General features: G+C 55.0%; 46 protein-coding genes, 5 tRNA genes and 2 pseudogenes. 26 read left to right on the top strand and 27 right to left on the bottom strand.

Features of this window, described 5'->3' with window-relative positions; translation table 11 throughout:
• Positions 1 to 105 precede the first annotated feature (105 nt).
• Positions 106 to 387: a hypothetical protein gene (locus tag ACYVG7_RS09470; protein WP_460882893.1), complete on the top strand. Its 282-nt coding sequence runs from the start codon at positions 106 to 108 to the stop codon at positions 385 to 387.
• 72 nt (positions 388 to 459) lie between these two features.
• Here ACYVG7_RS09470 and ACYVG7_RS09465 read toward each other — a convergent pair whose 3' ends face one another.
• Entirely contained in the window at positions 460 to 1,122 is a 663-nt protein-coding gene (locus ACYVG7_RS09465; RefSeq protein WP_460882892.1) for a Dph6-related ATP pyrophosphatase, read from the bottom strand.
• A 258-nt stretch (positions 1,123 to 1,380) separates the two neighbouring features.
• Here ACYVG7_RS09465 and ppk2 point away from each other — a divergent pair, with 258 nt between their 5' ends.
• Entirely contained in the window at positions 1,381 to 2,226 is an 846-nt protein-coding gene (gene ppk2, locus ACYVG7_RS09460; RefSeq protein ID WP_460882891.1) for a polyphosphate kinase 2, read from the top strand.
• A 117-nt stretch (positions 2,227 to 2,343) separates the two neighbouring features.
• On the opposite strand, the gene ACYVG7_RS09455 is transcribed toward ppk2, so the two are convergent.
• On the bottom strand, positions 2,344 to 4,032 hold the full coding sequence (locus ACYVG7_RS09455) for a SulP family inorganic anion transporter (RefSeq protein ID WP_460882890.1): 1,689 nt from the start codon (positions 4,030 to 4,032) through the stop codon (positions 2,344 to 2,346).
• Positions 4,033 to 4,210: 178 nt separating this feature from the next.
• On the opposite strand from ACYVG7_RS09455, the gene ACYVG7_RS09450 reads away from it, so the two are divergent.
• Positions 4,211 to 6,067, top strand: coding sequence for an ABC transporter ATP-binding protein (locus tag ACYVG7_RS09450; RefSeq protein WP_460882889.1), 1,857 nt, complete (start codon positions 4,211 to 4,213; stop codon positions 6,065 to 6,067).
• Positions 6,068 to 6,238: 171 nt separating this feature from the next.
• A tRNA-Met gene (locus tag ACYVG7_RS09445) sits at positions 6,239 to 6,315 on the top strand.
• A gap of 151 nt (positions 6,316 to 6,466) precedes the next feature.
• Here ACYVG7_RS09445 and ACYVG7_RS09440 read toward each other — a convergent pair.
• Complete coding sequence (locus ACYVG7_RS09440) at positions 6,467 to 6,655, bottom strand: hypothetical protein (protein ID WP_460882888.1); 189 nt, start codon at positions 6,653 to 6,655, stop codon at positions 6,467 to 6,469.
• Between ACYVG7_RS09440 and ACYVG7_RS09435 the strand changes: the two genes are divergently transcribed.
• Positions 6,638 to 6,714, top strand: a tRNA-Met gene (locus ACYVG7_RS09435). The two genes, ACYVG7_RS09440 and ACYVG7_RS09435, sit on opposite strands and share 18 nt — an antisense overlap.
• A 213-nt stretch (positions 6,715 to 6,927) precedes the next feature.
• Here ACYVG7_RS09435 and ACYVG7_RS09430 read toward each other — a convergent pair.
• Positions 6,928 to 7,062: pseudogene (locus tag ACYVG7_RS09430) on the bottom strand (DUF2496 domain-containing protein); the annotation flags it as partial.
• Positions 7,063 to 7,297: 235 nt separating this feature from the next.
• Here ACYVG7_RS09430 and ACYVG7_RS09425 point away from each other — a divergent pair.
• On the top strand, positions 7,298 to 7,963 hold the full coding sequence (locus ACYVG7_RS09425) for a TetR/AcrR family transcriptional regulator (protein ID WP_460882887.1): 666 nt from the start codon (positions 7,298 to 7,300) through the stop codon (positions 7,961 to 7,963).
• The gene (locus tag ACYVG7_RS09420; protein ID WP_460882886.1) at positions 7,960 to 10,287 is read left to right on the top strand and encodes an acyl-CoA dehydrogenase; all 2,328 of its coding nucleotides are present in this window, start codon (positions 7,960 to 7,962) and stop codon (positions 10,285 to 10,287) included. Before ACYVG7_RS09425 ends, ACYVG7_RS09420 begins: the two co-directional genes overlap by 4 nt.
• Before the next feature lie 240 nt (positions 10,288 to 10,527).
• On the opposite strand, the gene pyk is transcribed toward ACYVG7_RS09420, so the two are convergent.
• Positions 10,528 to 11,967, bottom strand: coding sequence for a pyruvate kinase (pyk, locus tag ACYVG7_RS09415; RefSeq protein WP_460882885.1), 1,440 nt, complete (start codon positions 11,965 to 11,967; stop codon positions 10,528 to 10,530).
• 228 nt (positions 11,968 to 12,195) lie between these two features.
• Positions 12,196 to 13,047: a MurR/RpiR family transcriptional regulator gene (locus tag ACYVG7_RS09410; protein ID WP_460882884.1), complete on the bottom strand. Its 852-nt coding sequence runs from the start codon at positions 13,045 to 13,047 to the stop codon at positions 12,196 to 12,198.
• A gap of 341 nt (positions 13,048 to 13,388) precedes the next feature.
• Here ACYVG7_RS09410 and glk point away from each other — a divergent pair, with 341 nt between their 5' ends.
• Positions 13,389 to 14,360, top strand: a complete 972-nt coding sequence (gene glk / locus ACYVG7_RS09405) for a glucokinase (RefSeq protein ID WP_460882896.1) — start codon at positions 13,389 to 13,391, stop codon at positions 14,358 to 14,360.
• Between the two features lie 47 nt (positions 14,361 to 14,407).
• Here the strand turns inward: glk and ACYVG7_RS09400 are convergent, their stop codons facing one another.
• From ACYVG7_RS09400 to rimO, 9 genes are all read right to left on the bottom strand, one after another.
• Positions 14,408 to 15,421, bottom strand: a complete 1,014-nt coding sequence (locus ACYVG7_RS09400) for a substrate-binding domain-containing protein (RefSeq protein ID WP_460882883.1) — start codon at positions 15,419 to 15,421, stop codon at positions 14,408 to 14,410.
• Between the two features lie 32 nt (positions 15,422 to 15,453).
• On the bottom strand, positions 15,454 to 16,380 hold the full coding sequence (gene rbsK, locus ACYVG7_RS09395; protein ID WP_460882882.1) for a ribokinase: 927 nt from the start codon (positions 16,378 to 16,380) through the stop codon (positions 15,454 to 15,456).
• A 115-nt stretch (positions 16,381 to 16,495) separates the two neighbouring features.
• Complete coding sequence (rbsB, locus tag ACYVG7_RS09390; RefSeq protein WP_460882881.1) at positions 16,496 to 17,371, bottom strand: ribose ABC transporter substrate-binding protein RbsB; 876 nt, start codon at positions 17,369 to 17,371, stop codon at positions 16,496 to 16,498.
• A 14-nt stretch (positions 17,372 to 17,385) separates the two neighbouring features.
• Positions 17,386 to 18,360: a ribose ABC transporter permease gene (gene rbsC / locus ACYVG7_RS09385; protein ID WP_460882895.1), complete on the bottom strand. Its 975-nt coding sequence runs from the start codon at positions 18,358 to 18,360 to the stop codon at positions 17,386 to 17,388.
• Positions 18,361 to 18,365: 5 nt separating this feature from the next.
• Positions 18,366 to 19,868, bottom strand: a complete 1,503-nt coding sequence (gene rbsA / locus ACYVG7_RS09380; protein ID WP_460882880.1) for a ribose ABC transporter ATP-binding protein RbsA — start codon at positions 19,866 to 19,868, stop codon at positions 18,366 to 18,368.
• Positions 19,869 to 19,888: 20 nt separating this feature from the next.
• Positions 19,889 to 20,308 carry a D-ribose pyranase gene (rbsD, locus tag ACYVG7_RS09375; RefSeq protein ID WP_460882879.1) on the bottom strand — a complete coding sequence of 140 codons (420 nt, stop codon included), beginning with the start codon at positions 20,306 to 20,308 and terminating at the stop codon, positions 19,889 to 19,891.
• Positions 20,309 to 20,683: 375 nt separating this feature from the next.
• Positions 20,684 to 22,048: an ATP-binding protein gene (locus ACYVG7_RS09370; protein ID WP_460882878.1), complete on the bottom strand. Its 1,365-nt coding sequence runs from the start codon at positions 22,046 to 22,048 to the stop codon at positions 20,684 to 20,686.
• Positions 22,045 to 22,719, bottom strand: a complete 675-nt coding sequence (locus ACYVG7_RS09365) for a response regulator (protein WP_460882877.1) — start codon at positions 22,717 to 22,719, stop codon at positions 22,045 to 22,047. Before ACYVG7_RS09365 ends, ACYVG7_RS09370 begins: the two co-directional genes overlap by 4 nt.
• A 129-nt stretch (positions 22,720 to 22,848) precedes the next feature.
• On the bottom strand, positions 22,849 to 24,207 hold the full coding sequence (rimO, locus tag ACYVG7_RS09360; protein WP_460882894.1) for a 30S ribosomal protein S12 methylthiotransferase RimO: 1,359 nt from the start codon (positions 24,205 to 24,207) through the stop codon (positions 22,849 to 22,851).
• Positions 24,208 to 24,585: 378 nt separating this feature from the next.
• On the opposite strand from rimO, the gene ACYVG7_RS09355 reads away from it, so the two are divergent.
• Positions 24,586 to 25,062 (top strand): SixA phosphatase family protein, encoded by a 477-nt coding sequence (locus ACYVG7_RS09355; RefSeq protein ID WP_460882876.1) that lies wholly within the window; start codon positions 24,586 to 24,588, stop codon positions 25,060 to 25,062.
• Between the two features lie 71 nt (positions 25,063 to 25,133).
• On the opposite strand, the gene sodB is transcribed toward ACYVG7_RS09355, so the two are convergent.
• Positions 25,134 to 25,718: a superoxide dismutase [Fe] gene (sodB, locus tag ACYVG7_RS09350; protein WP_460882875.1), complete on the bottom strand. Its 585-nt coding sequence runs from the start codon at positions 25,716 to 25,718 to the stop codon at positions 25,134 to 25,136.
• Positions 25,719 to 26,016: 298 nt separating this feature from the next.
• Here sodB and ACYVG7_RS09345 point away from each other — a divergent pair, with 298 nt between their 5' ends.
• Entirely contained in the window at positions 26,017 to 26,352 is a 336-nt protein-coding gene (locus tag ACYVG7_RS09345) for a Grx4 family monothiol glutaredoxin (protein WP_460882874.1), read from the top strand.
• An 87-nt stretch (positions 26,353 to 26,439) separates the two neighbouring features.
• On the opposite strand, the gene ACYVG7_RS09340 is transcribed toward ACYVG7_RS09345, so the two are convergent.
• The 3 genes from ACYVG7_RS09340 to uraA all read right to left on the bottom strand — a co-directional run bounded on the left by ACYVG7_RS09340 (position 26,440) and on the right by uraA (position 29,857).
• Complete coding sequence (locus ACYVG7_RS09340; RefSeq protein WP_460882873.1) at positions 26,440 to 27,759, bottom strand: Na+/H+ antiporter family protein; 1,320 nt, start codon at positions 27,757 to 27,759, stop codon at positions 26,440 to 26,442.
• Between the two features lie 146 nt (positions 27,760 to 27,905).
• Positions 27,906 to 28,547 carry a ribonuclease T gene (gene rnt / locus ACYVG7_RS09335; protein WP_460882872.1) on the bottom strand — a complete coding sequence of 214 codons (642 nt, stop codon included), beginning with the start codon at positions 28,545 to 28,547 and terminating at the stop codon, positions 27,906 to 27,908.
• Between the two features lie 44 nt (positions 28,548 to 28,591).
• Complete coding sequence (uraA, locus tag ACYVG7_RS09330; protein WP_460882871.1) at positions 28,592 to 29,857, bottom strand: uracil permease; 1,266 nt, start codon at positions 29,855 to 29,857, stop codon at positions 28,592 to 28,594.
• A 195-nt stretch (positions 29,858 to 30,052) separates the two neighbouring features.
• Between uraA and ACYVG7_RS09325 the strand changes: the two are divergent.
• Positions 30,053 to 30,913 (top strand): annotated as a pseudogene (locus ACYVG7_RS09325) (flagellar protein MotY); the annotation flags it as partial.
• 315 nt (positions 30,914 to 31,228) lie between these two features.
• Here the strand turns inward: ACYVG7_RS09325 and ACYVG7_RS09320 are convergent.
• The 6 genes from ACYVG7_RS09320 to ACYVG7_RS09295 form a co-directional block, all read right to left on the bottom strand.
• Complete coding sequence (locus ACYVG7_RS09320) at positions 31,229 to 32,035, bottom strand: tetratricopeptide repeat protein (protein WP_460882870.1); 807 nt, start codon at positions 32,033 to 32,035, stop codon at positions 31,229 to 31,231.
• A 114-nt stretch (positions 32,036 to 32,149) separates the two neighbouring features.
• Complete coding sequence (locus ACYVG7_RS09315; RefSeq protein WP_460882869.1) at positions 32,150 to 34,051, bottom strand: M48 family metalloprotease; 1,902 nt, start codon at positions 34,049 to 34,051, stop codon at positions 32,150 to 32,152.
• Positions 34,052 to 34,087: 36 nt separating this feature from the next.
• Positions 34,088 to 34,693: a LemA family protein gene (locus ACYVG7_RS09310; protein ID WP_460882868.1), complete on the bottom strand. Its 606-nt coding sequence runs from the start codon at positions 34,691 to 34,693 to the stop codon at positions 34,088 to 34,090.
• Between the two features lie 120 nt (positions 34,694 to 34,813).
• Positions 34,814 to 35,221 (bottom strand): lactoylglutathione lyase, encoded by a 408-nt coding sequence (gene gloA / locus ACYVG7_RS09305; RefSeq protein ID WP_460882867.1) that lies wholly within the window; start codon positions 35,219 to 35,221, stop codon positions 34,814 to 34,816.
• A gap of 161 nt (positions 35,222 to 35,382) precedes the next feature.
• Positions 35,383 to 36,276, bottom strand: a complete 894-nt coding sequence (locus ACYVG7_RS09300; protein ID WP_460882866.1) for a DMT family transporter — start codon at positions 36,274 to 36,276, stop codon at positions 35,383 to 35,385.
• Positions 36,277 to 36,368: 92 nt separating this feature from the next.
• The gene (locus ACYVG7_RS09295) at positions 36,369 to 37,496 is read right to left on the bottom strand and encodes a beta-N-acetylglucosaminidase domain-containing protein (RefSeq protein WP_460882865.1); all 1,128 of its coding nucleotides are present in this window, start codon (positions 37,494 to 37,496) and stop codon (positions 36,369 to 36,371) included.
• Between the two features lie 10 nt (positions 37,497 to 37,506).
• On the opposite strand from ACYVG7_RS09295, the gene ACYVG7_RS09290 reads away from it, so the two are divergent.
• The 12 genes from ACYVG7_RS09290 (at position 37,507) to ACYVG7_RS09235 (ending at position 49,880) form a co-directional block, all read left to right on the top strand.
• Complete coding sequence (locus ACYVG7_RS09290) at positions 37,507 to 37,644, top strand: hypothetical protein (RefSeq protein WP_460882864.1); 138 nt, start codon at positions 37,507 to 37,509, stop codon at positions 37,642 to 37,644.
• Positions 37,645 to 37,879: 235 nt separating this feature from the next.
• Positions 37,880 to 39,193, top strand: coding sequence for a trigger factor (gene tig / locus ACYVG7_RS09285; RefSeq protein ID WP_460882863.1), 1,314 nt, complete (start codon positions 37,880 to 37,882; stop codon positions 39,191 to 39,193).
• An 85-nt stretch (positions 39,194 to 39,278) separates the two neighbouring features.
• A complete protein-coding gene (clpP, locus tag ACYVG7_RS09280) occupies positions 39,279 to 39,902 on the top strand; it encodes an ATP-dependent Clp endopeptidase proteolytic subunit ClpP (RefSeq protein ID WP_460882862.1) in 624 nt (207 codons plus the stop codon).
• Between the two features lie 77 nt (positions 39,903 to 39,979).
• A complete protein-coding gene (gene clpX, locus ACYVG7_RS09275) occupies positions 39,980 to 41,260 on the top strand; it encodes an ATP-dependent protease ATP-binding subunit ClpX (protein WP_460882861.1) in 1,281 nt (426 codons plus the stop codon).
• 141 nt (positions 41,261 to 41,401) lie between these two features.
• Positions 41,402 to 43,759, top strand: a complete 2,358-nt coding sequence (gene lon, locus ACYVG7_RS09270; RefSeq protein ID WP_460882860.1) for an endopeptidase La — start codon at positions 41,402 to 41,404, stop codon at positions 43,757 to 43,759.
• 211 nt (positions 43,760 to 43,970) lie between these two features.
• Positions 43,971 to 44,243 (top strand): HU family DNA-binding protein, encoded by a 273-nt coding sequence (locus ACYVG7_RS09265; protein ID WP_460882859.1) that lies wholly within the window; start codon positions 43,971 to 43,973, stop codon positions 44,241 to 44,243.
• Between the two features lie 130 nt (positions 44,244 to 44,373).
• Complete coding sequence (gene ppiD / locus ACYVG7_RS09260) at positions 44,374 to 46,287, top strand: peptidylprolyl isomerase (protein ID WP_460882858.1); 1,914 nt, start codon at positions 44,374 to 44,376, stop codon at positions 46,285 to 46,287.
• 156 nt (positions 46,288 to 46,443) lie between these two features.
• Positions 46,444 to 47,091: a UvrY/SirA/GacA family response regulator transcription factor gene (gene uvrY / locus ACYVG7_RS09255; RefSeq protein ID WP_460882857.1), complete on the top strand. Its 648-nt coding sequence runs from the start codon at positions 46,444 to 46,446 to the stop codon at positions 47,089 to 47,091.
• A gap of 71 nt (positions 47,092 to 47,162) precedes the next feature.
• On the top strand, positions 47,163 to 48,995 hold the full coding sequence (gene uvrC, locus ACYVG7_RS09250; protein WP_460882856.1) for an excinuclease ABC subunit UvrC: 1,833 nt from the start codon (positions 47,163 to 47,165) through the stop codon (positions 48,993 to 48,995).
• 47 nt (positions 48,996 to 49,042) lie between these two features.
• Positions 49,043 to 49,594, top strand: coding sequence for a CDP-diacylglycerol--glycerol-3-phosphate 3-phosphatidyltransferase (gene pgsA / locus ACYVG7_RS09245; protein WP_460882855.1), 552 nt, complete (start codon positions 49,043 to 49,045; stop codon positions 49,592 to 49,594).
• A gap of 126 nt (positions 49,595 to 49,720) precedes the next feature.
• Positions 49,721 to 49,796, top strand: a tRNA-Gly gene (locus ACYVG7_RS09240).
• 10 nt (positions 49,797 to 49,806) lie between these two features.
• A tRNA-Cys gene (locus tag ACYVG7_RS09235) sits at positions 49,807 to 49,880 on the top strand.
• A gap of 146 nt (positions 49,881 to 50,026) precedes the next feature.
• Here the strand turns inward: ACYVG7_RS09235 and ACYVG7_RS09230 are convergent.
• Both ACYVG7_RS09230 and yccS read right to left on the bottom strand, forming a co-directional pair.
• Entirely contained in the window at positions 50,027 to 50,356 is a 330-nt protein-coding gene (locus ACYVG7_RS09230) for a TusE/DsrC/DsvC family sulfur relay protein (RefSeq protein WP_460882854.1), read from the bottom strand.
• Positions 50,357 to 50,393: 37 nt separating this feature from the next.
• Complete coding sequence (gene yccS, locus ACYVG7_RS09225; protein ID WP_460882853.1) at positions 50,394 to 52,550, bottom strand: YccS family putative transporter; 2,157 nt, start codon at positions 52,548 to 52,550, stop codon at positions 50,394 to 50,396.
• A gap of 186 nt (positions 52,551 to 52,736) precedes the next feature.
• Here yccS and ACYVG7_RS09220 point away from each other — a divergent pair.
• From ACYVG7_RS09220 to ACYVG7_RS09210, 3 genes are all read left to right on the top strand, one after another.
• Positions 52,737 to 52,824 (top strand) — tRNA-Ser (locus ACYVG7_RS09220).
• A 62-nt stretch (positions 52,825 to 52,886) separates the two neighbouring features.
• Positions 52,887 to 53,555: a TIGR01621 family pseudouridine synthase gene (locus tag ACYVG7_RS09215; RefSeq protein WP_460882852.1), complete on the top strand. Its 669-nt coding sequence runs from the start codon at positions 52,887 to 52,889 to the stop codon at positions 53,553 to 53,555.
• Positions 53,556 to 54,030: 475 nt separating this feature from the next.
• Complete coding sequence (locus ACYVG7_RS09210) at positions 54,031 to 55,062, top strand: amino acid ABC transporter substrate-binding protein (protein WP_460882851.1); 1,032 nt, start codon at positions 54,031 to 54,033, stop codon at positions 55,060 to 55,062.
• The last annotated feature ends 155 nt before the right edge of the window (positions 55,063 to 55,217 follow it).

Here is a 55,217-nt window from a genome sequence, read left to right as displayed (position 1 = left end):
ACCAAGAGCCCAACAGTGCAAAATCCTGGTTATCGGGTGGGGTGAAAATAGTCAACAACACGTAAAGGGAACAGCGCCGTAAAAGAAGAACCATAGGAGTCCACAATGAAGGCAGTGATTTGTCTGTTTGCGATGTTGTTGGCGATGCCGACTTGGGCGGAGATCTCGATCGATTCGAACGGGATCCGCATCAATACTCAGGATGAGCAGGAAGTGAATAAATGGAAGGAGAAGCATCGCAACGATTGCAGCAGCATAAAAATCGGTGAATTGACGATCAAGAGTGATGGCTGCGGCGAGGCCAGTAGTAAATCCAATCGCAGCGTACAGGGTGACAATAATCCGGGACAGGGCCACGACAAGTCCAAGCCCAAGAAGCAGAAGTAAGCTCGCACATCGAGCTTATGAGGTTGCCTATTCAGCCCGGTGTATACCGGGCTGATTGATTTGGGCGGGTTCCTAAAGCAGCTGATAGCGCTGGAAATGAAACCGCCCAGTGCTATCCACATCCGCCAGTCGCAGATTCAGCGGTGAGCTAAAACCCGGCATATCGGTGACCAGGGTATGGAATTCGCCATTTTCGCCGCATGGGTCTACATGAGTGGGCAACTCGGCCAGTAGTTCTGCGGAGTAGTAACGGCCGCAAAAGCGGCCATCCAGCTGACTGGTATCCACGGTGGCGATCCGGGTCTGGATCCCGCGCAGAATGATCTCGTGAGCCAACGCCCAGGTCGAAATGCCCAGCAGGGGAAAGACGCTGGTCCACCCAGCGGGCTCGATGTAACTGCGACGATAGTCGGCAATGCCGTTATGGAACATATCCCCGAACGCCACCGCTTCGATGAGTAGACCACTGCTGGCCAGGCCCTCCACCACACAGGACTGGTAGACCGGATTGGGCGGAAACACGTCCGGCAGCGGGATCGTGACCAGCGGCAGTCCCAGCTGATCGGCTTGTGCCTGCACCACGGGCAAGGGGGTGTGTTGAAACGGCACTCCCTCATCGACATGGGTGGTATAGAGGCCGACGACCTGATAGCGCGGGTCTTCACGCAGGCGCAGCAGGCTCAGTGCCGAGTCTTTGCCGGAAGACCAGCTGACCACGGTGGGGATGGGGGACATAGATGTGCTCCGTATGGGCCAGTTATCCGGCCGATCTCATGCTAGCGGGTTCTGCCGCGCAGGGAGAGGGTGAACTCGCCGCCAAGTATTGGAAATGGGCGGCCGCCAGCATTTTGGCCAGAAAGTGAAATAGATCAAGGTGTCTGGGGAGAGTTTATGTGCTGCTGCTGAAACCCAGACCTCGGGCTGCTATACCTGAAGCACTGGCCATGTTTTGACGTCATGGTGTTGCAACCGGAGCTGCCACAGGAGCACAACATGAGTAAATCCAAATCCAAATCTAAATCCAAAAAAGCCAATAGCGCTGACGCTGTCATACCGGAAGATGGCCGCAAAGCCATGAGCAATCGCGCCTATGAACAGGAACTACGGCATCTGCATGAAGAGCTGGTGAAGTTGCAGCAATGGGTGGTCCATCAGGGGCTCAAGGTCTGCATCGTGTTCGAAGGGCGTGACGGGGCAGGCAAAGGTGGCACCATCAAGGCGATCACCGAACGCGTCAGCCCACGGGTGTTTCGCATCATCGCCTTGCCCGCGCCCACGGAGCGGGAGAAGAGCCAGCTCTACTTCCAACGCTATATCAAGCATATGCCGGCAGCGGGCGAGATCGTGATCTTCGATCGCAGCTGGTACAACCGGGCGGGTGTCGAGCGGGTGATGGGTTTTTGTACCCCCGAGCAGAGCACCAAATTCTTGCAGGGGGTGCCGCTGGTGGAGCGGGCGCTGGTCGAGTCGGGCATTATCTTGCTGAAATACTGGTTGGAGGTGAGCCCGGAAGAGCAGGAGAAGCGGCTGCGGGATCGGATTGATGATGGCCGCAAGATCTGGAAACTTTCACCGATGGATATCAAATCCTACAACCGCTGGGATGACTATACCGAAGCCCGGGACGCCATGTTCGCCGCCAGTGATACCGCTTGGGCGCCCTGGTTTGTGGCGCGTTCGGAAGATAAGAAACGGGTACGCCTGAATGTGATCTCCCATCTGCTGGCGCATATTCCCTATGAGTCCGTCCCCACCGAGCATGTGAAATTACCCAAGCGCAAAATTGGCCGCTACAAGGCGATGGATTATCCCTTCCGGTATATCGCGGAAAAATATTGAAACCGCCCCCTTCGCTCGCGGAACCTCGGCCGCGTCATTGACAATACAGGGCGGCAACCTTCGGGTTGCCGCCCTGTTCATGATATCGACACGGGTATAAAGAGTGGCGAGCGCCGTTCACGCGTTCGGTTCGGGATCGCTTGTGGCGGCGCTTGCTCGTCCTTGTTGTTGATACTGGGCAATCGCTACACGGGTATTGAAGAGCAGTCGCTCCGGGCCCAGAGTCTGGGCGAGTCCGCTATGGCGCACGGTTTCCAGAACATGGGGGCTCAGACCCGCGAGCCATAACTCCAATCCTTGCTGCCGTAGACGCTGCTCCCCTTCGATCAACATCTGCAATGCCGAATATTCCATATCGGGTACCCGGCTCATATCCAGCAGGATGACCTGCGGTTGATAGTGCTGCATCAGTTCGCGCATTTTACTGGCTACATGCTGGGCATTGATAAAGAACAGACGCCCTTCAGGCCGCAGGATCAACAGGCCGTCGAGGGTTTCATCATTGGGGTGCTCGGCCGAGAGTGGGCGTAATACATCGGCTCCGGGTTTGCGGCCGATCACATAGACCTCGGGGTGGGCGGTCTGGCTGGCCAGACCTAGCAGCGAGATGATGATGGCGACCACTATGCCCTGCAACGTCCCCAGCAGCAGCACGCCACAACAGGCGATCAGGGCCCAGCGAAACTCCATGGTGCGGATGCTGCGGATGGCCTTGAATTCCGCAGGCTGGATCAGGCTGACCGAGTAGACGATGACCACGGTGGCCAGGGTGGCATTCGGTAACAGGCCCAACAAGGGGGCCAACCACCACATGGTGGCCAGCGCCACCAGTGCGGTGACCAGGGAGGCGCGTTGACTCATGCCGCCGGTGGCGCGGACCACTGCCGTTTGCGAGGTGCCACCACCGGCCGGCATGGCGCCAAGCAGCGCACCACCGATATTACCGGCGCCGGTGGCCAGCAGTTCCCGGTTGGCATTGATCGTGGGCTCATCGGCGCGGGCAAAGGCACGTCCAGCAGCTATGGTTTCGGTGAAGCTCATCAGGGCAATCCCCAAGGCACCAGGCAGTAATTGCACCACCAGATCCACACTGGGCAGGCTTAAGGACGGCAAACCTTGGGGGATGAGCCCTACGGTAGAGACGCCGAGTGGCTGCAGGGCAAACCACCAGGAAGCCGCGATGCCGACCGCTACGGCGACCAGCGGCGCCGGGGAGTGGGGCCAGAGCCTATCCATGCCGACCAGGATCACCAGCGTCACCACCGCCATCAGCAGGGTCAAACCCGAAGTCGCGGGTAGGGCGAGCCCCAATTGCCACAGATCGTGGAAGAAATTTTGCTTGTCGATATGCACGCCCAACAGCTTGGGTAGCTGATCCAGCACTATCACTAAGCCGATCCCGGTCTTGAAGCCGGTGAGGACCGGCAGGGAGATAAAGTTGGCGACAAATCCCAACCGCAAGAAGGAGGCGGCCACCAGGATCAGGCCGACCAGCACGGTGAGCGTCGCGGTCGCGGTGATCAGCAGTTGCGGATCGCCGTTCGGTACCACCAGCCCCAGCTCGGTGCCAGCCAGGATCGCCAAGGTACTGGTGGAGCTGACGCTCAACACCCGCGAGCCACCGAGCAAGGCATATAGCAGCATGGGGATGAAGGCGGTATAGAGACCGACCGCGACCGGCAGACCCGCGACCGTGGCGTAGGCCATGGCTTTGGGCAGGACCACGGCCGAAGCGGTGAGACCCGCCACCAGATCTGCCGTTTTGGGGTTATGGCCCGAAGGTGTCTGGGCCTTGCTGCTGTTCATGGTGTGCTCCGAATGGAGAGGATGGTGTGTTGAGAATAGTCCAATGCCGGGGTTGGAGCGCTGCCGATGAAATCAGCGAGATATCGAGTCAAAGCTCGTTTTCCGAGTGATCCTTCGCTAAAGTGTGATGCGAGTCGCTTGTCATTACCGGCGAACGAATGTGGTAAGGAATCTTTACATGTTGTCTTTTTTTGAACGGCTTATCCGGCCATTCCCTGCCGAGGAGCCAACCCAGCCCCCCGGAACCCTGTTTGCCTTCTGTCGCCACTATACCAAGGGCATGGAAGTCTACTTGTTGTTGATGTCGGGGCTGACCGCCCTGATTGCCATCGCGGAAGTCTCCCTGTTCGGATTTTTGGGCCAGCTGGTTGACTGGTTGGTGGCCCATAACCCGCAGACGCTATTTGCCGAAGAGGGGATGCGTCTGTTGTGGATGACCCTCTTGATGCTGGTTGGCCTGCCGCTGCTGGTGTTACTCCACTCCTTGCTGGTACATCAGACGCTATTGGGGAATTACCCCATGGTGATCCGCTGGCTGGCACACCGCTATCTGCTCAAGCAGAGCATCTCCTTCTATAGCAATGATTTCGCCGGTCGCATCGCCACCAAGGTGATGCAGACCTCGCTGGCGGTGCGGGAAACCGTGATGAAGTTGCTGGATGTGCTGGTCTATGTGCTGGTCTATTTCACCTCCATGGTGGTGATGGTGGCGCAATCGGACTGGCGCATGATGCTGCCCATGTTGGCCTGGCTGGTGATCTATATCGGCATCCAGTACTACTTTGTGCCCAAGCTGAAAAGGGTCTCTACCGCTCAGGCCGAGTCGCGCTCCATGATGACCGGTCGTATTGTTGACAGCTATACCAATATTCAGACCGTCAAACTCTTCTCTCATACCCGCCGTGAAGCGGAGTATGCCCAGCAAGGGATGCAGGAGTTTATGGATACCGTCTACCAGCAGATGCGTCTGGCGACCGGGATCAGCGTCAGTGTGCAGATGCTCAACTATCTGCTGGCGTTTGCGGTCGCGGCCTTGTCGGTGTGGCTGTGGATGCAAAATGCCATCAGCATCGGTGCTATCGCCATTGCCATCAGTCTGGCATTGCGTCTGAACGGCATGGCGCAATGGATCATGTGGGAAATCAGCGCGCTGTTTGAAAATATCGGCACTGTTGCTGATGGTATGGCGACACTTTCCAAGCCCCAGGAAGTTCAGGACAGTGCCAGTGCCGCTGAGCTGAAACCAGTCCAGGGTGAGGTCAAATTCGAACAGGTGGACTTCCACTATGGCAAGGGCTCCGGGGTGCTGGACCATCTGGATCTGACTATTCGGCCCGGTGAAAAAATTGGCCTGGTGGGGCGCTCCGGGGCGGGCAAGTCGACGCTGGTCAATCTGCTGCTGCGCTTCTATGACATCGAAAGCGGCCGCATCCTGATCGATGGCCAGGATATCAGCCAGGTCTCCCAGGAGAGCTTGCGGGCGCATATCGGCATGGTGACTCAGGATACCTCCCTGCTGCATCGTTCGGTGCGAGAGAACATTCTGTATGGGCGGCCGGATGCCAGCGAGGAGGAGTTGATCGAGGCGGCCCGTAAAGCCGAGGCGCTGGATTTCATCGCCACCTTGTCGGATCCGCAAGGCCGTACCGGCTTTGATGCCCAGGTGGGTGAGCGCGGGGTCAAGCTCTCCGGCGGTCAGCGTCAACGGATTGCGCTGGCCCGGGTGCTGCTCAAGGATGCGCCGATCCTCATCATGGATGAGGCGACCTCGGCTCTGGATTCCGAGGTCGAGGCCGCTATCCAGCACAGCCTGGATACCCTGATGACCGGCAAGACCGTGATTGCCATTGCCCATCGACTCTCGACCATAGCGGCCATGGACCGCCTGATCGTGATGGACAAGGGGCGGATCGTCGAGCAGGGCAGTCATAGCGAGCTGATTGCACTGGGCGGTATCTATGCCCAGCTGTGGGCCCATCAGACCGGCGGTTTCATCGGCCACGATGAGGATGAGCCGGACGAGCAAGGTGAATAACCGCTGGTGCCCCGGTGGCGATGTGTGCTGCTGGGGTGTCGCGATGTGGATAAAGTGTCAGCGAAGTGCGGAGATCACCAGCAAGTTGCTGGTTTGTTGCGCAAACGGTGCGAGTCATCGCAATAACTGCTTGCAGCCAAATCAGATCCTGCTAGTATTCGCCGCATCAGACGCGGGGTGGAGCAGCATGGTAGCTCGTCGGGCTCATAACCCGAAGGTCGTAGGTTCAAATCCTGCCCCCGCAACCAGTTTGAAAGAAGGCCCGGAACGAAAGTTCCGGGCCTTTTTGCTATGCGGGATTATTGGCCTGCGTTGCACGGAAGCGGGACTGCCCATACGGTAACGGCTACTGTTGACCATGGGCGCACTGGCACCTGTCCGAGCCGGAACTTGCCACGGCTAGCCGATATACGGGTTGATAAATAGAGTCTGCTGGACTTGGTCCAGGATGGCGGCGAGGCCTATTGCCGCAGAATTCGGCACATTGCTGCTTTGTTGGGCAAATGAACCATTGCCGGGCAATAAGCCATTGACCTGCTTCAAGATCGTGTTAGGATGCACCACATCGGACGCGGGGTGGAGCAGCATGGTAGCTCGTCGGGCTCATAACCCGAAGGTCGTAGGTTCAAATCCTGCCCCCGCAACCACATTCAAGAGGCCTGAAACGTATGTTTCAGGCCTTTTTCGTTGCTGCGTTTTATCGCCTTGGGTCAACTCGGGGTTGCTCTTCTAGGCGCTTATCTTAGTCGGCGCTCGTCCTGACGCTCAGGATCCCTTTATTCTGTTTGCCCGCACGCTTCCGGCTTGAGGCTTGGGTCCGCCAAGTCCGTGCCGGTGGGGTCGGTTGCCTGCTCCTGAGCGAGCTTGCGCTGATAATCCTGCTGCAGCAGTGGCAGAGCCGCCAGCACGGTAGCAGCCGGGATCCGGTTATTCTCTAGCAGTTCAATCAAATCGACCGCCAAGACCACATGGGCTGGCGCCTGTTGTAACGACATAAAACCCTCTCGATATGGATCCTGAGTCCCACAGCTGGCGTGTAGATAAAAAATAGCCCAGCGAGCATGATGCTGGCTGGGCAAAGACACAATGTTTAATTGCAGTGGCATATATATAGAGCCCGCATTGGCCGAATAGTTCACCGCTTTTGGAAAAATTTAAACAAAAAAGTAATGAACTTGACGGCACCCTGGCTTGCGCTAGTTTTAAACAAACGTTTAATTCGAGGTGAGCATGGCCAGCCACGATACCTGCACTCGTATTCTCGATGCGGCCGAGCGTTTGTTTGCCGAGCACGGCTTCTCCGAGACCTCCCTGCGCGATATTACCCAATTGGCCGAGGTCAACCTGGCCGCTGTGAACTACCATTTTGGCTCCAAACTCGGACTGATCCAGGCGGTTCTGGATCGCTATCTGGCGCTCTACATGCCGGAGTTGGATCAGGCGCTACAGCAGCCTTGTGATCATGATTCCCCCATCCGCGAATTATTGCGCGCCTTTATGGTTCCCTTGCTGGGGCTGGCCCGAGTCAAAGCCGATGCGCCCATGCTCTTTATGCAACTACTCGGTCGCGGCTATATCGATCGGCAGGGGCATCTGCGCACCTTTATCACCCAACGCTACGGTGCTGTGCTGGCTCAGATCCAGCGTCGGTTTGCTCAGGCGCTACCGGGGTTGAGTGAGGAGGTTTTATTTTGGCGTCTGCACTTCGCACTGGGCTCCAGCGTGTTTGTGATGTCCTCCTTTGATGCTTTGCGCGAGATAGCGCAGGCTGATTTTGGTCAACAGGCGGATTTGGAATTGCTGCTGGAGCGGATACTCCCTTTTCTGGCTGGGGGATTTAGCGGCGATAACGCCCTGGCTTGTCCTGCCACCGATTGTGACGAGAGGTCGCTATGATCGAACTACTGCTACTGGTCGTACTTGGGGTTGGCGTTGCAGGCTATTTCTTGCTGACGGTACCTCGTTGGCGCCTGTGTTATCTGTCGACCCCCTTCTTTGCTTTCTTCAAACGGGTGTTGCCACCGCTGTCACCGACCGAGCGCGAGGCGATGGAGGCGGGCACCGTCTGGTGGGATGGGGAACTCTTCAGCGGCAAACCGGATTGGCAGGCCTTGCATCGTTTTCCCAAACCACAGTTGCGGGAGGATGAAGCGCAGTTCATCGCCGAGGTGGTGGATCCGCTGCTGGCTAGGCTCAATGATTTTTCCATCATCAACCAGCACCGGGATCTACCGCCCGAGGTGTGGCGCTATCTGGCGGATCACGGCTTCTTTGCGCTGATCATTCCCAAGGAGTATGGTGGTAAAGGCTTCAGTAACTTTGCCAACTCCACCATCGTCAGTCGTATTGCGACCCGCAGTCTGAGTGCGGCGGTCACCGTGATGGTGCCCAACTCACTGGGGCCGGGCGAATTGTTGCTCCATTACGGTACCCCGCAACAAAAAGAGTACTGGTTACCTCGCCTGGCCCGTGGCGAGGAATTTCCCTGTTTTGCACTGACCGGCCCCGAAGCGGGCTCTGATGCCGGAGCCATCCCCGACAAGGGCGTGCTGTGCAAGGGCATGTGGCAAGGGGAGGAGGTGATTGGTATCCGCCTGAGTTGGAATAAGCGCTATATCACGCTGGCACCGCGTGCCACCGTACTGGGTCTGGCGTTCAAACTCTACGATCCCGACCATCTGATGGGCGATGTTACCGAGTATGGCATCACCTGTGCCCTGATCCCGACCACCCATCCCGGTGTGCAAGTCGGGCACCGCCACTTCCCCATGGGGCAGGTGTTTATGAATGGCCCGACCTGGGGGGATAACGTCTTTATTCCCTTGGAGTGGATCATCGGCGGCTGGCCTTATGCGGGTAAAGGCTGGCGCATGCTGGTGGAGTGTCTGTCCGCGGGGCGGGGTATCTCCTTGCCGGCATTGGGGGCGGCGTGCGGCCATATTTCAACCCGGACCACCAGTGCTTATGCCTATGTGCGGCGGCAATTCGGACTCTCCATCGGCCGCTTTGAAGGGGTGCAGGAGGCGCTGGCCCGCATCGCCGGATTAACCTACCAGCTTGAAGCGACACGAAGGCTGACCACCACAGGTCTGGATCTGGGGGAGCGGCCGGGGATTGTCACCGCGATTGCCAAATATCATATGACCGAGCAGGCGCGGTTGATCCTGAACGATGCCATGGATATCCATGCCGGCCGGGCGGTACAACTGGGGCCGAATAATTATCTGGGGTACCACTATATGGGTATCCCGATTGCTATCACGGTGGAGGGGGCCAATATCCTGACCCGGAACTTGATGATCTTCGGTCAGGGAGCAACCCGCTGCCACCCCTATGTCTATCGGGAGATGGAGGCTGCGGCTTGCGCCGATGCTCAAGAGGGGTTGCTACGCTTCGATGCCTTGTTGGCGCAGCACATTCGCTTTGCACTGGGCAATGTCGGCAAGGGACTGCTCTCCGGCCTGAGCCTCGGCAAGTTTGAATCCAGCCCGGTCAGCGGCCCCACTGCCTGCTACTACCGGCAACTGACCCGCATGAGCCGGGCGTTGGCACTTTGTACCGATGTCAGCATGTTGCTATTGGGAGGCGAGCTCAAACGTCGGGAAATGCTCTCCGCCCGCCTCGGCGATGTGTTGAGTCATCTGTATATGGCTTCGGCGACCTTGAAATATTATGAGGATGAAGGGCGCCAGAGTGCCGATCTGCCCTATCTGCATTACGCGCTGCGGCGCAGTCTCTGGCTGATGGGACTGGCGTTGCAGGGGGTGTTCGACAATCTGCCAACGGTCCCAGGCATGCTGCTCAAGCGGATTATCTTCCCGTTCGGCATTCGCTATCGTCCGGTGCGGGATAGTACCGTCAGTGCCATCTGCCGGGACATTATGCAGCCCTCGGCGCTGCGGGATCGCATCAGTGCCCTCTGTTTCTGGCAAGAGCAGGAGCAAGATCCTATCGGTCGTGTCGAGCTGGCGTTTCGAGCCATGCTGGCGGTGCAACCGCTGGAAAAACGCCTGCATGACGCACAAAAACAAGGCTCTTTACCTCCTAAGCTGCCGTTGGCCGAGCTGATCCCGTTGGCTCAAACGGCGGGGCTGGTTTCGGAAGCCGAGGCGACCGCATTGCGCGAGGCCGAGCGGTTACGCTATGCCGCCTTGCAAGTAGACAGTTTTGCACCCGGCGAGCTGGAGCAGATGGGCTGTGACAGGGCAAGGGAGTCGTAGTCCACTGGCCACTGGTCGCAAAACCATCAAGAAGCCGGGGTCGTGGACGAAAAGCAGAGTGTTGACGGCATGGATGCCGTCATCAAGCCTACAGGGATGTATTCATGGCGTCTCTGCATTCGTCCTGACTCCGGCTTGCCCATGTGAGGTTTTTACTCCAAGCAACAGGTAACTGAGGCAGAGTCATAAAAAAAGCCAGTCACAAGACTGGCTTTTTTTCGTGCAAGAGAACGGTCGCGATTATTCGACGGTGAGGATCTTGCAGGTGTTGGTAGAGCCTGTGGTTTCAATCTTGTCGCCGTGAGTGAACAGCACCAGATCACCTGATTTCAGGTAACTCAGGCCCTTGAGCACGTCCAGGGCATCTCGGCACACATCCACCACCGGCTTGCTTTCGTCGCCGTCGAAGAACACGGGCGTCACGCCGCGATACAGGCTGGCCCAGTTCAGGGTTTGCTGGTGGCGGGAGAGGGCGAAGATCGGCAGACCGGAGCTCAGACGGGACATCAGCTGCGGCGTGGTGCCGGACTCGGTGATGGCGACAATCCCCTTGATACCGGCCATATGGTTGGCGGCATACATGGTGGACATGGCGATGGTCTCTTCCACCGAGGTAAAGGTGTAGTTCATGCGGTGGTTGGAGACGTTGACGCTCGGATGCTTCTCGGCACCGACGCAGACGCTGGCCATGGCGGTGACGGTTTCAATCGGGAAATCACCGGCGGCAGTTTCTGCCGACAGCATGACCGCATCGGTACCATCCAGCACGGCGTTCGCTACGTCCATGACTTCGGCACGAGTCGGCATTGGCGACTTGATCATGGACTCCATCATCTGGGTCGCAGTGATCACCACGCGGTTGAGACGACGCGCGGTACGGATCAGTTTCTTCTGTACGCCCATCAGCTCGGAGTCACCGATTTCCACACCCAGGTCACCACGGGCAACCATCACCACATCAGAGGCCAGAATGATGTCTTCCATGGCTTCATCGGTCGCGACGGTTTCGGCGCGCTCGACCTTGGCGACGATTTGCGCGTTGCAACCGGCTTCACGAGCCAGTTCACGGGCATAGTTCAGATCGGCACCGGAGCGGGGGAAGGATACAGCCAGATAATCAACGCCCATCAGTGCGGCGGTCTTGATATCTTCTTTATCTTTGTCGGTCAGCGCTGGAGCCGACAGGCCACCACCTTTCTTGTTGATGCCCTTGTTGTTGGACAAAGGACCGGCCACTGTCACAGTGGTATAGATGCGGGTGCCTTCGACGCGATCGATCAGCAGTTGTACGCGGCCATCATCCAGCAATAACAAGTCGCCTGCGACCACGTCCTGAGGCAGGGTTTTGTAGTCGATACCCACTTGATGCTGATCGCCTTCGCCCTTGCCGAGTGCGGCGTCCAGGACAAATTTGTCACCGATAGAGAGAAAAATCTTACCGTCTTTGAAGGTGGACACCCGGATCTTGGGGCCTTGCAGATCGCCCAGAATGGCAACGTGCTTACCGAGACTCGCTGCAAGTTCGCGGACCTGTTTGGCGCGCAGAATATGATCTTCGGCGGTACCGTGGGAGAAGTTCATGCGCACCATGCTGGCGCCAGCCTTGATAATGCCTTCCAGCACGCCAGGACGGTCGGTGGCAGGGCCCATGGTGGTCACGATCTTGGTTCTTCTTAACATTTAGGACTCCAAAGAGAAGTGTTAATAGCGATTCATGAATCCAGCGGTGCAGGTGCACGCCATTTCAGTGCACTGTGTGGTTGCTCGTAGCAACTATTACAAAGCGTTTCAGTGACGCTGCACAATGTATTGAAATGTAATTTGAAAACGATTCTACACCATGCGCGTGAGCAACGGTATAGCAAGCCTTGTAAAACAGGCCTCGCATGGAGGCCTGTTTAGCAGTGATTAGTTATGCAAATTATCAAAGCGGGAATCCTTGATCCCCTCCTTGACCTTCTTCAAATTCTCGCGGAACTTGATGCCGCGCCGCAAGGTAAAACCGGTGGCCAGCACATCGATCAGCGCCAACTGCGCAATGCGCGAAGCCATCGGCAGATAGACATCGGTATCTTCCGGCACATCCATCGACAGCACCAGATTGCATTCGCGCGCCAGTGGCGAATCCTTGGCGGTGATGCCAATGACGGTTGCATCATTCAGGCGGGCCAGATGAGCAATTTCGACCAGCGCCTTGGTCCGGCCGGTGTGGGAGATCACCACCACCACATCGCCTTCGCTGCTATTGATGCAGCTCATGCGCATCATCACGATGTCATCGAAGCAGACTACCGGGATGTTGAAGCGAAAGAACTTGTTCAGGGCATCATGGGCCACAGAGGAGGAGGCACCGAGACCGAAAAAGGAGATTTTTTTAGCCTGGGTCAGCAGATCGACGCAGCGGTTGACCATGCTGGTGTCGAGGCTGTTTTTGGCGACATCCAGGCAAGCAATGGTGGATTCGAAGATCTTCGAGGTATAGGCGTCCGGGCCATCGTCTTCTTCGACGTGCAAATTGACGTAGGGGGTGCCGTTGGCCAGACTCTGCGCCAAATGCAATTTGAAGTCTGGGAAACCTTTGGTATCCAGACGACGGCAGAAGCGATTGACGGTTGGCTCACTGACGTCGGCCATTTTTGCCAGGGTAGCGATGCTGGAGTGGATGGCAGTTTGTGGTGCTGCCAGGATCACCTCTGCGACTTTGCGCTCGGATTTACTGAAACTATCCAGATTTTTAGTGATTTTTTCCAACGTGTTCATGACGACATCTCGTTATTTTTATCTGCCGCCCGGCAGAGCTTGGTTATGACAACCGATTGATATGGCTGTGTATTCTGAGCCTGAATTGTGCATGATTTGACACAGCTCATCAGCGAGTCTGGCTGGTAACTTCCTAACAAGGAATAAAGTTATCAGAGATTTTCGACCTCGGGCACTATTTTGTAATTAAATTACGACATTTTGTATCGTCTGTTCGTTTTGCTGTGATCCGTGCCCTGTTTATCAACGGCCAGTGCAGTTAAAATTGCGCGTCTTAAATACTCGGACCCGATCCGGGATATAAAAAATCAATTACAGAAGAGTCAGAACACAACAAGGAGATTTCTATGGCAAGCTTTGCTTTGGTTGGGGATGTGGGCGGCACCAATGCGCGTCTGGCACTGTGTGCCATGGATTCAGGCGCTATTTCTCAAGCCAAAACCTATTCCGGTCTCGATTATCCCAGCCTTGAGGCGGTGATCCAGGTCTACCTGCAAGAACACAATACCCAGGTCGAAGATGCCTGCATCGCCATTGCCTGTCCGATCAAGGGTGATTGGGTGGCGATGACCAACCACACCTGGGAGTTTTCCATCGCTGAGATGAAAGCCAATCTGGGGCTCAAGCATCTGGAAATCATCAACGATTTCACCGCTGTCTCCATGGCGATCCCGGTGCTCTCTGCGGATGACAAATTGCAATTTGGCGGTGCCGATGCACAAGCGGGCAAACCGATCGCCGTCTATGGCGCCGGTACCGGTCTGGGCGTCGCCCATCTGGTCAATACCGGGGAGCGCTGGATGAGCTTGCCAGGGGAAGGTGGCCACGTCGATTTTGCTCCCAACAGCGAAGAAGAAGATGCAGTTCTGCATGCCTTGCGTGCCGAAGTCGGTCATGTCTCGGCCGAGCGTCTGCTGTCAGGCCCTGGTCTGGTTAACCTCTACCGTGGTCTGGTGCTGGCCGATGATCGGACACCGGAAGCCTTGCAGCCGAAGGATGTCACCGAGCGCGCGTTGGCCGATTCCTGCACCGATTGTCGTCGTGCTTTAAGCCTGTTTTGTGTACTGATGGGCCGCTTTGGCGGTAATTTGGCACTGAATATGGGAACCTTCGGCGGTGTCTACATCGCTGGTGGCATAGTTCCGCGCTTCCTGGAGTTCTTCAAGTCCTCCGGTTTCCGCGTGGCCTTCGAGGACAAGGGTCGTTTCCAGAGCTACCTCAAGGATATCCCGGTGTTTCTCATCACCCATGACAATCCGGGTCTGCTAGGCTCTGGTGCTTATCTGCGTCAGAGCTTGGGGATCAAGCTGTAAGATGGTTGTCCTGGATAAAAAAGCGCCGCATGGCGCTTTTTTTATGCTCAACTGGATGACATGGGTGCGGCAGTAGAGCTGCGCAGCACCAGATCCGGCTCCAGGCGCAGGGTGCGAGCGGGCAGCTGTGGTTGCTGGATCCGCTCCAGCAAGGATTGCACGGCCAATTGGCCCAGCTCCTGTTTGGGTTGGCTGATGCTGGTTAGCGGCGGATTGAGGTAGGCGGCAAAGGCGATATTGTCATACCCGATCACCGATATATCGTGGGGCACCGAGAGCCCTTGCTCCTGCAGAGCGCGGATCGCGCCCATGGCCATCAGATCATTGCAGGCAAAGACGGCAGTGGGAGGCGTCGGCGATTGCATGAGCCGGCGCATGGCCTGATATCCCCCCTCACAATCGAAATCCCCATGGCCGATCAGCGCCTGGTCGATAGGCAGTTTTGCCTCTAGCAGCGCCTGTTGGTAACCGGCCAGCCGTTCGAGGGCGGGTTGCTTATCTTGCGGACCCGTGATGATGGCAATTTGTCGGTGCCCTAGCTCAATCAGATGTCGGGTGGCCAGATAACCCCCCCGTTGAGAGTTGTCCTGAATGCGATCACTGTGTGGCATGGCGGGACCCCAATCCATGACCACCAAGGGCAGATCCTGCTGCAGTTGTAACTGTTCGAATAGGCCGGCATGGGTATCGGTACACATCACCAGCAGGCCGTCGATGCGTTTACGGATCAACATCTGCAGATAGGAGCTTGCGGTCTGCGCGTTGCCTTCGGTATTGCACAGGATCAGGTTATAGCCCTGGCTGAAACAGTAGCGTTCGACGCCGCGTACCACCTCGGCAAAAAACGGATTGGTCGAGGATGTGACCAGCATGCCGATGCTGTTGGTGGTCTGGACTTTGAGGCTGCGTGCCACGGCGCTAGGGGCATAGTTGAGCTCACGCATGGTCAACCAGACTCGCTCGCAGGTGCTGGGTGCGACAAAGCGCGTCTGGTTGATGACGTGGGATACAGTCGCAGTCGAGACACCAGCCCGCTCGGCGACTTCCTTGATCGTTGCCATCTCTATTTCCTTTCTACCAGCCCGATGGGCAGCTAGTCGTGCGGGTGAGAAGCCAGAAACTCTTCGACTTCACGGCGGGTCGGGATCGAGGTCTGCGCGCCGGGTCGAGTCACCGAGATGGCGGCGGCCGCATGGGCAAAGCGAATGGCGGCGTCCATGTCCTCACTGCGTTGTAACTCGGCCAGTAGGGCGCCGTTAAAGGTATCGCCAGCGGCCGTGGTGTCGATGGCGTCGACGCGGAATCCCGGCACGAGTTTACCGACTCCCTGCTGGCTATACCAGACTCCGGCCTTGCCCAGAGTGATCATGACTTCCGATATACCCAACTGGTGGAACTTGGTGGCCGCTGCCGCGGCGCTTGGAGCATCGGTCACCGGGATGCCGGTCAGTAACTCGGCCTCGGTCTGATTGGGGGTAATGAGATCGACTTGGGCCAACAGTTCCACCGGCAACGAGCGAGCGGGAGCCGGGTTGAGGACGACTTTGACCCGGTTGGCATGAGCCAGTTCGATGGCGGCCGCAACGGTATCCAGCGGCACCTCCAGTTGCAGCAGCAGGGTGTCGGCGGCTAGCAAGATAGGCTTGTGTTGGGCTAAGACTTCGGGGGTGAGTGCTCCATTGGCTTCGGGGGAGATACCGATGCTGTTTTCGCCGTGATCGGCGACATAGATGATGGCAATACCGGTGGGCAGTTGTGGATCGACACTGACTCCCTGGACATCCATGCCATCGGCTTGAAAACCGGCATACATCTGCGCACCGATGGCATCTTGGCCTATCCGCGCGATGAAGCCGATATCGGCACCCAGACGAGCCGCAGCCACGGCCTGATTGGCTCCCTTGCCCCCGGGGACTATGCGATAGCCTCGGCCGGTGACGGTCTCACCGGGGCGAGGGAAGTCGGTAACTTGCAACACATGATCGGCATTGACGCTACCGAGAACGACGAGTTTACTCATGACGGCTCCTTGATTAGGCCTTTTTCCTATGGCTTGACAACCTCAGGCCATAGGAAAAACGGAGGGTGGCTATCGGCCCCAGCCGCCAGATAGAGCGACGACTGGGGCAGGGGACTTATTGACTGACGACTTGCAATGGCACCGGGATATATTTCTCGACAGCCTCACCCTTGAGCACCTTGTCGGCGGTTTCCACGCCAATGGCGCCGATCAGGGCGGGTTGTTGCGCCACGGTGGCGCCGAGCTTGCCGCTCTTCACCGCCGCCTTGCCATCATCGGTGCCATCAAAACCGACGATCAGCACTTGCTTGCCCGCCGCCTGAGTGGCACGCAGGGCGCCCAGTGCCATCTCATCATTCTGAGCGAACACCGCCTTGACGTCCGGATGGGCGGCCAACAGGTTTTCCATGACATTCAGTCCCTTGGTGCGGTCAAAGTCGGCCGGTTGCGAGGCCAGCACCTTGAAGCCATTGGCTTTTACCGCTTGGGCAAAGCCTTCACCCCGATCTCGAGCGGCAGAGGTTCCGGCAATCCCTTCTAACTGGATGACGTCGATATTCTTGCCCAGCTTGCTGGCGATGAAATCACCCGCCATCTTGCCGCCGGCGATGTTATCGGAGGCGATATGTGCCTTGACTTCACCGACGTTGGCGCCGCGATCCAGGGTCAGTACCGGGATCCCGGCCTTATTGGCCAGCATGATGGCGTTGCCGACGGCCGCCGAGTCAGTCGGGTTGACCAGGATGGCGCTGACTTTACGCACCGCGAGATCTTCGACGTTAGCTAGCTCCTTGGCGGGATCATTTTGCGAGTCCAGCACCACCATCTGGTAGCCCAGCTCTTTGGCCTTGGCTTCGGCCCCCTCTTTCAAGGTAACGAAGAAGGGGTTATTCAGCGTTGAAACAACCAGCGCCATGGATTGTTCAGCGGCTTGAGTAGCGGCACTCAAGGACATCACGGCAACGGCAATCAGGGTAAGCATCTTGTTCATTTTGCAGTTCCTTATTACTTGGTTGTGGTTTTGGTATCGACCATGACCGCCAGCAAGATCACCGCAGCTTTGGCGATCATCTGGTAGTAGGAAGAGACGTCGAGCAGGTTTAACGCGTTGTTGAGAAAACCGATGATCAGGGCGCCGATCAGGGTGCCCATGATGCGCCCCTTGCCGCCCATCAGGCTGGTGCCGCCGACGACAACGGCGGCAATGGCGTCCAGCTCATAGCCCATCCCGGCGGTCGGTTGCGCCGAGGAGAGACGTGAGGTGACGATGAGTCCGGCAAGGGCGGAGAGGGCTCCACACAGGGTATAGACGGCGATCTTGACGCGATCGACATTGATACCGGAAAGGCGGGTGGCCGATTCGTTACCGCCGAGCGCATAGATGTAGCGACCGAGGCGGGTATGGTTGAGCAGGTACCAGGCCAGGGCGAAGACCAGTGCCATGATCCAGATCGGTACTGGAATGCCGAGCCAGTAGCCGGTGCCTAATACAGCAAAGGCATCGGAATTTTCACTAAAGCCGGTGGAGATCGGACGGCCATCGGTAAAGACCATGGTAAAGCCACGCAATGCTGTCATGGTGACCAGTGTGGCGATGAAGGCTTGTACCTTGCCCTTGGCGATGATAGCGCCACTGATACCACCGAGCGCGGCGCCTGCCAGCAATGCGGCTGGAATCGCGATGATGACCGGCAGATCAGCGGCGACCATGGTGGCGGCTAAAGCGCCAGTCAGTGCCAGAATGGAGCCGACTGACAGGTCGATCCCCGCCGTCAAAATAACCAGCGTCATGCCGACGGCGATGATGGCATTGACCGAGGTTTGCCGGAGGATGTTCAACAAGTTGTCGGGAGTGAAGAAGTTCGGACTCAGGAACGATACCACCAGGATCAGCACCAGGAGGGCGATCAGCGATTTTTGTTCAATGAGCCAGGCTTTGAAACGCGGCGCTGTGGCCGCTGGCGATGGAGTAGTTGTCATCATGGTTATACGGCCTCTTGATAAACCTTGCCGATGGCTGCTGCCATCAGACGTTCCTGATTTGCGTCGCGGCTGGCGAATTCGGCGCTGATCCGGCCTTCATGCATCACCAGGATCCGATCACTCATGCCGAGCACTTCGGGCATCTCCGATGAGACCAGAATGATGCTCATGCCCTCTTGCTTGAACTGATTGATCAGTTGATAGATCTCCTTTTTGGCACCGACATCGACCCCCCGGGTCGGCTCATCAAGGATCAACACCTTAGGCTTGGTCATCAGCCCCTTGGCAATGGCGACTTTTTGCTGATTGCCACCGGAGAGGTTCTTGATCAACTGCTCCTGGGTCGGCGTCTTGATGTTGAAGAGACGGATGAAGTCGCCGACTGCTTGGCGCTCATCGGCGCGCCGGATGTAACCACCGCCACCGACGAAGATCGGCAGGGCACACAGGCTCATGTTTTCGCGGACCGACAGCTCCAGCACCAGACCATCACCCTTGCGATCTTCCGAGATATAGGCAATCCCGCACTGCAGCCCGTCGGCCGGGCTCTGGGGGGCGATCGGTTTGCCATACAGAGATAGGGTTCCGGCGTGGCGGGGCAGGGCGCCGTAAATCATCTTCATCAACTCACTGCGCCCTGAACCCATGAGGCCCGAGATGCCAAGGATCTCCCCCTCCTTGAGCTCAAAGCTGATGTCGTGGATCCCGGCGCCACAGATGCCCTGCAGGGCCAGACTGATGCGTCCTGGCTTGACTGGAATACGCGGGTATTGCTCTTCGAGTTTGCGGCCGACCATCATCTCGATGATGCCATCTTCGTTGAGCTCGCTGACGGGGCGCTCGCCGATAAACCGGCCGTCGCGCAGGACTGTCACATCATCACAGATCTGGAAGATCTCTCGCAGCCGGTGCGAAATGTAGACAATGCCGCGCCCCTCATCCCGCAGCTCACGGACCACGGTGAACAGCCGCTCGGTCTCGGTATCGGTCAGGGCATCTGTGGGCTCATCCATGATGATGACCTTGGATTCGAAGGAAATGGCTTTGGCGATCTCAACCATCTGCTGCTCGCCGATACTCAGATCGCCCAGACGGGTACGAGGCCCATGTTTGACCCCCAGCTTGTCGAGCAGACGCTGTGCCTCGGCGTATAGGGCCGACCAGCGGATCTTACCCAAAGGTCCCATGGGTTCCCGGCCGAGGAAGATGTTTTCGGCAATCGACAGCTCGGGGATCAGATTCAGCTCCTGGTGGATGATGCTGATGCCCTGATCCTGGGAGTCTCGTGGACCACTGAACCAGCGGGTTGTTCCCTGATAAGTCAGGGTGCCGGCATCGGCCTGATAAATTCCGGTCAATACTTTCATCAGGGTGGATTTACCGGCGCCGTTTTCACCCAGCAGAGCCATGACGCGGCCTGGATAAACATTGAGTCCGGCCTGATCCAGCGCTTTGACGCCAGGGAATTGCTTGTCGATACCGTGTAATTCAAGGACTGCTTGCATAGAAACCTCGCGATCTTGCGTCAGAACGCTACACCGGCACAGATGATCAGATTGGCATAGGGAGTGACCTCACCGGTGCGCACAACCGCCTTGCACTGATGGGTCTGCTGCTTGAAGGCTTCGTGGGGGATGTACTCAATCTGGATTGGTTTCCCTTGCTTGCTTTCGGCCTGTTGCAGCAGTTGCAGCAGTTGGTCATGACACTCGGGACTGACGCGCGGTAGCTCTTCGGCCAGGATCACCCGCTCGACGACCATCTCCTCGCAGACCACCTGGGTGGTTTCCAGCAGGCCGGGGACACCGGCCTTCAGCGCCAGATCGATGCGCTGGGTGGCGGCCGGGATGGGCAATCCGGCATCGCACAGGCAGATCTGATCGGTATGGCCACATTCAGCAATCACGGCATTGAGTGGGGCGTTGAGCAACAAACCTTTCTTCATGATGGTTCTCCACAGGGTGTTGGCGCACCCGTCAATGAGCAAATCCAGTGTCACGACTCGGTTACAGTGTGGTTCATCGGGCATTATTTGTTGAAATTTACCCAGATAGCCTCACGCTTAAATTTCACGTAACCGATTACGTAACCGATTACGTCAGAGCGTAGACGCCGATCCGTGTGGCCACAAGCATGAGTAGATAAATATGTGAAAGCGCTCTCAAAGGAGCGGTGTTATCACGAAGAGACTGGCTATATTGCAGTGATTTATAGATGAGATTACGACACCTGGTGGTTTATTCCACTGAGTTTTGACTCTGTTGCGAGATTCGTTCGCGCCAGTCGCTGCTCTGGCGCTATGGCATTGAGGCGGTCAGTGCTAGCCGGTGCGGTCGGGTAACAAGATGCTAAAGCAGGCACCACCCAGCTCGGAGTCACCGACCTGTAACTGGCCGTGGTAGCTATGCACAATCTCGCTACAGACGCCGAGGCCAATACCTTGGCCACTGGAGTTATCGGCCCGCACGCCGCGCTGCAAAATACGGGCTCTCAACTCTTCGGGGACCCCGGGACCATCATCACTGATGCGGATCAGCAAGCCCGTGCTGACGTGCCGTAATTCCAGACTAATTTCGCTGATGGCAAACTTGTGGGCATTATCCAGCAGGTTGCCGAGTAGCTCGAATAAGTCGTCCTGTTCGCCACGAAACAGCAGCTCATCGTCATGGAGCAGGCGAACCCGGATCCGTTTGTGTTGATAGACCTTGGCCATGGTGGCCAACAGCTTCTGGGCTATGGGTACCGGATCGCAACCTTGATTATTCAGTAATTGGCGCCCGGTGACGGCACGGCGCAAATGGTACTGAATGATCTGATCCATCAGACTGACTTGTTCATTCAGATTGCGTCGGGCTTTGGTACTGAGTTTTTCTTCTGCCATGGTGGCCTGGATCAAGGCCAGACGGGTTTTCAGGCTATGCGCCAGATCGTTGACCGTGTGTTGGTAGCGCTGCTTTTGCTGGCGTTCGTTATCCAGCAAGCGGTTGAGCGACTGAGTCAGCGGTTGCAGCTCTTTTTCATATTGGCTATCCATCTCGCTTTTTTCGCCATTGCGGATCGCGTCCAACTCGGATTTGATGCGTTTGAGCGATGACAGGCCCCAGCGCGTGGATAGCAGAAGCAGCACCGCCACGCCCAGATAGATCAGCACGGCGCGACGCAGGGTCAGCAATAGATAGCGATCGGCCTGGGCGGCCAGATCCGAAGCCGGACGCATCAGTATGGTATGAAAAGTTTTCGGCTTCTTGCTGTCGAAGTAACGAGTCACGCGCAGGCTGTAGAGATAGTAGGGGGCGTCGGTATCAAATTTGACCAATCGGAACAGGGATTCTCGCGGACCGATGAAGGGCAGGATCCGTTGACATAGCTTGCGCACGGTCAGTAGCTCGACCTGGGCAATGTCCTGCCACAGCAGCTCACCATTGACATCACAGACCACGCCATCCACCAGGCGATTGGGCCAATCGAGCTTCATGGTGGAGAAGGCCTTGGCGGCACTGGCTCGCGGTGGTGGGCGTACCGTGGTGGAGAACAGACGGGAGAGATCCCGCTGTAGCTCTTGCTGGATAAATTTGGCTTGCTCGTTGCGGTAGGAGTCATATTCCAGGCTCACCAGCAGGGCCATCAGCAAGCCGACCACCAACATGGCGGACAGCAAGAGCTTGACGTAGAGAGAGCGGATCATTGGCAACTCAGGTTGAAGATATAGCCCTGACGGCGAATGGTGGTAATGGGTTGTAACTCTCCTTCCGGATCCAGTTTCTTGCGCAAGCGGCTGACCAGTACTTCCAGGGTGTTCGGATCCCCTTCGCCATCATCGTACAGCTGATCCATGAGCTGCTGCTTGGAGACCACCTGACCACTATTGCGCATCAGATATTCCAGAATGGTGTATTCAAAGTGGGTGAGCACAACCGTCTCATCGGCAACCGCCAGCTCTTTGCGCGAGAGATCCAGCCGATAGGGGCCAGCCTGAATTTGTGGCGAAATAAACCCGGCGCTGCGGCGGACCAGGGCATTCAACCGTGCCAGCATCTCTTCCTTGTGGAAGGGTTTGACCATGTAGTCATCGGCTCCGGCCTCAAGACCCGCGACCTTGTCCTGCCAGTTGCCCCGGGCGGTCAGGATCAGGATGGGAAACGGGATCTGCTTGTCACGCAGCTGGCGGATCAGCGGTAAGCCATCCATATCCGGTAGGCCGAGATCGATAATGGCGACATCAATCGGATAATCCTCGGCAAAATGCAGAGCCTCCTCGGCCTGGTGAGCGGCGTACACCTGGTGATCTTCTTCTTGCAGGATGGACTTCAAGTGGTGATTCAGCAGACGGTCGTCTTCGGCCAGCAGTATCTTCATGAAACGGGCAATCGGTAGGTGAATGGCAAACCATTCTCCTATGGCCCCTTGGTAAAAGACAAGCAGCAGCCAGAAAAAGCAACGGGAGCCAAGGCTCCCGTGCGGATGTATGGGTCAATGACATCATGATCAAGCGTCGACCAGGCTGCCCCACAGATCATATTCATCGGCGTGTTCGATGACGACGCGCACCAGAGCGCCGGGCTTGAGCGCGGTTTCGCCATTGAGATAGATGACACCGTCGATTTCTGGCGCATCGCCCGGGGTTCGGCCGATCGCACCTTCATTGTCGACTTCATCGATCAACACCCACATCTGCTTGCCCACTTTCTCCGCCAATTTACGGGTGGAAATCTGTTGTTGCAGCTCCATGAAGCGCACGAAGCGCTCCTCCTTGATCTCTTCTGGCACCTGATCCGGCAGCTCGTTGGCTTGAGCGCCATCCACAGGGCTGTATTTGAAGCAACCGACGCGATCCAGCTCTGCCTTCTCCAGAAAATCGAGCAGCATCTGGAAATCTTCCTCGGTTTCCCCCGGGAAGCCGACGATAAAGGTCGAGCGCAGGGTAATCTCCGGACAAATGGCACGCCAGGAGTGGATACGTTCCAGTGTGCGTTCAACCGCTCCCGGGCGCTTCATCAGCTTGAGGATGCGCGGGCTAGCATGCTGCAGCGGAATATCCAAGTAAGGCAGGATCTTGCCTTGTGCCATCAGGGGGATCACATCATCCACATGAGGGTAGGGATAGACGTAATGCAAGCGTACCCAAATGTCGAGCTTGCCCAGCTCTTCACACAGCGCCTTCATGCTGGTTCTGACGGGGGCGCCATCGTAGAAGCCGGTTCTATGTTTGACATCGACGCCATAGGCGGAGGTGTCTTGGGAAATCACCAGCAACTCTTTAACCCCGGCTTCCTTCAAACGCTTGGCTTCGGCGAGTACCTCGCCGATGGGGCGACTCTCCAGGTCCCCACGCATCGACGGTATGATGCAGAAGGTACAGCGATGGTTACAACCTTCGGAAATTTTCAGATAGGCGTAGTGCTTGGGTGTCAGCTTGACGCCATGGGCAGGCACCAGACTCATAAATGGATCATGTGCGGGTTTGGGCACATAGGTATGGACATGCTGCAGCACCTGCTCGTAGGCATGGGGGCCGCTGATCTCCAGCACCTTGGGATGAATGGCGCGGATCTGATCTTCTTTGGCACCCAGACAGCCGGTAACGATCACTTTGCCGTTTTCGGCCAGTGCCTCACCGATCGCCTCGAGTGATTCCTGAACGGCGCTGTCGATAAAGCCACAGGTATTGACGATCACCAACTCGGCATTGTCATAGCGATTGACTACTTCGTAGCCTTCGGTACGCAGCTGGGTCAGGATCCGCTCTGAATCCACCAGGTTTTTGGGGCAACCCAAGGACACAAATCCGATGCGCGCGGCACCCGGCTGTGCTTGTGCCGGCTTGGCCGGCTGGTTGTCGAGCATCTGTCCCAGCGTGGTAGTGGAACAGCTGTCGGAGGCGTTCGGATCGAAGGTATTGACGGTCATAGGCGATACAGCAGACTGCAGATGTTAAAAAAGATGGCGGATTATACCTGATGTCAAGCAAAGGGAAAGGTGAAGAGTTGGTGATTTTTTGTGCGGACTTAAGAAGGCAAGAGTGACAAGGCCTGACTTGCTTGGTTCAGGTGGGGGCTGCGGATCTCACGCTGGCTGTATTGATGTTGCAATCTATGGTGAGCTGGTGCTCTTTTCTCGGCGTTGGTTCAGCGGGTTCAGGTGATTTTTTCGTGATTATCACGGAACCCTGCCTCAAGCGCGCTAAGTTTATAACAACAGGCTCACGACCATGCAGAGGTAGCAATGAAACAACTGACATTGATTCGACATGCTAAATCGAGCTGGAAAATTGCCGAGCTGGAGGATAGCTGGCGTCCTTTGACCTCAAGAGGTTACCGTCAATTGCTGGAGCTGGGGAAGCACGTCCCTGCGGGCGGCTTGTGGCTGGTATCACCCGCAGTCCGAACCTATGCGACGGCTCATGTGTTGCGTCGTCTGGCGGGACTGCCGATGGCCGGATTACAACTGGATGAGCGTCTGTATGAAAGCAGCGGTGATAGGCTGCTGGAGTTGCTGCGTGAACAGGATGATAAGGATGAACATCTGGTGTTGGTCGCTCACAGCCCGGGGCTGGATGAACTGGCGCTATCACTGTGTCCTGGAGCCCTGGTACCGCTGACCACCGCTAGCTTATTGACTCTGGAGCTGGAAATTAGCCAGTGGCAGCAGTGTACTCCGGGTTGCGGTAAGCAACTGACCTATTTGGTGCCTGGCGAGTAAAGCGGCCTGCTCATCGTTCAATAAAGAACCCCGCCGAGGCGGGGTTCTGAATAACGGTTCTGCTGGCTGAATCAAGCGGCGAAGTTCTTGGCCGCAAAATCCCAGTTGGCCAGTGCCCAGAATGCTTCCAGATACTTAGGGCGCAGGTTGCGGTAGTCGATGTAGTAGGCATGTTCCCAAACATCAACGGTCAGCAAGGGAGTGATCCCAGCCTCGGTCAGCGGGCAGCCGGCATTGGAGGTATTCACGATTGCCAGTGAGCCGTCAGCCTTTTTCACCAGCCATGTCCAGCCTGAGCCGAAGTTGGTGACCGCTGATTTAGTGAAGGCTTCCTTGAACTGCTCGAAGGAACCAAATGCCGCATCAATGGCAGCCGCTAACGCTCCGCTCGGCGCGCCACCGGCATTGGGTGCCAAGCTGTGCCAGAAGAAGGTGTGATTCCAGATCTGGGCAGCATTATTGAAGACACCACCGGAGGAGGTCTTGATGATCTCTTCGAGGGATTTGCCTTCAAATTCGGTACCTGGAACCAGGTTGTTCAGGTTGACCACATAGGTGTTGTGGTGCTTGCCGTAGTGAAACTCCAGGGTTTCTTGAGAGAAATGGGGCTCGAGGGCATTCTTTTCGTAGGGCAGGGCCGGAAGTTCAAAAGCCATGAGTAAACTCTCCAATGTATACAGGCCCTCAGCCGGGCCGAATTGCCAAAAAGGGATTAAGTTGGGGACTATCCCGGTTACAGAATTGATTTATAGCAAACTTTTCAGGCTGAACGCCACAACTAAAGCCACAAACGCACCGGAAGTTGTTAACAAACTGCTTACCTGCAGATTACATGACCTACTCTTCATCGCTAAACGATGTTGGGTCCTTGGTATGAATACCCTTCCGATTTGTGGGATTGTTAGCGCGACGTTATGCGCTAGAATAGCCAAAACGACATAGCCAGAGGCCGTAATGGAAACAATCGAGAAGATCAAACAACAAATTGCCGAAAACCCGATCCTGCTGTACATGAAGGGCTCCCCCAAGCTACCCAGCTGCGGTTTTTCATCGCAAGCCTCCCAGGCCTTGATGGCCTGTGGTGAGCCTTTCGCGTATGTCGATATTCTGCTCAATCCGGATATTCGCGCTGAACTGCCCAAATATGCCAATTGGCCAACCTTCCCGCAGCTGTGGGTTGAGGGGGAACTGATTGGTGGCTGTGACATTATTCTGGAGATGTTCCAGCAAGGGGAGCTCAAGCCGTTGATCCAAGAAGCAGCGGCGCGGCATAAGCCAGCGGCTGAGTAACAATTGCGTTCAACGCCTCAGCCGAAAAACTGCATGAAAGCAACAAGGGCCATCATAGTGATGGCCCTTGGTTTATCTGCTAGTGGCTCATAACACCATGCTGGCGATCCAGCCAAAGACGAGCAGTGGGATGTTGTAGTGGATGAAGGTGGGGACCACGCTATCCCAGATATGGTCGTGCTGACCATCGGCATTCAGGCCCGAGGTTGGGCCCAGTGTCGAGTCCGAGGCCGGTGAGCCCGCATCCCCCAAGGCACCAGCGGTGCCGATGATGGCGATGGTGGCTAGCGGTGAGAAACCCAGATGCAGGCAGAGGGGAACATAGATGCCGGCGATGATGGGCACTGTGGAGAAGGAGGAGCCGATCCCCATGGTGACCAGCAGGCCGACCAGCAGCATGGCAAAGGATGCCAAGCCTTTGTGGTCACCCAGCGCGTTACCGACCGTCTGAACCAGGCCTTCAACCCCTTGTGTCGCATTCATCACCGCCGAGAAGCCGGAGGCGCTGATCATGATAAAACCAATCAGCGACATCATTTTCACCCCTTGGGTGAAAGCATCCTGGCTCTCGTGGAATTTGATCACGCCGCCGATCGTGAAAATAAGGAAACCGACCAGCGCGCCCACAATGATCGAGTCGGTATACAACTGCAGACCGAGAGCCGCGAGAATCGCCACCACCGCCACCCACAGATGATGGGGGGTAAAGGTCACTGTTTCCGGCTCGATAGCCAGAATAGGCTCCAGCGCATAGTCACGGGGTTTCCGGTAACTAAAAAAGGCACATCCCAGACCCAGGACCATACCCAGGACCGGGATGGCCATCGCCAGCGGAAGTTGCGGTCCGCTCACGGCCACACCGCTGCGGATCAGATTTTGCGCCAGTATGTCGTTGAGAAAGATGCCGCCAAATCCGACCGGCAAAATCATGTAGGTCGCTGTGAGGCCGAAGGTGATGACACAAGCGACTAACCGGCGATCCAGACGCATTTGCGCCATCACATGCAGCAGAGGCGGGATCAGGATCGGAATAAAGGCGATATGCACCGGGATCAGATTCTGTGAGGCAATACTGACTGCCAGTAAGGCCGCTAAGAGCAGGCTCTTGACCCAGACCAGATGGCTAGGTGTCGCTTTTTTACCCAGTTGTGCAATGACCTTGTGGGCCAGCAGATCGGTGATCCCCGAGCGGGAAATCGCCACGGCAAAGGCTCCAAGCATGGCGTAGGAGAGGGCAATGGTGGCACCGCCACCTAGACCATCGGTGAATGCCTTCAGGGTTTCCATCAGGCTCAGGCCACCGACCAGACCACCCACCAGGGCACTGACCGCCAGTGATACAACGACATTGATCCGCAATAGGCTCAGCAGCAGCATGAGGGATACAGCAACAACAACCGGGTTCATCGATTCTTATCTCAAGGGACTAAAAGAGCGGAATATTTTGCGGATTAAAATCCAAATGTCGAGGGGAAGATCCAGTAGTACGGTTTGATGCTAGTGGATCCGGCTGCGTCAGGAAAAAAACAGCCCCACGTGTGGGGCTGACTTATTTACTCTTCACTAGCGGGTGGCCAGCCACCAAGAGACTTCCAGCGATTGACGATGTGACAAAACAGCTCGGCTGTGCGTTGGGTATCATACAGCGCGGAATGGGCCTCCTTGTTATTGAAGGCAATTCCTGCTGCCATACACGCCTTGGCCAGCACGGTTTGACCCAGTGCCAGACCTGCCAAGGTGGCGGTGTCGAACGTAGCAAACGGGTGGAATGGATTGCGCTTTAATCCCGCACGCTCAGCGGCCGCCATCAGGAAGCCATGGTCAAATGCGGCGTTGTGCGCCACGACGATGGCCCGATGACAATCCGTTTCCTTGAGGCCCTTGCGTAGCCCTTTGAAGATGGCGCCCAGCGCGTCTTTTTCAGAGACCGCACCGCGCAGGGGATTAAACGGATCTATCCCGTTGAACTCAATAGCGGCCTTCTCGATGTTCGCACCCTCGAAGGGTTCGACATGAAAATGGAAGGTCTCATCGATATGCATCCATCCATCGTCATCCATGGTCAGGGTGCAGGCGGCGATTTCCAGCAGCGCATCACCTTTGGCGTTGAAACCAGCCGTTTCAACATCGATGACGACAGGGAAGTAGCCGCGAAAGCGGGCTTTTAACGGGTGCAACGGGATTTTTTCACTCATCCAAAACTCGATCACTAGAACAGGGTGTGAAGAAACGGAGCCCGTTAAGGCTCCATGATATCGTAGGTACTCATCCAGCCCAGACGTTCGAACAATTCAAACAGCAGGCTGACGGCAATAGACAGCAAGGTTGCCAATGCCATCCCCTTGAGGCTGACACTGCCGATATCCAAGTGGGCACCGGACAGGCCGATGATCAGCACAATGGAGGTCAGGATCAAATTCTTCGGTTTGCTGTAATCAACCTTGGATTCGACCAGCATACGGATACCGGAAGCGGCAATCACCCCGAATAACAGCAGGGACACACCGCCCATGACCGGAACCGGGATGGTACGGATGAGCGCCGTGAATTGACCAAAAAACGCTAACAGAATAGAAATCACAGCGGCGCCACCGATAACCCAGACACTGTAGACCCGGGTAATGGCCATCACGCCAATGTTTTCACCGTAGGTGGTGGTAGGGACGGAGCCGAAAAAGCCGGACAGGGTGGTGGAGATACCGTCGCCCATCAAGGAACGATGCATTCCTGGGTCTTTCATCAGCGGGCGGTCGACGATCTTCTCCGTCACGATGAAATGACCGATATGCTCGGCAATCACCACGAAGGCTGCCGGCAATATGGTGATGATGGCGGCCAGCTCGAAGGTTGGAGAGTAGAAGGTTGGCATCTGGAACACGGATGCCTGCGCCACATTGGTAAAATCAACCAGGCCTAGCAACCAGGCGGCTGCATAGCCGACGATGATGGCAATCAGGATTGGGATCACGGCCAGAAAGCCGCGGAACAGCACAGAGCCAAACACTACGACGGCGAAGGTCAGCATGGCCACTCCGACTACTTTCGGATCCAGGGTCTTGGCGGTCAAACCGGCCATGTCTGCGGCCACAGGCGCCAGCTCCAGACCTATGATGGCAACGATGGCCCCCATGGCGGCTGGTGGAAAAATGACGTTGATCCACTGGTAGCCGAACAGCTTGATCAGGCTGGCGACAGCCATGAACAACAGACCGGAGGCAATAAAGCCGCCCAATGCGGTTTCATAGTTGTAACTGGCCATCACGGCAAAAACTGGGGAGAGAAACGCGAAACTGGAGCCCAGGTAAGCCGGTACCTTGCCTTGACAGAGAAACAGGTAAATCAGGGTGCCGATACCGTTGAATAACAAGACGGTACCCACATCGACCTTGAACAGCATGGGTACCAGCACCGAGGCACCGAACATGGCGAATAGATGCTGAAAACTCAGGGGAATACTTTCCAGTAAAGAAGGTCGCTCTTCTATCTGGATGATACGTTTGCGCATGGGGTTTCTCCTTTCCCGCAGGTTATTTTCTTTTAAGAGGCTTTCTTGAGTCTTATCTGGGTATAAAGACGGCGTATTATGGCAGAAGTGCCCTTGAAAGCCCATGCCTGCAGCGAGCTCCGACTTCGTGGCAATTCCTCTAAAGTAATAGCTTTTCAGGCCGATAGAGGGGAGGTACAGGAAGAGGAGACGGCCGTGAAGTACAGATATCTGTTTGGCTTGCTAGGTGTTCTGACTGCAGTCAGCCAGGCTGCGGTGCTGGAATATGGCGCCAGTCTGGATCAGTCCAGTTGGCGATTGACCGGTGATAGCGCACTGGAATGCCGTCTCGAGCATTTTATTCCCGGTTACGGTAGCGGTTCTTTCGTCAGCAGGGCTGGTAAGAATATCAACCTGGACTTCGAGCTGCGGCCATTGCGCCCCAATGCCCGGGTGCAAACCGTGACCTTGCGCTCGCTGCCCCCACGCTGGCGTCCCGGTGTTGCCGAAACCGGTATGGGGACCATCCGTTTCTACAAACAGTTTGACGGTCTGGTCGAGGGGCAAACCGCCTGGACCATGGTCGGCGAACTGGAGCAGGGACGTTTCCCAGCTTTTGTGTTCCGTGATTGGTACCATAGAGGTGAACCGGTACAAGTATCGGTATCGGCGGTTGGCTTTTATGCCCGTTATCAATCCTTCCTGATGTGCCTGCAGAGTTTGTTGCCCTATACCTTTGCCGATATTGCGTTTACCGCGCTGAATTACGAGAAGAACAGTGATCGGTTGACCCCCTATTCCCAGCGGCGTTTGGAGATGATTGGTGAATACCTGAAAGCGGATCCGTCGATCGATATGCTGGTGATTAACGCTTATACCGACAGCTATGGTGGGCGTTGGCCAAACTTGAAACTCTCCGAAAAACGCGCCAAGACCATCAAGAACTATTTTGCCAGTTTGGGGATTGATCCGGCACGGATCGAAGTGGAAGGCCATGGTGAGAAGCAACATGTCGCCAGCAATGAAACGGAGACCGGCAGGTCATTGAATCGCCGGGTCATCATTTCCATGTCCCGCTTCCTGCCGAATTATGAAACTCGCGGCCAGGAAGTGGGTGGTGACATGTACACGGGTGAGGCGTCTGCACCGGCAACCGATAAAGAAGCGATGGCGCCGAAGGCGGATGAGTCCATGATCCAACCTGCTGCGGCCACTGGAGCCACGGAAGCGGGTACCAAGGCTAAGCCGCAGACGGCGAAAAAACCGGCTATCACCTCGGCTCCGGCGTCTGGCGCTAACAGCGGCGCTTGATACGGACACTCCCCAATGCTCGATCAAAAAAGCCCTGTTTAGATAACAGGGCTTTTTATTGGTGGCTTGCGGGTGCAGATGTTAACTGACTTGATATTGCTCCGCATACGAAGCGGCTAACACCTTGGCTTTGTTCAGCGAGGCGGTATCCAGTCGGGTGGCGGCGTTATCACGGATCTTGGCGGCGTCCGGGAAGCCAACGGCAGCCAGCGAGCCCCAGACATACGCCTGCATATCATCCTGAGGGACTCCTTGCCCCAAGGCATACATGGCCGAGAGTAGAAACTGGGCCTCGATATGGGATTTTTCCGCGGCTTGTCGATACCAGAACAGGGCTTGCTTGTTGTCCTGCGCCACGCCTTGGCCGTTGTAATACATGAGCCCAATGTTGTAAGGCGCTTCAGGGTGATCCAGTTCGGCCGACTTTTTGTACCACTTCAGGGCCGCTTTGTAATCCTGAGCCACACCCCGTCCCATGTCATACATGAGTGCCAGCGTGTACGCCGCATCGGCATGTTCCAATTCTGCCGCTTTTTGATACCAGCGGGCACTTTCGGCGGCATCCTGGGTTACGCCGCGTCCGGTGTCGAACCGCAGGGCCAACTGATAGGCTGCTTCCGGATGGCCGCGTTCGGCAGCTATGCGATAGCACTCCAGAGCTTGCTGTTGATCCTGACTCACGCCTTTACCCTGCTCATAAAGCGAGGCGAGTTTGACCAAGGCTACCGGATGGCCCTGATGGGCGGCGAGTCGATACCAGTGCGCGGCCATTAGGTCGTTCTGCAGAACTTCCTGACCCAGGGCATAACATTCACCCAGGCTATATTGGGCATCGGCGTTGCCCTGTTTGGCAGCCTGTTGGGCTGCTGCCATCTCTTTAAACTCCATCGAGTGGGTCTCCTGTCGCTGGTCTGGGCGGATTATACCAACACTCGCTGAAGTGACACAGACTCAACTGCAGCGAAAGCGAGTGGTTGTTAACGTTTTCAACAAAATAGCGGATCAATGCGGCGGTATCGCCGCTCCTTGTCCTGGCTGGGGTGGTGGCACTGGACAGTCCAGACACAAAGCCAAAACCCGAAACAGGGTAAATTCAACGTCAGAAACCTTGCCATCCCAGGCCATGGCATCGGAGAGGGCATGGATAAACTGTAATTTGATGCGTGGTGCTGCCTGTTGGAGTCGGCTCAGTGCGTTTCCGATGGCGTCGAGATCCACCGTGGTTTCCCGACTCAGTGGCAATGGCAGCTGTGCGCTCAGCGCGGTAAAAAATGCTTCCGCCGCCGCAGGCGTGTTGGTGCAGTGATGGGCCATCCAATTGGCCACTTGTTGGATTTCGGCACCAAGCTGCTCGATATTTCTCACCATGCTATTCGATGGAGGGATGCGCGAAAAACAGGGTGCTAACTGGTGGTCGATCAAACGGCTCAGCAACCATTCAAATAGGTTTTCCTCTCCGTCGGCGTGAATTAACTGGTGGAGACGATCTGTAAACATCGCGTATTGCTGGCTATCGAGTCGCTGCAGGGTTGGCAGGCACAACTCCACCAAACCCAGACGCAAGGGGGCGGATAGTGGATAACAGGTTAATGCTTCCACCTCCCGAGGATTGGGCAACAGCGAAAACTGCCGATGCCGGATCACCAGATCGGAGCTGATCAGCAGTGAGTAGAGTACCGACTGAGCCTCCTGTAACTGGTGGGCTGCGGTAATGAGTGGTGCGGGGATCTGAGGTAACCACTCCTGCGGTGCATCCAGATCCAGTGTCATGGCGGCAGGTGGCGCGGCCAGTATCCTGGATGATGGCGAGCCATCGATTGCGGATCCACGACGTTGCTGTACCGGAGTATCGGCCAGCTCCCGATAGTCATTCGGCTGCATCGGTAGTAGATTCCGAATGTATTGACCATTCCAGTCCGGCTCCAAGGCGCGGATCCGCTCGGCAAGGGGGGGATGTGTCGCTAACGCGCCGGCGAAGGTACTGTCCAGGCCTTGGGCAAAAAACAGGTGGCTGAAGCTGCGGCTGGCGGGATGAAAGATCAGTGAGGCATAGGGATGCCCCGCGACCTTCTTCAGGGCAGAGGCCAGGGCGCGGGGGTTGCGGGTAAATTGTACCGCGGCAGCATCCGCCAGGGTTTCGCGTTGCCGGTTGACGGCGGCCTTGATGAGTTCACTGAAGAAGACGCCCCCATACCCAATCAGATAACAGCCGGAATGGAGTGGGTTGGCGTGCCGATGGGTTTTTTCGGGCCAGAATTGATCGGAAGTTTGGTGCTGTATCGGACGATCAAGCTGTTCTGCTAGTTCGGCAATCACGAGTAAGCCGGTCATGGCGGCGGCCAACTGTAGGTTCAGGCGAATATCGCCATGGCGAATGTGGCTGAATTCATGGGCAACCATGGCCTGCAATTCATCCCGATCCAGGGCTTCCAGTGCTCCCCGCGTCACCACGATGACCGCATCCTGGATCCCCATGCCGGCGGCAAAGCTATTGATGCTTTGCTCTTGCTCCTGCACAAACAAGGCAGGAACGGGTAATCCGGATGCCAGGGCCATCTCTTCGACGACGTTACGGAATTGTTGATCCTTGAGGCTGTTTGCTGTGAGTGCCAGTCGGCTGGCGCCCAATGCCTTAGCTACATGCCAGCCACCGCGTTTGAGCGAATGATAACGGGCGTAGCTGATGATCAGACACAGCAGCATGATCAACCCGCTCATAAACAAAAAATGCGGCAGACTGAATAGGTCACTGGTGGGTGCGGCAAACAGTAATTTTAAGGGGATCAGCAGCAGGCTTAACCAGAGACTGGAAAGAATGCCGAGTGCAACAACTCCAGCCAGATAAAGCAGGATCAGCAATCGACTGCTGCGACGGGCGGTCTGCTGTTGCTGGTAAAAATCCATACTGCGACTCCCGGTCGGCTAGTGGGGTGCAGGTACTCAGCTGGCCGAAGTCAGATTGATCCGAGGGGGCTGGTGGTATAACTCGGGTTCCGCAATTTCCAGTAAAGAGGCATCGACACCGTGACCTACGCGCGCTGCAAACAGTAATGCAGGGAACTGTCTACGGTAAATATTGTATGCGGTGACGCCGTCATTGAATGCCTGGCGGGCGAATGCGACCCGATTTTCGGTCGCTGTCAGCTCCTCAAACAACTGGGCGATCTGCGCATTGGCTTTGAGTTCCGGATAAGCCTCGATTTGGATGTTCAAGTTGCCTAACGCCTGGGTCAACAGGGTTTCTGCCTGACCCAGCTGGGTCATGGCCTGATCTTTGCCCGGATTCTGGCTGGCAACCTTCAACAGAGCATGAGCCGCATTACGTGCCTCGGTAATGGCCTGTAGGGTCTGATTTTCATGTTGCAGGTAACCGCGGACTGTCTCCACCAGATTGGGGATCAGGTCGTAGCGACGACGGAGTTGCACCTCGATCTGGGCAAAACTGTTGGCATATTGGCCTTTAAGGGCGACCAGATGGTTATAGATCTGCGCCAGCCACATTAGTAAACCCAGCAGGGTGGCCAGAATGATCAACAAAACTATCATCGTCTCTCTCCTTGTCGTGCATCAGCAGCCGCAACTGGCTGCTAATTTCATTCTGCTACCGATGGCCATGACGAGTTGCGAACCCGTCATGACAGAGCGGGCTATGCTGTTGGCAGCAAACTAGTTCCCCAGACCCTGTCCGGCAAACTTCTTGTTGATCAGTTCAATCTTGTAACCGTCGGGGTCGACCACAAATGCAATCTCCGTAGTTCCGCCTTGCACCGGCCCGGGCTCACGGGTGATGGTGCCACCTGCGGCGCGAATAGCATCACAGGTGGCATAGATATCTTCAGTCTCAAGGGCGATGTGGCCATAAGCATTTCCCAGCTCGTACTCGCTGACGCCCCAGTTGTAGGTCAACTCGATCACGGCTTCATCTTTTTCATCGCCATAACCTACGAATGCCAACGTGTACTTATATTCGGTGTTTTCACTTTGCCGCAGTAATTTCATCCCCAGGATCCGGGTATAAAAATCCAGTGAACGGGGTAGATCACCGACACGAAGCATGGTGTGAAGAATGCGCATGGTTATTTCCTCTCGTCGCAACATAATAAATTGCCCACTGGGCTGTTATCCCAGCCCATCGTGGTATCGGCCGAGAATATCATGATTGTTACAGCACGCCACATGCAGACATGAGTATTCGAATGGAGAGCCCGCTAAGCCGACTGCGTTACGACTCAACCTTATGAGGAGGCGCTGCGGCGGGATCGCTTGGTCCTTGCGCCTTGCAGCCCCAGACTGGCACCGCCGATGATCAGCACCCCGGCAATCACATGGCGTAGCTGCAGGCTTTCGCCGTTGATCAACACCAGCAACAAGGTGCTGAGCAGCGGAGTGAGGTAGGCAAGGGCACCAATGCGACGGGGATCTCCGTCCCGTAATGCCAGATACCAGGTGATGAAAGCTGTTCCCATCGGGCCCATGGCCAAGCCAATGATCAACCACCAGTCATGACTGGGGATCTGCCGCCACGGCAGGGCGCCCTCGCTGAAATGGGAGATCACCAGTGCGAGCAAGCCCGAGATCAGGCAGCAGGCACCGATGACAGGTGCTGGCGCCGCAGGAAGGCGGCGTGAGAGCACCGAGTAAAATCCCCAGGTGATCGCGGCAGCGAGAGCGAGCAAATAGCCAGGGATATAGAGCTGTTGCAGATGCAAGGAGCCATCGGTCATCACCAGCAGACTGCCACACAAACCCAGCAGGCCAGCCATGACATGCTGGCGTTGCAACGGGTGCTGAGGTAGCAACAGTGGCGTGAACAGGATGATCATCAAGGGCCAGAGATAATTGATCAAATTGGCTTCCAGTACCGGGGCATGGCGGAAGGCACTGAACAATAGCAGGTGATAGCCGAGAAAAGCGATGATGGTGGCCAACCAGGTGACAAGCGGGGCTCGCCATTGCCGCCAGAACGGAATGGCACCCAACCCGCAAAACAACAACACTAGGCCGACCAAGACCAGCGGTGTCACCGAGGTGATCCGCGATGTCAGTGCCGCTAATGATGACCACAGTAGTATGGTTAACAGCGCCAAGAGCGTGGATCTGTCCAGCCAACGGGCGTTGGACGAAGGCATAAAAACTCCTAATTCTGAAGATGAAACGACTCGAGTGACGAGTCACTGAGGTATGGCATGCGCTTGGATACTGCCGGAGTCATCATCGCATATCAGTCGGTCAGGCAGGCGGGATCAAACTGATAGCGGCCATCCAGCCAGTCCAGCAGTTCGATCACCGCCGGATGGCAGCGATAGGGCTGATAGCGCTGACGCAGCTGTTGTTTGTCGTTCTCGCCAAGCTGTTCCAGGCCCAGCTGACAGAAGGCTGGTAGATCGATGGTCAGTTGCCGGGCTAATTCGGCGCCTAATTCCTCGCCTGCGATCTGCATCCAGAGTGCGTCGGGATGGTAATCATCCACCAACTGATAACTCAAGGGTAAAGAGGCCAATGGCAACCTGCTCAATACCGGTTGTTTCATCGGATTTACCGCATGTCCTGCCAGATAGTGTTGCAACTGGGCTGGACGATTCTCGAAGGGCCGCAAATAAAGAAAGTTGGAGGCTTTCTTGCCGTCGTTGACCGGATAGTTATCCCAAAGAAAGGGTTTGCGTTTGAGGGTGTCAGCCACCCAGGATAGATGATCCAGCGGATAATGGGTTGAACACACCTTGGGGCCGGTCCAGAACAGATCAAAATGGGCGTCCAGTCCAGATCCCAGCTCCGGCCAGTAGTTTGCCGGCATGGCACCGAATACCTTTTCCAGGATGGGGTCCGTGCTATAAAAACTTGGACAAAAAATCAGGCGTTTGGCGCGGGTGTGGGCGGCAATATCATGGGCGATGGTGAGTTGTAGACGGGCCAGCTCGGGTGTGTCGCTGGGCATGTCATCAAACAGCACCGCCAAGATGTCCGGGGCCAGCTCGGCATCGATCAGCTGGACCTTGGCCAGGAGTTGTGCGCGTTTTTGTGGGTAATCATGGTGGGCGCCAAGGGGGGTCAAGCCTATGCCAAAAGCCAAGTGATTCGCCTTGCAGCTGGCGGCCAACGCCCGGAGTTCGGCTAGCTGCTGATCAGGCCATGGCTGCTGCCAGCGCCGGCGCAGATAGTCATCATCTTTAGGTGCGTAGATATAGAAGCCATAGCCGTGACGCGGTAGCCAGCGGGCATATTCCTGCCGTTGCGGCCATGACCAGCTATGACCGAAAAAACCCTCGATGACGCCAAGAAAATTATGGGGTAGGGAAGATTGCCCGGTGAAGACCGGTTGAGATGAGAAAGGCGATACAGGCTCTGGCATAGGGGCTCTCATGAAGATCCGTAATCAAGAAATAAACGCTCATGCCATCTGGATGGATGAACCGATCGCTACTGTAGCAAACTGCATCCGTCATGGCTTGTCATCGGAAACGACAAACCCGGCTCTTGGCGTGAAAGTGGTGAATTAAGCAACAATTCATGCCGTTAGCTGCAATTTTTGTTGTAAAAATGCGAAACAGGCATCTCCGATATACTGGGGATAGCTCGACTAGCCCAGATGGCATCGCTATAATGCCGCGTCATTTTATGTATCGAGGGAAGACATTATTGTCTTCAAACGAGGATGAGGTGGGCGCTGGTCGCCTGGCTGCGTCTGAGGAGTAGGGGGATCCCCCTGCGTGCTGAGTTGAACGAGGTAGAAGAATGCAAGTTTCTGTAGAGACGACCCAAGGCCTTGAGCGCCGTCTTACCATCACAGTACCGGCTGAGAAAGTAGAGAAAGAAGTCAATGCTCGCCTGGCTCAACTGGCCAAGACCCGTCGTATCGACGGTTTCCGTCCTGGCAAGGCTCCGATGAGCGTGATCAAGAAAATGTACGGTCAAATGGTTGTTGCTGATGCGGCTGATGCGCTGATCCAACGTCATTTCGTCGAAGCTGTGGTCAGCCAGAAGCTGAGCCCGGCCGGTGCCCCGACTGTTACTCCGAATGAACTGCAAGCTGGTCAGGACTTCGTGTTCACCGCCAGCTTTGAAGTTTACCCGGAAATCGAAGTGAAGAATCTGGATGCCATCCAGATTGAAAAGCCGGTTGCCAGCGTTCAAGACGCCGATCTGGACAAGATGATCGAAACCCTGCGCAAGCAACACGCCACCTGGGCTGATGTTGATGCTCCGGCTGCGGCTGAACTGCGTGTCAACATGGACTTCAGCGGCTCTATCGATGGCGTTGAATTCGAAGGCGGCAAGGCGGAAGGTTTCTCCCTGGTTCTGGGCGCAGGCCGTATGATCCCGGGCTTCGAAGATGGTCTGTATGGCAAGAAAGCCGGAGAAGCGTTTGATATCAACGTCACCTTCCCGGAAGACTACCATGCTGAAAATCTGAAGGGTAAGGCTGCCAAGTTTGCTATCAAGCTGAACAAGGTTGAGCAACAGATCCTGCCGGAATTGACCGCTGAGTTCGTACAACGCTTCGGTGTTGAAGACGGCTCTATCGATGCTCTGCGTGCCGAAGTGCGCAAGAACATGGAGCGTGAGCTGAGCCAAGCGCTGAAAAACGCGGTGAAGGAGCAAGCCCTGCAAGGTCTGCTCGACAACAACGAAATTTCTGTGCCGAAGGCTGCCGTTGAGCAAGAAATTGACGGTCTGCGTCAGCAAGCGATGCAACGTTTTGGCGGTGCCCAGCAAGCCAAGAACATGCCGCAGCTGCCAGCTGAGCTGTTCCAGGAGCAAGCTGAGCGTCGTGTCCGCATTGGCCTGTTGCTGGGTGAAGTGATCCGTACCAACGCCATCAAGGCGGAAGACGATCGCGTCAAGAGCATCATTGAATCCATGGCGACTGCGTATGAAGATCCGCAGGAAGTGGTGGATTACTACCTGAAGAACGAACAACTGCTGAACAACATCCGCAATCTGGCGGTTGAAGAACAAGCGGTTGAGCTGATCATGTCCAAGGCCAAGGTGACCGAGAAGGCGCTTTCCTTTGATGATGTGATCAACAAAGCGTCTGCAGCTGCCTGATTCGATTTGACGTCATCACAATCTTGATGCGTATAATGGCCCGTGTGATATCACTCGGGCCTTTTTACTTTAGGAACATCATCTTATGAATAAACTGATCCAGGATTCTCTTGCTCCTTCCATGAATGCGCTGGTGCCCATCGTGGTAGAGCAGACCGCCAAGGGCGAGCGTTCATATGATATCTATTCCCGTCTGCTCAAAGAGCGCGTCATCTTTCTGACCGGTCAGGTCGAGGATTACATGGCCAACCTGGTGGTGGCCCAGTTGTTGTTCCTGGAATCAGAGAATCCGGAGAAGGACATCTATCTGTATATCAACTCTCCAGGTGGCTCGGTAACGGCCGGGATGTCGATCTATGACACCATGCAATTTATCAAACCGGACGTCAGCACCGTTTGTATGGGGCAGGCTTGCTCCATGGGGGCCTTCTTGCTGGCCGGTGGTGCCAAGGAAAAACGCTTTGTACTGCCGCACTCACGGGTGATGATCCATCAACCGTTGGGTGGTTTCCAAGGCCAGGCGTCTGACATCCAGATCCATGCCATGGAAATTTTGAAGATCAAGCAGACCTTGAATGAGCGGTTGGCATTCCACACGGGGCAACCTCTTGATCAGATTGAGCGTGATACCGATCGGGACAACTTCATGTCGGCTGAAATGGCTGTGGAGTATGGCATTGTTGATGCGGTCCTGACCAAGCGGGACTGACACACGCTGCTGCCTGTTATACACTGAATAAAGCTTCGGAGGCCGCTGCCTCCGGTATTTTGATTTGAGGTTTATGAATGACAGATAAACGCAAAGGTGACGGCGACCATGGCAAGTTGCTTTACTGCTCTTTTTGCGGGAAGAGTCAGCATGAAGTACGCAAACTGATCGCCGGTCCGTCAGTTTACATTTGCGATGAATGCGTAGATTTATGCAATGACATCATCAGCGAGGAGATCCGCGAGATCAGTCCTCGTCGTGATGAACGTTCCTTGCCGACGCCTCATGAGATCCGTGCCCATCTGGACGATTATGTCATCGGGCAAGAACATGCCAAGAAAGTGCTGGCAGTGGCGGTGTATAACCATTACAAGCGCTTGCGCAGTGGTTACGCAGCTGATGGGGTTGAACTGGGTAAATCCAACATTCTGCTGATTGGTCCGACCGGCAGCGGTAAGACCTTGCTGGCTGAATCCCTGGCTCGACTGCTGGATGTGCCATTCACCATGGCCGATGCCACCACATTGACCGAAGCCGGTTATGTCGGTGAGGATGTCGAGAACATCATCCAGAAGTTGCTGCAAAAATGCGATTATGACATCGAAAAAGCCCAGCGCGGCATCGTCTATATCGATGAAATCGACAAGATTTCGCGCAAGTCGGAAAACCCGTCTATTACCCGTGATGTCTCGGGTGAAGGGGTGCAGCAGGCGTTGCTGAAATTGATTGAAGGCACTATTGCTTCGGTTCCGCCTCAGGGGGGACGTAAGCACCCGCAGCAGGAGTTTTTGCAGGTTGATACCTCGAAGATCCTGTTTATTTGCGGTGGCGCTTTTGCTGGCCTGGATAAGGTGATTGAACAACGTTCTTCCAAGGGTACCGGCATCGGTTTCAAGGCGGATGTGAAATCCAAAGAGAAACCGGTGAGCCTGACAGAGTCTTTTGCCAAGGTTGAGCCGGAAGACTTGGTGAAATATGGTTTGATCCCTGAATTCATCGGCCGGTTGCCCGTGTTGGCTACGTTGACCGAGCTGGATCAGGCGGCTCTGATCCAGATCCTGACTTCACCCAAGAATGCACTGACCAAGCAATTCCAAGCCTTATTCAAGCTCGAAGGTGTGGAGCTTGAATTCCGTGAAGAAGCACTGCTGGCGATTGCTGCCAAGGCGATGGAGCGTAAAACTGGAGCCCGTGGTCTGCGTTCGATCGTGGAAGGTGTGCTGCTGGATACCATGTATGACCTGCCATCACAAAACGATGTGGTGAAGGTCGTCATCGATGACAGTGTGATCAAGGGTGAAGGGCAACCGCTTCTTATCTATGAAAACCATGAGCGACAAGCGGCTTCTGGTGACTAACTGTCTTAAAAATAAGCAGTTGAAAGGGGCAATTTGCCCCTTTCAGCTTTTTTGCCTACCGAGCAATTGAATCTGCGTGAAGCGCCCCCATATACTCACGAAGTTGCATCATTCAAAGGCGTTATGCCAAGAGAAAAGAATATGAATCTTGAGCGTTCTGAACGCGTTGTCATACCTGTCTTGCCGTTACGTGATGTGGTGGTTTATCCCCACATGGTTATTCCGTTGTTTGTCGGGCGAGAAAAATCTATCCGCTGCCTTGAAGCGGCGATGGAGCAGGAAAAGCGTATTTTATTGGTAGCGCAAAAAGAGGCTGCCACCGATGAACCCGGTCTGGACGATCTCTATCGGGTCGGCACTATTGCTAACATTCTGCAATTACTGAAACTGCCGGATGGCACGGTCAAAGTGTTGGTGGAAGGGGCACAACGAGCTGAGCTCGAGCAATTGACGGAAGAAGAAAACTACTTCGTCGGTGTGGCTCATCTGTGTGAATCGGTTGCGATCGTCGAAAAAGAAGAAGAAGTTCTGGTTCGTTCGGCGATTAGTCAGTTTGAAGGCTACATCAAGCTGAACAAGAAAATTCCGCCGGAGGTTCTGGCCTCAGTCTCTGCTATCGATGACGCTGCTCGTCTGGCCGATACCATGGCAGCCCATATGCCGCTGAAAATCGAGGACAAGCAAAAGGTTCTCGAACTGCCGGAGATCTCCGAACGCCTGATGTTCTTGATGGCGATGATGGAGTCTGAAATCGATCTGCTGCAGGTTGAAAAGCGCATTCGCTCCCGCGTCAAGAAGCAGATGGAGAAGAGCCAGCGTGAGTATTATCTCAACGAGCAGATGAAGGCGATCCAGAAGGAGTTGGGTGAGCTCGAAGAGTCGCCTGACGAGTTTGATGGCCTGCAGACCAAGATTGAAGAAGTTGGAATGCCAGAGGAAGCCAAGACCAAGACCCTGGGTGAGCTGAGCAAGCTGAAGATGATGTCACCCATGTCAGCCGAAGCGACGGTCGTGCGCAGCTACATCGACTGGATGGTGGCGGTGCCTTGGAAACAAAAGACCAAGGTTAAAAAGAATCTGGCGCAGGCTGAGTTGACCTTGAACCAGGACCATTACGGCTTGGAGAAGGTCAAAGAACGCATTCTGGAGTATCTGGCAGTACAGAGCCGGATGAACAAACTCAAAGGTCCAATCTTGTGCTTGGTCGGTCCTCCCGGGGTTGGTAAAACCTCGCTCGGGCAGTCGATTGCCAAGGCTACCGGTCGCAAATATGTGCGTATGGCTTTGGGTGGTGTGCGCGATGAAGCCGAAATTCGCGGCCATCGTCGTACCTATATCGGCTCCATGCCCGGTAAGTTGCTGCAGAAGATGGCGAAGGTCGGTGTCCGTAATCCGCTGTTTCTGCTGGACGAGATCGACAAGCTCTCTTCGGATATGCGCGGCGATCCGGCATCAGCGCTGCTGGAAGTTCTGGATCCGGAGCAAAACAACAGCTTCAACGATCATTATCTGGAAGTGGATTATGACCTGTCGGACGTAATGTTTGTGGCCACATCGAACTCGATGAATATTCCAGGGCCCTTGCTGGATCGGATGGAAGTGATCCGGCTGTCTGGATATACCGAAGACGAGAAGCTCAACATTGCCAAAGATCATTTGCTGCAAAAGCAGATCGAGCGTAATGGCCTGAAGCCCCATGAAATCACCATCGAGGATTCGGCGCTAGTCGGTATCATCCGCTACTACACCCGCGAAGCGGGGGTGCGCAGCCTGGAGCGTGAAATATCCAAGCTGTGTCGCAAGGCGGTGAAAGCTATTTTGCTGGATAAGAACCTCAAACAGGTCACGATCAACCAGGATAATCTGAAAGAATATCTGGGTGTGCAGCGCTTCGATTATGGCAAAGCAGAAGACCATGATCAGGTTGGTCAGGTCGTCGGCTTGGCTTGGACCGAAGTAGGTGGTGATTTACTGACTATCGAAGCGACGAATGTACCGGGCAAGGGCAAGTTAACCTATACCGGTTCACTGGGTGATGTGATGCAGGAATCTATCCAGGCAGCACTTACCGTGGTTCGGGCGCGTGCCGAGCAGCTACGCATCAATCCGGATTTTTATGAAAAACGGGACATTCATGTTCACGTGCCGGAAGGTGCGACTCCCAAGGATGGCCCAAGTGCCGGCATTGCCATGTGCACGGCGTTGGTCTCCAGCTTGACCGGAAATCCAGTTCGCTCGGATGTCGCCATGACCGGAGAAATTACCTTACGCGGAGAGGTATTACCGATTGGCGGCTTGAAAGAGAAGCTGCTGGCGGCCCATCGGGGTGGAATCAAGCGTGTAGTGATCCCGAAGGAGAACGCCAAGGATCTCGAAGAGATCCCTGAGAATGTGAAACAGGATCTAGAAATTCACGCGGTGCGGTGGATTGATGATGTGCTGCGTCTGGCACTACAAAATCCGGTTGCTCCAATTGAAGTGGTAACAGCTACACCATAACGATGGGCAGCCGGGTGACTGGCTGTTTTTCGTCTCTCCAGCGGTACGAAATATGACCGCTCTATACCAGAGAGGTTGGCAAAGCGTGAATTGCCGCGGGTTCCCGTTGGCCTTCACTTGCAACCCCTCTGGAGGATTGTTATAAAGCGTTGACTCGTCATGGCCTAGGGAAAACAGCTATGACCAAGGCTAAAAATAGGGGAAGAAAAACGTGAACAAATCGCAACTCGTTGACACAATTTCTGAAGGGGCGGATCTGTCTAAAGCGGCAGCCGGTCGTGCGCTGGATTCATTCATCGATGCTGTCGGTGAAGCGCTGAAGGCAGGTGACCAGGTTTCTCTGGTTGGCTTTGGTACTTTCTCATTGCGTGAACGCGCTTCGCGCTCTGGTCGTAACCCGCAAACGGGTGAGACCATCGAGATCGCAGCAGCTAAAATTCCGGCATTCAAGGCAGGCAAAGCGTTGAAAGACGCCGTTAACTAAAGCTCGCCCTTTTCCTTTCGGGGAAGTTGTTGCATTCAATTGCTTGAATCCTCAAATCTTATAAATCAGGGCGCATCACTTCAGGTGCGCTTTTTTATATTCACATCCACTGCATCGGGAGCAAAGATTCATGCTGATGGATAAACTGCGGGAAGGGGCTCAGGGACGGATCGCTAAAATCATTTTTTGGCTGATCATTCTCTCTTTTGCCCTGGCGGGTGTCGGTAGCTATTTGAACAGTCCGGTGGATACCAGCCCTGCCGAAGTTAATGGCGAACCCATAACCGCTCAGGCGCTGGATACGGCGTATCGCAACGAACGTAGCCGTTTGGAATCCCAGTTTGGCGAAAACTTTTCGCAATTGGCGAGTAATCCAGAATATATCAAGCAGATGCGCAAAGGTGTGCTGGATAAGCTGATTGATCAGCTGTTGCTCGACCAACAGGCTCACGAGACTCACATTCGTGTTGGCGATGAACAGGTCAAGGCCGCCATCCGCGCTATGCCGGAGTTCCAAAGTGAAGGCAAATTTGATAATGAACGTTATCTGAATCTGCTTAACCGTGCCGGCTATACACCTCAAAGTTTCAGCGAGTCCATTCGTCAGGATCTGGTCCGGCAAAATTGGGTCGGTGGTTTGATTGGTAGCGAATTCGCGCTTCCTGGTGAAGTCAAAACGATCGATCTGTTGTTGCAACAAACTCGTGATGCCACCCTGTATACCCTGCCGGTGGATCATTTCCTCAAGACGATGACCGTAACTGACGCTGAACTGTCGGCTTATTATCAAGCGCATCAGAAGCAGTTCATGAGCCCGGATCAAGTCAAGATCAGCTACGTGTTGCTGGATGCCAAAGACCTGCAAGCCACGGTGGCGATCACCGAGCAGGATGTGCGCGATTATTATGATCAACATCTTGATCAATATCGTACGGCTGAACGTCGTCAGGTTGCCCATATCCTGATTGCGGATAAAGATGCGGCGGCGGCGCTGAAGCATGCCGAAACACTGCTGACAGAACTCAAGGCTGGGGCTGATTTTGCGAAACTGGCCTCGGCTAACTCTACCGATACATTATCCGCCCGTAAGGGTGGGGTGTTGGATTGGTTTGAGAAGGGAGTCATGGATCCGGAGTTTGACAAGGCTGCATTTGCCTTGGCTAAAACCGGTGAACTTTCCCCCGTGGTCAAGAGCCAATTTGGCTACCACATCATCAAGTTACTGGGTATTCAACCCGAAGCAGTTAAGCCTTTTGAACAAGTGAAGCAAGATGTCGAACGCAAGTTGCGTGAAGAGAAGGCGCATGAGCTGTTTCTCGATAAGCAGCAGCAACTGGCGGATTTGAGCTTCGAGAATCCGGACTCACTGGATCTGGTGGCTGAAAAAATGGAGCTTAAAGTTTTAAGTTCAGATTTCTTCAGCGCGGCCACCGACAAAGCGCCGTTCAATGATCCTAAGGTTAAACAGCAAGCATTTTCTGATTCAGTTCGTGAGCAGAACATCAATTCTGAAGTGATCAACATTGGCGACAATCAGGCGATGGTGTTGCACGTGTTGGAATTCAAACATGCCTCGGCTCGTCCTATGGACGAGGTGAAAGGCGATGTTGAAGCTGCGGTGAAACTTGAAAAAGCTCAACAAGCGGTGCGTCAGCAAGCCGAAGAATTATTGGCCAAGCTGCTGAAGGGTGAGCCGGTTGATGAGCTGGTTACCAGCTTGTCGGGTAAGCGAGAAGTTCGTGCTGGCTTGACGCGCATGAGTTCCGATCTGGATGCTTCGTTGATCCAGGCGTTGTTCCGTGTAGCAAAACCAGTCGCAGGTAAGGTTTCTGCCGAGCTGGTTTCGCAAGTGGATGGCTCGCAAGTGGTTCTGGTGTTAAACAAGGTAGGCCAGTCTGACAAGCCATCAACCATGGAAGCTATGCTGCAAAATCAGCTCGCGCAAGGTCGATCCACGGTAGTGTATCAGGCACTGCTGGAGCAAACCCGAGCCGATAGTAAAATTAGTTATAACAGTTTGAGCGAGCAACAGCCGCTCGAGTGATAGCCTGAGACCCCACCTTCGCGGTGGGGTTTTTTTTGGGCGCTCGACAAACTTTTAAGTGTCCTTGTTTGCACACGGGACGAGTTTGGTTATGATGCCAAAGCTGGTTTTATCCAGCACTCTTGGTGGTGTAGTTGTACAAGCGGAGAAACTTGATTGATTAGCGTATTCCTAGTTGATGATCATGAACTGGTACGCACAGGGATCCGTCGCATACTTGAGGATGTTCGAGGTTTAAAGGTCACAGGTGAGGCCGTGAACGGTGAAACTGCCGTGCAATGGTGTCGTGAACACGAAGCTGATGTGATCCTGATGGACATGAACATGCCGGGTATTGGAGGCTTGGAAGCCACAAAGAAAATCCTGCGGGCCCGACCGGATGCCCGTATCATCGTGTTAACGGTTCACAGCGAGAATCCATTTCCCACTAAGGTCATGCAGGCGGGTGCGGCAGGGTATCTGACCAAGTGTTCTGCCCCTGATGAAATGATTCATGCCATTCGAGCGGTTCATTCCGGGCAACGTTATATCTCTCCCGAAATTGCCCAACAGATGGCGCTGAGTCAGTTTTCTAGCCATGATGCCGAGAACCCATTCAAGGCTCTCTCGGAGCGTGAATTGCAGATCATGCTGATGATTACTCGGGGTAGTAAGGTCAATGATATTGCCGAGCAACTGAGTCTCAGCCCTAAAACGGTCAATAGCTATCGTTACCGGCTGTTCGACAAGCTGCAGATCAGTGGGGATGTCGAATTGACGCGAATGGCCATGCGTTACGGCATGCTGGATGCTCAATCCCTGTAGCGACTAGTGTTGCAACATAAAAGGGTGGCTTTGGCCGCCTTTTTCATATTCCAATGCGAGCAAATATTGATATGGCGTTTGATCATAAATCCTTCCTTGCCTCTGCCCCTCATCAGCCTGGCGTTTACCGGATGCTCGATGAGGACGCGGTCATTCTATATGTGGGTAAAGCCAAGGATCTGGTGAAACGCCTGAGCTCCTATTTTCGACGTGACCCTGGTAGTACCAAGACTCGAGCCTTGGTCAGCCACATCCGCCACATTGAGTTCACGGTCACCCATACCGAAACTGAGGCGCTGATCCTCGAACACAATCTCATCAAGCAACATCAACCCAAGTACAACATCCTGCTGCGGGATGATAAGTCCTATCCCTATATTCTGCTGACGCGCCAACGCCATCCTCGCGTGACCTTGCACCGCGGCCCTCGGAAGTCGGCAGGAGATTATTTCGGTCCTTATCCCAGCGGAGGAGCAGTGCGGGAAAGTCTGCATCTGATGCAGAAACTATTTCCCATTCGGCAATGCGATGATTCTGTGTATGCCAATCGCAGCCGGCCTTGTTTGTTGTATCAGTTGAAGCGCTGCGCCGGGCCCTGTGTACCGGGATTGGTCAGCGAAGAGGAATATCAGGCACAAGTGGAATTGGCTCGGCTGTTTTTGCAGGGCAAGGATCAGCAGGTCATCGCGGATCTGGTTAGCAAGATGGAGCAGGCCAGCGCCCAGTTGGCTTTCGAGGCGGCGGCTCGGTATCGCGATCAATTGCTGGCATTACGCAAGATCCAGGAGCAGCAATCGGTCAGTGGCAACGTACTGGATGATATGGATGTTATCGGCGCGGCGATGGAGCAGGGTGTCGCGAGCGTGCATGTCCTGTTTATTCGCCAAGGGAAAGTCCTCGGTAGCCGGAACTATTTCCCGGCCATACCGGTTGATGCGGAGTTTGAGGAATTGCTGCATGCCTTCTTGCTGCAATTTTATCTCTCCGGTATGGCGGGCCGTCAGATCCCGAGTGAGGTGTTGCTGGATTGCGAACTGGAGGATGAGGATGCATTGGCGGCTACCTTCACCCAGATGGCTGGTTATGCGGTGCGTGTCAGTAGCCGGACCCGTAGCGAACGAGCGCGTTATATCCGGTTAGCCAGTACTAATGCGCAAGCCGCGCTATTGAGTAAGTTGAGTCATAAGTCCACCCAGCAACAACGCGTGGCGCAACTGGAAGAGTTACTCGAATTACAGCAACCGATCGCCCGGATGGAGTGTTTCGATATTTCTCACACCATGGGTGAAAATACGGTGGCTTCGTGTGTGGTCTTCAACCGGGAAGGTCCGGTGAGTAGTGAGTATCGGCGCTTTAATATCAGCGGTATTACCGGTGGCGATGATTATGCGGCCATGGCACAAGCATTGGAGCGTCGGTTCGGTAAACAGCAAGCCGCCGACAAGATCCCGGATATTTTGTTTATTGATGGCGGTAAGGGGCAACTGACTCGCGCCGAAGAGATCATGGCGCGTCATCTGGATAAGCTGGGCGGCAAGCATCCACTGTTAATCGGTATTGCCAAGGGAGAGAGCCGGAAACCGGGGCTGGAAACTCTGATCGTCGGTGATAGCCATGAAGAGCTGCATTTTCCAAATGACTTGCCAGCCTTGCATCTGATCCAGCACATCCGCGACGAATCCCACCGCTTTGCCATTACCGGTCACAGAGCGCGGCGCGGTAAGGCCCGTGTGGCCAGTGCGCTGGAAGATATTCCTGGGGTTGGTCCTAAACGACGGCAGAGCTTGCTCAAGTTTCTCGGGGGCATGCAGGAGGTTAAACAGGCGAGCATTGAGCAGTTGGCCAAAGTTCCCGGTATCAGCCTGGAGTTAGCAAGCAAAATACATGATGCGTTGCATCATTAGATCGATTCGGGCAACATGGGCCAGCGAATTTGCCGTGGCGTGACATGATGTTAAATATTCCTAATATGCTGACCCTGTTCCGGATTTTTTTAATTCCGGTGTTCGTTATTTTGTTCTATATGCCGTACGAGTGGTCAAATCTCTGGGCTGCAGGGATGTTCGTGCTGGCGGCAATCACCGATTGGTTTGATGGTTATTTGGCTCGGCGCTTGAACCAGAGCACGCCGTTTGGTGCTTTTTTGGATCCGGTCGCCGACAAAATCATGGTTTCCACCGCCTTGGTTCTGATCGTCGAGCACTACAGCACCATCATAGTGACGATCCCGGCACTGACCATGATTGGCCGCGAAATTCTGATTTCAGCCCTTCGAGAATGGATGGCGGAGTTGGGCAAGCGCTCCAGTGTGGCCGTCGGCTGGATGGGTAAATGGAAAACCACGATCCAGATGATGGCGCTGACCGGATTGATCTGGGAGGCGAATATCTGGGTGGTGTGGGCTTCATATGTTCTTTTGTATGTAGCGGTCGTTCTGACCTTCTCTTCCATGATGCAATATCTGAAAGCGGCGTGGGGCGACTTGACCTCGAGTCGCTCCTAGATGTCTGCTTTGTCGTCAGCGCGGTGAAATATTAGGCGAACGAACTTGGCACGTGAGCTTGATAGTTGACTCTGTAATGGATGTCGCTAGAATGCCAACCGCACCGCATCTTCCGGTGTTTGCAAAGCGGGAATAGCTCAGTTGGTAGAGCACGACCTTGCCAAGGTCGGGGTCGCGAGTTCGAGTCTCGTTTCCCGCTCCAAGTTCTCAAAGGCGCGTTAACAAAGCGGTTATGTAGCGGATTGCAAATCCGCCTAGTCCGGTTCGACTCCGGAACGCGCCTCCATCTATTTCTGTTTCATCTCCCTTTTTGTTTCATCCACCTACTGTTATTACCCAAAGCGGTCGACTCTCATGTCAGCAAACCCGTGCCTGGGGTTGCCGCGGCATGATAGTAATAAACCGTCGCGAGACGGTTTATTTGCTGTTGGGTCAGATGCATTTAACCGGCTTGGGCAGACCGGCAATTTTAGTGGCCTGCTTGGCGGGGCCTTTCGGAAACAACTTATAGAGATAACGGCTAGAGCCTTTCTCCACGCCATATTTTTGTTCCATCGCTTTAACCAAGGCCCGAATGGCGGGTGATGTCTTGTACTCGACATAGAAAGCACGCACAAAGTGAACGACTTCCCAGTGGGCTTCGCTCATCTCGATGGCTTCCTGCGCGGCGATCACTCGCGCTAAATCCTCACTCCATTCATCCAGATGCTTCAGATAGCCTTGTGCATCGGTTTCAATCAACTTGCCTGCCAGTTCCAACATAACCGCTCTCTCGATCTAGGTGTGCAGATTTTATCATTCAATCACGGGCTGACAACTTCAGGGGCTCGAGGAGCCGACTCAGGCGCAATAATTCATTGGCCTGTTCGGCAATCAGCAACAGCTCCTGCTGGATCAGCCAACTGACTTCCCGGTTATCGGTTTGCTCAGGCAGCTCAGGGACCTGCTCCAGCACTAACAGCTCGCCGTGACTATGGGGGATGCCGACGATCGCCGCTGCTGCCGCATCCAGCACCTGAGTGATCCCGTCGACCAGATTTTTTTGTGCTGGCAAAAACTGACCGCTCAGCAATTTTCGATGCGCTCCTAGCGTCGAGATATAGGCGATCAGCGTATGGCTACGCTGGGTCAGTGCGGCGCAGATGCGTAAGAATCGACGTTTGTCTTTAGGCTCCGCCAACATGTTTTGCCAAGCACGAGCCAAGGCATTGTCGGCCAGATGGGCCTGGCGCCTCACGATGCGATACTGCAATTCATCAGCCGAGCCTGCGGCTTCATCCAGGATACCCACCAGATAGCTTTTACTGGCCAGGAGTGATCCCTGCAGCAGTTGGGGCAGGTGTCGATGTTGCCATTCTGGCCATAACCCCATCACCGCAATAAAGGCGATCCCTGCGCCGAGTAGAGTATCGAATAAGCGCGGTAATAGTAGAACGTTACTTTCGACCCCGAGTAAGCCAAAGGCACTGAGTGCGTAGAGAGTAATGAATGTCACGGCGGCGCTGTAATTGTTGCGAAGCTGGGAAAAAAACAAAACCGCGGCGGTTGCCATGCCGACTAGTTGGACGGTAGGTGAGGGGGACCGCCAGATGAGGGGCGCACCCAAGACAAGACCGAGCAAGGTGCCGCCAATACGCTGAAAGATCCGACGTCGCGTATCGGTATAACTGGATTGGCAGACGAACAGACAGGTCAATAGCACCCAAAAGCCTTGCTGGATCGCAAACAATTGCAGCAAACCGTAAGCCGCGACCAGACATAACGCCATCCGCAGAGCATGGTGCAGCAGCGGGGATGGGGTCATCAGCTGCTGACCGAACTGCTTTAAATCCGCACGGGGGGATTTGGCCAGCTGTCGATGACTCAATTGGCTGATCGGTGCATCCAGGTGAGTTGTGAGTGTTGATGCTTGTATCAACAACTGCAGTATCGCGGCCAGATTTTGTTGCAAAAAGAGCAGCGAGGAGCGCAACGCCTCCGGCATTTCCCGCTGTAACTGGATGTAGGCGAGCTGATCGCGTAGCGCCGTCATCACCCAGGTGAGACCTTTATCGGGTGCGTAGTCGCGCTGCATCAGCACGGCATAGCCTAATTGTTTCGTACTGGTACCCAGTTGCTCGAGGACCTCGCGGAAGCCGTCGAGGATGGCATGGCGTTGCAAGTCATCTTGCAAACGGTCATACAGATAGTGGCTGGCAACGACGCGTTCATGGATCTCTTGTGCCAAGAGATAGAGTTGTAGCAGCCGCTCCAGATGGGGATCCCAACCCGCAGTCAAGCGACCACTCAACATCGCCTTGGTGATCTGCATATGCGAGACACAGCTGATGTTCAATTGCCCCAGGTTATGACGAATGGCGGCGACCTGATCCCGTTTCACCGGGAAAAAGCGCGACTTCTCATAGCAATATTGGCTCAAGGCGAAGAAGACTTGGGATAGCTGCTCATGCACGGCTTTGTGGGGCAAGGCTTTGAGCCACAGCAGGGAGATGATGCCGTACCACAAGGCTCCGAGGCAGAGCCATACGGGTTGGAACCATAGATTCGGGGCATGGGCCGCACCCAGCATCGAATAGATGGCGACCAGCAGAGAGCCAAAGCTGATAGTCGCATAGCGAGGTCCGAATGCGCCTAGCATGATGAAGCCAATCGTCGATAGGAAGAGTCCGATCGCAAACAGCCAGGGATAGGGATACAGAAGCTGGACCGATGTCGTGGCGATGACAAAACAGACCATGGTGACGCCCAGATTTTTGATCCGTCCTGGGACGCTATCATCGGGCTCACCAATGGCGCCGGCGACGACCCCCAAGGATAAAATGACGGTTTCTTGGGTCATGCCCCAGCACAAGGCCGGGATCAGGCTACCCAGAATGGCGACCATCACTTTCAACGCAAAGAAAAAATGGCTATCCATGGTCAAGCGACGCAGCGGATGAATGAGAGTCTTCGGCATGAGAATTAAGGGTTGATCATGGTTTTCTAATGGTACCCGAAAATCGAGGTAACACGAAAAATATGCCTCCCGTCACACGCTACGGCAACGAAATAGAGCCGGATGCTTAAAGGATGAGCAAACAATTTATCGAATGAAGTTAGGGGTTTACAACATGAATACCCTTTAGTAGTATCTTCGGCGTTCGGAGGGGTGGCAGAGCGGCTTAATGCAACGGTCTTGAAAACCGTCGATGGGCGACCATCCGTGGGTTCAAATCCCACCCCCTCCGCCAAATTGAAGAGCGAGACCTAGGTCTCGCTCTTTTGCTATGTAATTTTTTTGTTGGCCCGAGACATGACACCCACTCCTTATCATGGTTTTTCAGTATTAGCCGTGCATGACGATTTTGTCGTGCTGAATAAAGCCCCTGGAATTGGTATGCATGATGAGGAGGGCGTCCCAGGCCTGATCAGTGAGGCGAGGCGTCAACTGGGCATGATGTTATATCCGGTTCACCGTTTGGATAAGGTAACATCCGGGGTGTTATTGCTGGCGCGAACTCCAGAAGCCAACCGCGAGTTGAGTATGGCCTTTGCCGAGCGGAAAATGCATAAAGAGTACGTGGCACTGAGTGAGCAGAAACCCAAGAAAAAGCAGGGCTGGATTAAGGGTGACATGGAGCGTGGTCGCCGAGGGAGTTGGTTACTCAGTCGAAGCATGCATAATCCAGCCATCACCTGGTTCGATAGCTTTGGGCTCGGCGATGGGGTGCGCTTATTTCATATCAAACCCAAGACCGGGAAAACACACCAGATCCGGGTGGCATTGAAGAGTCTGGGCTCACCGATCCTGGGTGATGCGCTGTATGGCGCGGCACTGGCGGATCGGGTTTATCTTCATTCGGCTCGGCTGTCGTTTGAATATGCCGGACAGTCGTGGATATTTAGCGCGTTACCCCAGCAAGGTTCACGATTCGATTCGGTGGCGGTACATGGGGTACTGCAGGATCTAGCGCTCGAGTAATGGCTAAGCTCTGCGTTCCATAGTGTTAACTTCGTTGCATTCTGAATGGATCTTCCCCTGTCTACATCATTCCTCATCTACCCTTAATTCTGCCTGTAAATGGTGCGCCATATTGGAGCATCCTCCGCATCTTTTGTAACGAAACAAACCATACGCGGTTTAATCTGCGGTTGACTGACAGAGCATAAGAGCATGAATTTGCATTCTGAACGCGTGGGGCAAGGGGGGAAGAGGCTCTAAACGACCTAGCGCTTGAGGCTGTCCCATTCTGCTGCGAGTGAATTGAGTTGGCAGTGGCATGCTCTTTGCTTTGTAGTGATTGAACTGTATATCCACAATAGAGCTCACCGATTGGAGCGGATAGTTCCAGCCGATCGGCGGCTAGATTGACAAGATGATGGAATATGCCGGGCAACTGGGCGGCATCATTTTCAGGCACCAACTTAGTTCATAACAATCACAGGGAAGATTACACATGCAGATGAAATTTAAAGCACTTTCTATTGCCACCACTGCCGCATTGATGTTGATGGCTGGACAAGCTCAAGCAGCCTCAGGTGACACCTTGGCTCAAATCAAGAAAAAGGGTGAACTGCAGTGTGGCGTCAGTGATGGCTTGCCAGGCTTTTCAAATCCGAATGCCAAGGGTGTTTGGGAAGGTATTGACGTGGATCTCTGCCATGCACTGGCGGCCGGTATTTTTGGCGATGCCAACAAGGTCAAGTTCATCCCGTTGAACGCCAAAGAGCGTTTTACTGCACTGCAATCCGGTGAAGTGGACGTGCTGTCACGCAACACCACCTGGACTCTGAGCCGCGATGCCACCATGGGCCTGACCTTCACCACCACCCTGTACTACGATGGCCAGGGCTTCCTGGTTAACAAAGCGCTGGGCGTGAAGAGTGCCAAGGAGCTGGATGGTGCTTCCATCTGTATCCAGGCTGGTACCACCACGGAATTGAATGTCGCGGATTACTTCAAGGCCAATGGCATGAAATTCACCCCGGTGGTGTTTGATACCTCGGATCAGACGGTGAAGGGATTTGAGTCTGGTCGCTGTGATGTCCTGACCTCGGATCAATCTCAACTCTATGCGTTGAAGATTAAATTGGCCAAGCCGGATGCCGCTCAGGTGCTGCCGGAAGTGATTTCCAAGGAGCCTCTCGGCCCTGCGGTTCGTCAAGGGGATGAGCAGTGGTCAACTCTGGTGAAATGGACTCTGTTTGCCATGGTCAGCGCTGAAGAGTTGGGCGTCACCAGCAAGAATGTCGATGAGATGAAAGCATCCAAGAATCCGGATGTCCGTCGCTTGCTCGGCTTGGAAGAGCCTTCTGGTAAGGTTCTTGGCATCCAGCCGGACTGGGGTTACCAGATCGTCAAGCAAGTGGGTAACTATGGTGAAGTGTTCGAGCGTACCGTGGGTAAAGGCTCGGCGCTGGGGATCGATCGGGGTGTGAATGCGCTGTGGAACCAGGGTGGTTTCATGTACGCACCGCCAATCCGCTAAGCATTTCATGGAGCATGGCGGCCATTATTGCCGCCATGCTCCAGCTGTTTTGTGCTTGTTTTCTATAGCCGCATTCATGTACAGGATCTTTAGCTACAACCAATTGAAATAGATAGAAAAAAGGCTTCGTTTGTGATCTGATTTAATCGCAAAAA

Source organism: Pseudaeromonas pectinilytica, from assembly GCF_054780855.1.
Note: the sequence above shows the minus strand (reverse complement) of the source record. Positions and strands in the feature narration are given on the sequence as shown.

What these genes read in the sequence shown, in the direction of transcription:
- ACYVG7_RS09470 (WP_460882893.1), top strand. Translation starts at nt 106, where the DNA reads ATGAAGGCAGTGATTTGTCTGTTTGCGATGTTGTTGGCGATGCCGACT.
- ACYVG7_RS09465 (WP_460882892.1), bottom strand. Translation starts at nt 1,122, where the DNA reads ATGTCCCCCATCCCCACCGTGGTCAGCTGGTCTTCCGGCAAAGACTCG.
- ppk2 (WP_460882891.1), top strand. Translation starts at nt 1,381, where the DNA reads ATGAGTAAATCCAAATCCAAATCTAAATCCAAAAAAGCCAATAGCGCT.
- ACYVG7_RS09455 (WP_460882890.1), bottom strand. Translation starts at nt 4,032, where the DNA reads ATGAACAGCAGCAAGGCCCAGACACCTTCGGGCCATAACCCCAAAACG.
- ACYVG7_RS09450 (WP_460882889.1), top strand. Translation starts at nt 4,211, where the DNA reads ATGTTGTCTTTTTTTGAACGGCTTATCCGGCCATTCCCTGCCGAGGAG.
- ACYVG7_RS09440 (WP_460882888.1), bottom strand. Translation starts at nt 6,655, where the DNA reads ATGCTGCTCCACCCCGCGTCCGATGTGGTGCATCCTAACACGATCTTG.
- ACYVG7_RS09425 (WP_460882887.1), top strand. Translation starts at nt 7,298, where the DNA reads ATGGCCAGCCACGATACCTGCACTCGTATTCTCGATGCGGCCGAGCGT.
- ACYVG7_RS09420 (WP_460882886.1), top strand. Translation starts at nt 7,960, where the DNA reads ATGATCGAACTACTGCTACTGGTCGTACTTGGGGTTGGCGTTGCAGGC.
- pyk (WP_460882885.1), bottom strand. Translation starts at nt 11,967, where the DNA reads ATGTTAAGAAGAACCAAGATCGTGACCACCATGGGCCCTGCCACCGAC.
- ACYVG7_RS09410 (WP_460882884.1), bottom strand. Translation starts at nt 13,047, where the DNA reads ATGAACACGTTGGAAAAAATCACTAAAAATCTGGATAGTTTCAGTAAA.
- ACYVG7_RS09400 (WP_460882883.1), bottom strand. Translation starts at nt 15,421, where the DNA reads ATGGCAACGATCAAGGAAGTCGCCGAGCGGGCTGGTGTCTCGACTGCG.
- rbsK (WP_460882882.1), bottom strand. Translation starts at nt 16,380, where the DNA reads ATGAGTAAACTCGTCGTTCTCGGTAGCGTCAATGCCGATCATGTGTTG.
- rbsB (WP_460882881.1), bottom strand. Translation starts at nt 17,371, where the DNA reads ATGAACAAGATGCTTACCCTGATTGCCGTTGCCGTGATGTCCTTGAGT.
- rbsC (WP_460882895.1), bottom strand. Translation starts at nt 18,360, where the DNA reads ATGACAACTACTCCATCGCCAGCGGCCACAGCGCCGCGTTTCAAAGCC.
- rbsA (WP_460882880.1), bottom strand. Translation starts at nt 19,868, where the DNA reads ATGCAAGCAGTCCTTGAATTACACGGTATCGACAAGCAATTCCCTGGC.
- rbsD (WP_460882879.1), bottom strand. Translation starts at nt 20,308, where the DNA reads ATGAAGAAAGGTTTGTTGCTCAACGCCCCACTCAATGCCGTGATTGCT.
- ACYVG7_RS09370 (WP_460882878.1), bottom strand. Translation starts at nt 22,048, where the DNA reads ATGATCCGCTCTCTCTACGTCAAGCTCTTGCTGTCCGCCATGTTGGTG.
- ACYVG7_RS09365 (WP_460882877.1), bottom strand. Translation starts at nt 22,719, where the DNA reads ATGAAGATACTGCTGGCCGAAGACGACCGTCTGCTGAATCACCACTTG.
- rimO (WP_460882894.1), bottom strand. Translation starts at nt 24,207, where the DNA reads ATGCTCGACAACCAGCCGGCCAAGCCGGCACAAGCACAGCCGGGTGCC.
- ACYVG7_RS09355 (WP_460882876.1), top strand. Translation starts at nt 24,586, where the DNA reads ATGAAACAACTGACATTGATTCGACATGCTAAATCGAGCTGGAAAATT.
- sodB (WP_460882875.1), bottom strand. Translation starts at nt 25,718, where the DNA reads ATGGCTTTTGAACTTCCGGCCCTGCCCTACGAAAAGAATGCCCTCGAG.
- ACYVG7_RS09345 (WP_460882874.1), top strand. Translation starts at nt 26,017, where the DNA reads ATGGAAACAATCGAGAAGATCAAACAACAAATTGCCGAAAACCCGATC.
- ACYVG7_RS09340 (WP_460882873.1), bottom strand. Translation starts at nt 27,759, where the DNA reads ATGAACCCGGTTGTTGTTGCTGTATCCCTCATGCTGCTGCTGAGCCTA.
- rnt (WP_460882872.1), bottom strand. Translation starts at nt 28,547, where the DNA reads ATGAGTGAAAAAATCCCGTTGCACCCGTTAAAAGCCCGCTTTCGCGGC.
- uraA (WP_460882871.1), bottom strand. Translation starts at nt 29,857, where the DNA reads ATGCGCAAACGTATCATCCAGATAGAAGAGCGACCTTCTTTACTGGAA.
- ACYVG7_RS09320 (WP_460882870.1), bottom strand. Translation starts at nt 32,035, where the DNA reads ATGGAGTTTAAAGAGATGGCAGCAGCCCAACAGGCTGCCAAACAGGGC.
- ACYVG7_RS09315 (WP_460882869.1), bottom strand. Translation starts at nt 34,051, where the DNA reads ATGGATTTTTACCAGCAACAGCAGACCGCCCGTCGCAGCAGTCGATTG.
- ACYVG7_RS09310 (WP_460882868.1), bottom strand. Translation starts at nt 34,693, where the DNA reads ATGATAGTTTTGTTGATCATTCTGGCCACCCTGCTGGGTTTACTAATG.
- gloA (WP_460882867.1), bottom strand. Translation starts at nt 35,221, where the DNA reads ATGCGCATTCTTCACACCATGCTTCGTGTCGGTGATCTACCCCGTTCA.
- ACYVG7_RS09300 (WP_460882866.1), bottom strand. Translation starts at nt 36,276, where the DNA reads ATGCCTTCGTCCAACGCCCGTTGGCTGGACAGATCCACGCTCTTGGCG.
- ACYVG7_RS09295 (WP_460882865.1), bottom strand. Translation starts at nt 37,496, where the DNA reads ATGCCAGAGCCTGTATCGCCTTTCTCATCTCAACCGGTCTTCACCGGG.
- ACYVG7_RS09290 (WP_460882864.1), top strand. Translation starts at nt 37,507, where the DNA reads ATGAAGATCCGTAATCAAGAAATAAACGCTCATGCCATCTGGATGGAT.
- tig (WP_460882863.1), top strand. Translation starts at nt 37,880, where the DNA reads ATGCAAGTTTCTGTAGAGACGACCCAAGGCCTTGAGCGCCGTCTTACC.
- clpP (WP_460882862.1), top strand. Translation starts at nt 39,279, where the DNA reads ATGAATAAACTGATCCAGGATTCTCTTGCTCCTTCCATGAATGCGCTG.
- clpX (WP_460882861.1), top strand. Translation starts at nt 39,980, where the DNA reads ATGACAGATAAACGCAAAGGTGACGGCGACCATGGCAAGTTGCTTTAC.
- lon (WP_460882860.1), top strand. Translation starts at nt 41,402, where the DNA reads ATGAATCTTGAGCGTTCTGAACGCGTTGTCATACCTGTCTTGCCGTTA.
- ppiD (WP_460882858.1), top strand. Translation starts at nt 44,374, where the DNA reads ATGCTGATGGATAAACTGCGGGAAGGGGCTCAGGGACGGATCGCTAAA.
- uvrC (WP_460882856.1), top strand. Translation starts at nt 47,163, where the DNA reads ATGGCGTTTGATCATAAATCCTTCCTTGCCTCTGCCCCTCATCAGCCT.
- pgsA (WP_460882855.1), top strand. Translation starts at nt 49,043, where the DNA reads ATGTTAAATATTCCTAATATGCTGACCCTGTTCCGGATTTTTTTAATT.
- ACYVG7_RS09230 (WP_460882854.1), bottom strand. Translation starts at nt 50,356, where the DNA reads ATGTTGGAACTGGCAGGCAAGTTGATTGAAACCGATGCACAAGGCTAT.
- yccS (WP_460882853.1), bottom strand. Translation starts at nt 52,550, where the DNA reads ATGCCGAAGACTCTCATTCATCCGCTGCGTCGCTTGACCATGGATAGC.
- ACYVG7_RS09215 (WP_460882852.1), top strand. Translation starts at nt 52,887, where the DNA reads ATGACACCCACTCCTTATCATGGTTTTTCAGTATTAGCCGTGCATGAC.
- ACYVG7_RS09210 (WP_460882851.1), top strand. Translation starts at nt 54,031, where the DNA reads ATGCAGATGAAATTTAAAGCACTTTCTATTGCCACCACTGCCGCATTG.